This window comes from Burkholderia sp. BCC1972 (assembly GCF_905339605.1).
Lineage (GTDB): Bacteria > Pseudomonadota > Gammaproteobacteria > Burkholderiales > Burkholderiaceae > Burkholderia.
Window position 1 is genome coordinate 1 of the sequence record NZ_CAJPGH010000030.1, and the last position, 57,671, is coordinate 57,671.

A 57,671-nucleotide genomic window follows, 5' to 3' on the forward strand; every position below is an offset into this window, starting at 1 on the left:
AAGGGCTATGTTACCCTTCATTTCTGGGCTGGTTCGCCATTCGGCTGACTCGGGAGGCCATCGGGTGTCAGGTGCTTCCGCGGGCTCGCAGCTCCTACGACGAGACGGCGGACCATCGGCATAGGCGGGTCGCGCTGATGCGGGAACGTGGGCAACACCCAGTCAGAGCGCGCGCCCTAGGTAGTTTGGCTGTCGCTTGCAGCCGCGCACTAGAATCAATGACCGAAGTGGCACGTGATCAGGTGCTTGTACATGCGGACCTATCACAGTTACGGGTTCGCGATGTGTCCCACAATTCGATATCATCTGCGCCTGTGTGCATCGGACCCGAGCCGCCGGCTCGCAGACCGACCGATCCTTCCGACCCTATAAACGATAATGCCTTCCGATGTCGACTACATAGACGCCGCGCGCCGTCATTTGGCGGATGCGCACCTTTTGCGCGATAGCGGTCGATTGCCAAACGCTGGTCAGTTGTTTGGATTTGCAGTGGAATGCGGACTGAAAGCCGCTCTGATCGATACGCACGAAGCGTCGGTCGACGCGAACGGGATCATTGTTAGGCCGTTCAAGAAACATCCACCCGAACTAATCAATCTGGCGCTCCCACTGAACATGTCGCCGAACCCTCGGGCAGCTGCGGTGGTCGCGATGCTGCCGAGGCTCCGTACGATGTTGGATTGGAATGTCGATCATCGATATTGGGCGAGTCATGCGGCGCCGACAGCGTCACTGGATGCATGGGAAGAGACTGCGATTGAAATCGACCTGATGCTGGATCTACTGATTAGCGGAGCCATTTGAGATGCCTGCATTAACCTTTAATGACGCTGTCCGTCTGGCGGCCGCAACGGTGAACCACCCGGTTGTACGAGGTATCAAAGTTGTCGTCGTCCGCGATGTTGTCGGCCGGATTCGATTTGCTGTAGATGCACTTCGCCCGACGGAAGCCCCAGTGCGTGAGGCACCAGTTCAAGGGAAGCCTGGCGACGATTCGGAGCCGCGCGAGCTGCCGGTGGAAGCATTCAACGTATTGGCCGAGGCCGGGAATCGGCTAGGGCCCTACGCTGCTCATCCGCTGATCGTATTTCGGGACGACCTCGGTAACCCGCGGACGATCCTTGAAAACGAAGACATACACGAGGCGATCATTGACAGCGTCGGCCCCGATGCTGATGTTGCGCGCGAGTACACCGTTAATTTGTTGGATCGTCAGATTGTCGGACAGGATTGGCTGAACACGCAGGCACTAAGCGATAGGAGCACCCGCCCTCCGCGGGTGGTTTTCTACGGACTGAAGGGCGGTGTAGGTCGATCTACGGCTTTGGCGATGTTTGCCTATTCGCTCGCGCGTGAGGGCAAGCGTGTATTGCTCATCGATTTCGATCTGGAGTCGCCGGGACTTTCCGGGCTCTTGCTCCCGAAGGAGGGTAATCCATCAGCCTACGGGATTGTGGACTGGTTCGTGGAAGACGCGGTCAATCCAGAAGGGAATGACGTTATAGAGAATCTGGTCGTCTCGAGCCCGCTCTCGAAGCGAACGGACGGGGAAATTCGAGTCGCACCGGCGATATCTGCAAATGAGTCTGCATACCTTTCGAAGCTCGCCCGCGTTTACGTTGACGTGCCTGGAAAAAACGGTCCACAACGATTTGGCGATCGTGCAAAGCGCTTGGTAGAGGCCTTGGAAACGGCGGAGAAGCCGGACATTGTGCTGATCGATAGTCGTGCCGGATTACATGACCTAGCCGCTATCTCAATCTCGACGCTTGCGGACCTTTCGTTGCTGTTCGCGACTGATGGGCAGCAAACGTGGGAAGGATATCGACAACTCTTTCTGCATTGGAATCGTCGACCGATGGTGTTGCGCTACATTCGAGAGCGTCTCGCTTTTGTGCGGTCCATGTTGCCCGAGACTAATCAGGCGGAGGTGTTTGAGAGTTTTCGCAGTCGATCGTACGCATTGTTCAGTGACTACATGTACGACGAGATCAAACCAAAGGGGCAGGGGGACGATACGGTCGACGAGGCGGACAAATTCAACTTCCCGTTCGATGATGGCGACGCTCCACACCATCCTTTGACGATTCGTTGGAGTCTGCGACTCGTGGAGTTTGATCCCCTTCGCGATGAAGCTAATGGTGGAGTTGGTGACGCTGATATCGACTTTGCATTCAAGCCATTTGTGGATCGAGTGAAATCGCTTGTTTTCGAGGACTAGTGTGCTTACCGGGAAAAATATTACCGCTCTTCGACAGGCGATTGTTGAATCTTTGCCCCAGATAGACCAAGCTGGCGCGGACGTCCAGCAGGAACCTGGCTTTACATACGTCCCGCCGAGCCATGCCAGGGCGCTCGATATCGAAGCGTCTATCGTTATGGGAATGCGTGGATCGGGAAAGAGTTTTTGGTGGGCGGCCCTTTCATCGGATGCGCATCGCCGCTTTATCGCGCAAGCTTTTCCATCGGTACATCTTTCGACAAGGATTCGCGTTCTCAGGGGATTCGGTGACGCAGTTAGGTCTGCGGATGCGCCGGGGAAGGATGCACTCGCCCGGCTCATCCGAGAAGGGATCAAAGCACGGACGATTTGGCGTGCTGTTGTCGGGGCGCATTTGCAGTTCCCGAAGCCCTTCCCGTCTGGGACCCAAGCACTTTGGGCTGACCGCGCAACTTGGGTGGAGGAGAACCCGGAGGTCTTCGACCGGATGCTCGAAGCGAAAGATGATGAGTTGGCGCAGGCCAAAGAGAAGGCACTGGTCCTCTTCGATGCTTTAGACCGCCTTGGTGATTCTTGGGAAAACGTCCGTCCGTTAGCGCGAGGTCTGTTTCAGGTAGCGCAGGACATGCGGGGAACGCGCAACATTCGTCTGAAGCTCTTCGTCCGCCCCGATATGCTTGAGGATCGGGAGATCGTGGGGTTCCCCGATGCATCGAAATTGTTAGCCCGGAAGGCAGAGCTCGATTGGCGTCGGGTTGACTTGTACGCGCTATTTTTCCAATGTTTGGGCAACGCGGGCAACGCGGGCAACGCGGGCAACGCGGGCAACGCGGGCAACTCGGGCAACGGTGGAAAGGTGCTGCGAGAATTGACCCTTGAAGTGACTGGTGAGGTCTGGGAACGAGCAGGTGAGTTTTGGACTATGCCTGCTACATTGGCGAGCGACGAGTCGTTGCAAGAGTCGGTATTCGAAAGACTTGCTGGAAAGGCGATGTCCAATTCGCCAACTGGGTGGAAGCGCGGAAAGCCATACAAGTGGATAGCCAACCACCTGCAGGATGGACGCGGGCAAGTTAGCCCAAGAAGCTTTTGTGAAGCGTTACGTCGTGCCGCGGAGATGTCCCTCACGGACTTTACTAACCATCCACTGGCACTGCATTATCGGGCAATCCACTTTGGGGTTCAGGCGGCATCAGCGGTGCGCGTGAATGAACTTGTCGATGAGGACTATCCGTGGGTAGGTGTTTTGATGGAGCCGCTGAGAGGGCAAATTACCGTGCCCTGTGCACCGGATGACATCATCGATATTTGGCGACGCGAGAAGGTGGTGCAAAGGCTTGAAAGGTCCGTTGCTTCTTCTCACGGAAGTTCGACAGTGAAGTTGCCTCCGCAACATCTTGGAGACGGGGCGCGAGGGGTGCTCGTCGATTTGAAGGATCTCGGCCTGGTTGAAGAACTCCGCGATGAGCGAATTCAGATGCCTGACGTTTACCGCATCGCTTTTGGTCTCGGGAGACGCGGTGGTGTAAGACCACTGAAATAACCGGCGAGGCTGCCGATCGCGGGCGACTTTCTCTCCGCTAAAGTAGTTGATCGCGGATGGGTAGCTGCGCGTCGGCAGTCTGTGCGGCCTCGCGCCGGCTGGACTCTTGACATCAAACCTCCAACTATCGCCGCCTATGTCGGCTCACAAACGTGCTCGAAAACGGCGACTTCTTGCTGGCGATCAACGGAGATCATTTGCGAGCCCGGCGTCATCCACTCATGCGCTCATTCGTGGCCGTCGGGTTCTCGAGCGCAGCCGAGGTCTTCTTGTTAAAGCGCCCTTTACCACTGTTCGCCTTCTTAATATGCGAGACGACATTGCGATCTAGTTGTTGCCGTTCGAAGTTTCTGCTAACTCTAACCACAGATACTGCTAATGGGTAAACTCGTGGTAGCACCGTCAGAAAAGGCTGAGAGGATGTTACGTTCGTGTCTGCACGCGTTGCGGGAATGCAACAATGGGGGGTGTATGTGCGATGATTTTGCTAATGCGTCTTCAGGAGCTTGCAATGTCAGATGTGGCTCACGAGCGCCGTAATGAGGAAAGTCGCTCGTGACAAGAGCATGGCGTGCACGTAACCGATGACCAACAATTTGGGTGCGTGCGCAACAATATGCCTCTCGTCCAAAGAACGGGGGCGCGACTTTAATGCCTGTTTTTCAGGGTGGGGGAGGCTGTCGACATTGAGCCATGGTGCACGCCCATGTCGCGCTTCAACACCATCGTTTGGAATTCAGCGCACGTCGATGAAATACCTCGCCAGCGACCTGCCGCTGCTTACTTCCTCAGCTTGACGTTCGCCGCCCCGCATTAGCGGAATCACTGGACACGATTAGCGCACGAACGGACACAATTAGCAGTATCTACGAACTTCAACAGCTGCTCCCACCGATCTCCCCGACGACATTGAAGCGCTGAAGGCGATGGTCGCCAGCTTGCGCGAGCAGCTCTCGTCGCGCGCGATCGAGATCGAACATCTGAAGCTGACGATTGCCAAGCTGCGCCGGATGCAGTTCGGCCGAAAATCGGAGAAGCTGGATCGCCAGATCGAACAGCTTGAATTGCGGCTGGAAGACCTGCAGGCCGATGAAGGCTCGGCCGATATGGCCGCGGCTGCTGCAGTGAAACGGCCGAGTCGCGAAGGTGTCGGCTGCAAGCCGTTGCCCGATCACCTTGAGCGCGAAGAGCGCATCCATCTGCCCGCCGATGATGACTGCCCCGATTGCGGCGGGCAACTCAAACCGCCGGGCGAAGACGTCGCGGAACAGCTCGAATACGTCCGGGCGCACTTCCGCGTGATTCGCCACCGCCGTCCGAAGCTGGCCTGCGCATGCTGCGATCGCATCGTGCAGGCCGCGGCACCGAGTCGACCGATCGATCGTGGCATCCCGGGCCCAGCGCTGCTCGCGCACATCGCCGTGTCGAAGTTCGCGTACCACATCCCGCTGCATCGCCAGGCAGTCATGTACGCGCGCGACGGCGTCGAGATTGATCCGGATGCGATGGGGTATTGGATGGGAAGCATCACAGCGTTGCTCGCACCGCTGGTCGACACCGTGCGCCGCTACGCGCTGGCCGGCGGCGAGGTTCATGCTGACGACACGCCGTTGCCAGTGCTGTAAGCACTCGACCAGCACCGTAGCGTAGATCGTTGACGACGGGAGCGCGATGCTATCGGATAGGCTCGACGCGGGCAGTAGAGGGCAACGACGACGCCACGTTCCACGGTAACAACTCGTCGATGCGGTTGATCGGATGGTCAGCGACGCGCTCAAGCACGTAGGCGAGATACGCCTCGGGATCGATGCCGTTCAAGCGCGCCGTGCCAATCAGGCTATACATCGCGGCGGCACGTTCGCCACCGGAGTCGGCGCCGGCGAACAAGTAATTCCGTCTGTTATGCCGATCTCGGCATAACAGACGTTATGTCCGGTCCACGATTATGCCGAGGCCTGAGCGAGGGAGTGTTGTCTCGCGGCATCACCAACGCACCAACAACCCGATCATGGTCGGCCAGAACTGAGCATAATAATCGGTGGTTTCATGGTATTCCGCAAACCTGACGCGGGAGATCACCATGTCCACCGACGCATGCTTGGCGCACCTTGCTCGCCGAGATTGGCTGTTGAACGGCCCACTGAGCGACTTCATCACTTCATACATTGAGACCCTGCAGAACCGACGCTATGCAAGGGGTACCATCGGGGCCTATCTTCGCTGCCTCGCACATTTCAGCTACTGGATGATGTCTGAGCGGTTGGCTGTCACGAGCATTGACCACGCGCTTATCGAACGCTTCATTCGACTTCACTTCCCCACCTGCAGCTGTCCGGCACCGTGCCGGTCTGTCGTATCGGAGACGCGGGCGGCGCTCCATCATCTGCTTGCGCTGTTGCCCAATGCGGGCGCGACGACCACTAAAACGATGAGCCCGATGGCCGTCGAGCTCCAGCGTTTCCACGATCATTTGCAGAACACCTGTGGCTTGACATCGTCGACATGCACCTACCGTGTGCGACATCTGGAGGCATTCTTTACCAGTCGCTTCGAGGGCAACGTTCCCAGTATTGAACGGCTGACTACTGGAGATATCGACTCATTCCTGCACGACCTTGCAGCCCACTGGAAACCCAGTTCGCGTGGTGTCATTTGCACGAGCCTGCGCAGCTATTTACGCTTTCGTGCGATGCGAGGTGACGATACCCGGATACTCGCAGCGACACTACCAGCTATTGCAAACTGGCCGCGTCGGAGTCCTCCGAAGGTGCTCTCGGACGTTCAGCTCGGACATTTCCTGCAAGCGTTCGACGTCAGCAATCCAGTTGGTCTACGAGACTACGCCATCGCCAGCTGCATACTCGATCTCGGCCTGCGGGGAGATGAAGCCGCTCACTTGACGCTGGACTGCGTGGATTGGCGAAACGGGATTGTGACGCTTCATCGCACCAAGAGCCAGCGCGCGCAACATCTGCCCCTGCCGGTACAGACCGGCGAAGCCCTTACTCGTTATCTTCGGGAAGGTCGTCCCCGAACCGATAGTCGCGCCATATTCGTGCGCCACCGTGCGCCCTTTGGTGTCCCCCTCAGCGTAGCGGCCATCCGTAATGCAATGAATCGTGCGTTTACACGCAGCGGCCTGGCGGATCAGTTCTGCAGTACGCATGTGCTTCGGCGTTCGACAGCGACGCGGCTGCAGAAGGCCGGCGTGTCGCTCAAAGAGATCGCGGACCTGCTGCGACATCGGAGTTTGAACACAGCCAGGGTGTACGCGCGTGTCGATTTGGAAGGCTTGCGCAGCGTCGCACTGCCGTGGCCAGGGAGCACATCATGAGCGCCACTATAACCTGGACGGCTCGCGTGGCCGCATATCTTGCCTATCGCCGCAGCTTTGGCTTCGAGCTAACAATCGATGGCCGACAGCTTGAATCGTTTGCCCGCTTCGCCGATCAATGCGGCGCGGAGACGTTCACTCTGGAACTCGCAGCTGAATGGGCGCGGGCGTCGAAGCGTCCAAACCGGATCAGTTGGGCACGGCGCATAGAGGTGCTGCGCAGCTTTGCCAGATTCTGCTTGCGCACGGACGCGGAAACGATCATACCCCCGCGGAATCTCTTCGGCCCCGGACACCGACGGCTTGTGCCACATATCTATACCGATGTAGAACTGCGAACCCTCCTGGTAGAGACTGACCGCCTTGGGCCGCCCGGAAGCTTACGTCCGGCCACTTACCGCACGCTGTTCGGGTTACTGGCGGCAACCGGACTGCGTATCTCCGAAGCGCTGGCACTGACCCGAGCCGATGTGGATCTCGAGGTTGGAGTACTTGATATCCGCGACGCCAAGTGTCATCAGCGTCGTTTCGTTCCCTTGCATGCGAGCGTCCCGCCACATTTGCAGGCATACGCGGAATTACGTGACAGCCTCGTCTTGCGTCCCGGCTCCGATCACTTCTTCGTGCGCGACGACGGTCGACCTGTTGATCGGCGGAGGGTACTGTATGCGCTGCATTCGCTTTGCAGACAGCTTGGCTGGAAGCCTCGTGGAGATTACGTTCATCACCGGCTACACGATCTGCGCCATACCTTTATCGTACGAAGCGCGTTGCGCTTCCATCAACAGGAAGAGGACATCGCGCGGTGTCTATCGGCCTTATCGATTTATGTGGGCCACGCGAAGGTAGTCGATACGTACTGGTACTTCACAGGCATCCCGGAACTGATGGCCGTCGCTGGCGAGCGTTTCCACCGCTATGCCGAAGGAGCATCGACATGAACCCGCTGCTCGCCGAACCAACTGAGTTCGCGGCATTGCTTCAGCGCTTCTTTGCCGAGCGCATGCTTCAACAGCAGGCCGCCAGTCCGAGAACGGTAGCTGCTTACCGGGATGCCTTCCGGCTGGTGCTGGCCTATGCCGAGCGCGAACTCGGAAAGCCACCGGCCAAACTGACGCTCGGCGACTTCGACGCGGAGCTGATTCTCGGCTTCCTCGCGCATGTAGAAATTGCACGGCACAACACCGTACGGACCCGAAATGCGAGGCTCGCGGCAATACGGGCCTTCGCGCGATACGTCGCCACCCAATGCCCTCCGGCGCTGTTACTCGCCCAGCAGATTCTCGCGATTCCGATGAAACGCTTCGACAAACCATTGCTCGGGTTCCTGTCCAGAAACGAAGTTCAGGCGCTCGTCGATGCACCCGAGTCAACGACATGGTACGGCCGCCGGGATCGGGTGCTTCTCAAGATGCTCTACAACACCGGCGCTCGTGTTTCTGAGCTGATCGGCATACACGTCGACGACCTGGAACTCGACATCACACCATCGGTACGCCTGCACGGCAAGGGGCGGAAGCAGCGAACCGTACCACTGTGGAAGGAAACTGCCGTCGAGATTCGCCGCTGGATCGAATTCGCCGGCTTGCAAGAGATTCAACCTCTGCTGCCTAACCGCTGGGGAAAGCCGATGACCCGATCGAACGTAGCCGAACGAATCGCACGGGCTGTAAGCACTGCAACGGCCCAATGTGCTTCGCTGCGCGGACGGACGATCTCACCACATACGCTGCGCCATACGACAGCGATGCACTTGTTGCAGTCCGGGGTTGACCTCACGGTCATTGCGCTTTGGCTCGGGCACGAGAGTCCGATAACGACCCACGGCTACATTGAAGCTGATCTGGCCATGAAGGAGCGTGCCCTGGCCGCAATCACGCCGCCCAATACCCGAGGCACTCGTTACCACCCGACGGACGCGCTGCTGAAGTTTCTGCAAGCGCTTTGATTATGTGTAGTTGAAAGGGGCGAGTCGCCCTGACAGCGGGGGCTCGCCACGATCACTCAACATAATCGTAGACCGGACATAACGTCTGTTATGCCGATCTCGGCATAAGCGCCGGAATTACTTGTTCGCCGGCGCCGACTCCAGTGGCGAACGTGCCGCCGCGATGTATAGCCTGATCGGCACGGCACGCCTGAATGGCCTCGATCCCGAGGCGTATCTCGCCTACGTGCTCGAGCGCATTGCTGACCATCCGATCAACCGCATCGACGAACTGCTGCCGTGGAACGTGGCTCTGTCGCTGCCGTCTACTGCTCACGTCGTGCCCATCCGATAGCATCGCGACTCCCCGTCGTCGACGACCTACGCTACGGTGCTGATCGAGTGCTTACTATTTGCGAGGATCAATTTTCAAAGATCTCCATCAATGCGGAGTCGGCCTAGATGGGATAACGATCGGAAATAACGCGAATAACGTCGATACATCGAGTATCTGTGTTGGGGAACAAATCCATCGCATTCTGCGATCGGAGTCACAGGGCGGTCGCTGAGCGGCCCGAAAATCCACCGGACGTTCTCGATGGCATGCGGACTTTGCACACGGCGGCGGATATTGACCGCCAGGCGTCCCGCTTGTTCGACTATGTGCCCGGTAATCCTGAACAGCGATCAAGCCACGTCTGCAGTGGTCGTGACGGATTCGCGTTTCGGCTTCGTGTGATTTCCAGCGTCAATCGCGCAATATCAATGGTGCAGAAGGTGCCGACGTCGGCATCTGAAGAGGGGTAAAAAATGGAAGCAGGAAAGCGTGTAGTGGTTGTCAGCTTCGACGGTCTTCGCCCCGATCTGATTTCTTGTCGCCTGACGCCGAACCTGCATCGCATGCAGCGAATGGGCATCACCTTGTCGAATCATTGTACGATTTACCCGAGTGAGACCCGTACAGGCTTTCCCAGTTTCGTCACTGGCGCGCCGACCGGAGCACACGGAATGGTGGGCAACGCGTATCTAGACCGCGCCGTTATCCCACAGCGTTACATCAATACGTCGGATGCCGTGCTCGTCCGACGACTCGACGTGCAGAGCAGGGGCCACCTGATGGGCGTGCCGGCGCTTGGTGAAATATTGGCCGCTGGTGGCCGCAGCCTTGCAGTGCTTTCCACCAACTATGCGGGTACGACCGGCCTGTTTCACCACAAGGCTGAAGACTTCGGCGATATCCGCCTGTCGGGCTATTTCCGTGAGGCGTGCACGCCGGCCGACGTACTGGAAGCAGTGGAGGCGCGTATCGGGCCGCTGGCGGCGATCCCGTCTGAACATGAACCCGACAGGGCCGGACAGCACTGGATCACGTCGGCGTTTCTCGACGTGGTCTGGCCAGACCATCGGCCCGACGTGACGATACTTTCCTACGGCGAGCCAGATAATGCATCCCACTATCACGGCACGGCGGCCGCTGCGACGCAGGACATTATTGCATATTGCGACCACGAGTTTGGCCGTGTCCTAGACTGGTGGGAATCTGAAGGCCGTGCCGCCGGTGTCGCGCTTTTGGCCATTTCCGACCATGGCCATATCACTGGCCATACCCGTGTTTCGGTAATCGACAGTCTGCGGAATGCGGGTTTCAAGCCCGGCGCCGCGCCTGCCTCTGATGTCGATGTCGTGGTTGTTCCGGGACAGGTCGGTGCACTGTATCTCGCCGACCCGAGCGACATGCAGGTTTCCCGCGCTGTGGCCGCGATTACCGGCGAGCCGTGGTGCGGCCCCGTCTTCACGCGCGGGAAGGACAATAAGTTCGGGATCGCGCCCGGCAGCCTCGGTCGACATCTCGTCCTTGCCGATCATGCGCGTGCGCCGGATGTGTCGTTTTCCTTCCGCGCGAATGACGATGTCGATGCATTCGGCCTTGTCGGCGGAGCGTTCTTCGCCGGCAACGGCGTTCCGGGACGAGGCGTTCACGGCGGCCTGCATCGAAACGAAATGGCGGCTGTCGGCGTGGTAGCCGGGACGGCGTTCGCTGCCGAGGGAATGGTGTCAACGTTGCCTACGGGCATTTGCGATTTCGCGCCCACCATTCTGCATCTGCTCGGGATGGCGTCACCCGCCGGCATGACGGGCCGCGTGCTTCATGAGGTCCTGGCATTCCAGAACATTCCGGCCCCGGATGTCCGGCATGAAGCAATCGAAGCCCAGCTTGGCGATTACAGGCAGCGTCTGTACCGCGTCCATGTCGGAAACACCGTGTATGTCGAAAGCGGCACCGCGGAAGGATCGAGCGGCTGACCCGGACGGCGGGGCGCGCGCCGGCAACCGGCACATCACGAAGGTGTCGGCGAATTTGCCAATCGCCCCGGAAATCGGTTAACCAACGAGTCATTGGGTCAGTCTGATAAACCCATTCTAATTACATAGTAATACTAATTATCAATGGAGAATGCATGAAGAAAATCGCGGTTTCCACCATGTCGGCCGGTATCGCGCTGCTCGGCACACAGGCGCAGGCGCAGTCAACCGTGACGCTTTACGGTGTCGTTGACACCAGCGTGATGTATATCCATAACAGCGGAGGGCGCCCGACACAGTTGTCGCTGGTCAGCGGCGCGGAGTCCGGGTCGCGTTTCGGCCTGAAGGGCGGCGAGGATCTCGGCGGCGGCCTGAAAGTCGTCTTCCGGCTCGAGAACGGCTTCAATGCGGCGAGCGGCAAACTGGGGCAGGGCGGGCGCATGTTCGGCCGGCAGGCCTACGTCGGATTGGCGGCGAACAGCTGGGGCACCGTGACGCTGGGCCGCCAGCTGGATCCGCTGGTCGATCTCGTGCAATCCGTTCAAGGGAACAACGGGCTCGGCGGCTTCTTCAGTACGCCGGGGGACATCGATAATGCCGATAACAACGCGCGATTCAACAATTCGGTGAAGTGGGCGAGCCCGAACTGGTCGGGCCTGCAGTTCGTCACCATGTACTCGTTCGGCGGTGTTGCTGGCTCGGTGGGTTCAGGCCAGATGTACAGCGGCGCAGCCTCGTACAGCAACGGCGCGCTGTCTCTCGCTGCCGGCTATCTGCATATCGACAACGGCAATGCGTCGTTGTCGGCGCGCGGCACGACGTCATCCGATTCACTATTTAATAGTTCGGTGAACAACGCATACGTGTCGTCGCGGTCGATCGACATCACACGTGCGGGCGGCAGCTACGCGCTGGGAAGTGTTACGTTGGGGGGCTACTACAGCTTTTCGCAATACAACCCGGACGCGAGTTCGGCATTCGCGAAAGCCGAGAAATACCACAACGGCGAAGTGTATGCGCTGTGGCACGTGACGCCCGCATTGCAGACGCAGATCGGGTTCGACTACCTGAAGTCGTATGGCGATTCGTCGGCTCGGCAGAACCAGTTTTCCGTCGGCGTGGACTATCTGCTGAGCAAGCGCACGGATGTCTATGGCGTTGCGGCCTATGCGCATGCAAGCGGGCAAAACGGCAAAGGCGCCGCGCAGGCCGTGATCGGCTCGAACAATGTCGATTCGGGTTCGAGCAAGCAGGCGCTGGTGGTAGTCGGCCTGCGTCACCGGTTCTGACCGGCATTCGCGAAGCAGGGAAGGACAGTCCGACGTCGCGCGGAGCGGTCTTTCCCTCTCGGCGCACGCTACCGCGAGCGTTCGCAAGATTGCGCGAAGCGTTACGGGCGATGGATTACGGCTGGGCCGGTGCCCCGACGCGTTTGCACAGTTGGGTCATCCAGCGGCAAAAGGCATGGGCGAGATCCGGATTGCGGCTACGATCGGCCGCATAGGCGCGATAGCGCATGCCGCTCGGCGCGCGCGTGCCAGGCACGATCCCCAGCAATCCCTGGCGGATCAGGTCGGCGACGACAATTTCAGGGGCGACCAGCAGGCAGCGGCCGGTAGTGACTGCCGGTAAAGCCAGGTAGTGGTGGTCGTAGCGCGCCCCCGACAGGATGTCGGAGGGCTTCAGTTCCATCGCCTTGAGCCAGGTCGGCATGATGTCTGGGCGCGACGTGACGGCCAGTACCGGCATGGCGCTGATTGCGTCGAGGCCGCGGCCCGCGATGTTCTGCGGGGCGCCGACGCAGACGAGCTGCTCGTCGTGAATGTCCCAGCGGTCCGACGGCTCTGCCAGCACGAGATCGCGCGTCAGCAGGACGTCGAAACCGTCGGTGGACGACGGCATCGACAATGACGTGGTGATGTCGACGAGCGTGCCGCCCATTTCGCGTGAAAAGTCCTGCAGGTTGGGGACGAGAAGCGTATAGGCGAAAGTGGACAACGAGGTACGCACGACCAGCCGGTTGGTTTCGCTGAGATCACGCCGTCGCATGCGCTGGGCGGTGAACAGGATGGTTTCCAGCGGCTCGCCTACCGCTTCGGCGAACAGGCGGCCGAATTCGGTCAGTTCGCTGTAGCGGCCGCGGCGCTCGATCAACCGGGCTCCCAGATAGGCCTCCAGCACCGCGAGGTGGCGGCTGACCGAGCTTTGAGTGATGCCGAGGCTCTTCGCGGCGCGCGTAACGCTGCGTTCACGCGCAATCTGCACGAACGCGCGTACTGCGTTGAGCGACAGATCTTCATCGTCCGACACACCTGCTCCCTGCAAAAACGACTCCCGGCAAACGAGTCCGAACCGACTGGCGAACGTCGCCCTGGGGCGTCACGTTATCGTATTTCTCGACACGCGTCATGCGCGGTTCGGTGAATTCATGCGATGACCGCGACCTGCAGCGGATCCGGTGTGGCAGGGGCGAGCGCGATGCGTCGGCTGTTACCGTCGGTCATCGCAACAATGAACACGCATGGGCGATCCGCTGCATCGCCTCAGTCAGTTCGCCATCCGAAGCGGCATAGGAAACGCGAAAATGACCGGGCAATTCGAATGCAGTTCCCGGCACGACGGCGACGCCCGCATGACGCAGCAGGTACATCGCGAGATCCGTATCGGTTTCGATTCGCGTGCCCTGCGGCGTATAGCGGCCGAGCACGTCGTGGCAGCCGGGGAACGCATAGAACGCGCCGGGAGGCATGTCGCATGTTAGTCCGTCCACCGCGCGCAGCGCGGCCACCACGCGGTCGCGACGCTGCCGGAAGGTGTCGACGAAGTCGCGCAGGAAATCCATCGGGCCGTCAAGCGCGGCGATCGATGCAGCCTGGCTGATTGAACTAGTATGCGATGTCGACTGGGATTGCACGAGGTTCATCGCCTTGATCAACGCGAGCGAGCCAGCGCCGAAGCCGACGCGCCAGCCGGTCATCGCATAGGCCTTGGATACGCCGTTGATGGTCAGCGTGCGGGCGGCCAGGTCGGGTACGACGGCCGCCGGTGTCGAGAACGGCGCGTCGTCGTAGCGGATTTTTTCGTAGACATCGTCCGCTATCACCCAGACGTGAGGATGACGCAGCAGCACTTCGCCCAGCGCGACGAGCTCGTGGTGGTCGTATACCGCCCCGCTCGGGTTGGACGGCGAATTCAGCATCAGCCATTTCGTCCGCGGCGTGATGGCCGACTCTAGGCGCTCGGGCGTCAGTTTGAATCCGCTGTCTGCACCGCAGCGCACGATCACGGGCTGGCCGCCCGCAAGCCTGACCATCTCGGGATAGGACACCCAGGCAGGCGTCGGGATTACGACCTCGTCGCCGGCGCCAACGGTCGCCTGCAATGCGTTGTAAAGCAGTTGCTTGGCGCCGCAGCCGATCTGGACCTGATCCGGATCGAAGGTCAGGTTGTTGTCGCGCTGAAACTTGCGAACAACGGCTTCGCGCAGCGCGCGCGTGCCGGCGACGTCGGTATAACGGGACTGGTTGAGGTCGATGGCGGATTTGGCCGCTTCGCGAATGTGCGCCGGCGTCGGGAAATCGGGTTCGCCTTGGCTGAGTGCGATGACATCTCGGCCTTCACGCCGGAGCTGGCGTGCGAGGCGTGTCATCGCGCCTGTCGCGGAGGGCTTGGCGGTCAGGACACGTTGTGCGAGGAATGCCGATTCGTTGATGGTTGACGAAGTCATGGGATGATGCGTGTTCTTGAAGATCGATGGGTGGAATTCCGGCGTGACGATATCGATGCGATGCCCGCGCGCATGCGCCGCCCGGGATGCGTGCGTGGTCATTCGGTGGTGTCGAGCTTGTCGCGAAGCCAGTCGCCGACGATCGATATCGCGAGCGCCGTCAGCGAAATCACCAGGGAAGGCGACAATAGGATCCACGGCGCGCGAGTGAGGTAGTCGCGGCCGTAGCCGATCATTGCGCCAAGCGACGTCATTGGCGGCTGGACACCTAGGCCGAGAAAGCTCAGGCCGCTTTCCACGAGCATGATTTCGGGAAAGGCCAGGGTCATCGAGACGATGAGCGTCGACGCGATATTGGGCAGGATGTGACAGACATAAATCCGCAGCGGATGCGCGCCGAGCTGCCAAACCGCTGCGGCATAGCCTTCGCCCTGCGCGCGCAATGCCAGCCCGCGTGCGATACGGGCATAACGCTCCCATCCGTAGAGCGACAGCAGCAGAACGAAGATAGCGAGCGAATTGCCGACGAACGCGAGCACCGCAAGCGCGAGGATGAGGAACGGCATCGACGCCTGGAAATCGACTAGGACCAGCACGAGGCTTTCGATAGGGCCGCGAAAGTGTGCGGCAACGAAGCCCATGATCGTTCCGATGGCGGCACCGATGAGCGTGGCGCCCAGCGCGATCATGATGCTCATTCGGATCGACAGCAGCAGTCGAGAGAGCATGTCGCGCCCGAGTTCGTCGGTGCCGAGCCAGTGCGCCATCGTTCCGCCGAAGCCGATCGGCGGTGAAAGACGGTTGCGCAGATCGATGGTCGCAAAGTCGAACGGCATCAACTTGTCCGCCAGCAGGGCGAGGACGATCATCGCGGCGATCCAAACGATCGCGAGGCCGACCGACGCGGGAACGCGGGGCATTGCGCGCGTCGTGCCGGCGGTATCGGTGCCGGTCTTCACGGGAGCCATCGATGTCACAGGTTACCTTCCTTCGCCATTCGCGGATCCAGCAATCCGTAGGCGATGTCAACGAGAATGTTGGAGACGACCATGGTCACGGTCACCAGAAACAGCAGGCACTGAACCACGGAGACATCGCGCGCCACGACGGACACCACCAGGAGCTGACCGATGCCGGGCCACGAAAAGACGCTCTCGACAATAACGGCGCCGGAAATCAGGCCGCCGATCATGAAACCGACGATTGTGACTGTCGGAATCGCGGCATTCGGCACGGCGTGGTGGTGTACGACCCGTCGCCACGGTGCGCCCTTCGCGCTCGCGGTGCGGATATATGGCTGGCCGAGAACTTCGAGCATCGCGCTGCGAACGAAGCGCGCCAGGATGGCCGAGCCGTTGATGCCTAGCGTGATCACCGGCAGGACCGCGCTCGACCAACCGTGCGCGCCACCCGACGGCAGCCATTTCAGCCAGACCGAGATCACGAGCACCAGAACGAGTCCCAGCACATAGGACGGAACGGTGAAGCCCGCGATCGCGCCGATCATCACGATCCGGTCGACGGCGCTGCCGCGATGGAGCGCCGCATAGATGCCGGCTGGGATGCCGATGGCCAGATTGACGAGCAGCGCGGGCACCGTGATGGCCAGCGTGACGGGAATACGCTCCATCACGACGGTGAGCGCGGCTCGTCCGTCGCGCATGGATTGCCCCAGATCGCCGGTCAGGATCGCATGCAGATAGTAGACAAACTGCACCCACAACGGCTGGTCCAGGCCCCACGACGCGCGGAAGGCCGCGAGCGCCTGCGGCGACGCCTCGTTTCCGAGTATCTCCAGCGCGGGATCGCCGGTAAGACGCAGGATGAAAAAGGCAAACGTCACCACGAGCAGCGTCGTCAGGAGCGCGCGCGCGGTACGAGTCAGAATGTAGCGGGTCATTAGCGCGCCTCCGTTGCCGAGGTCGAAACCGGGACGAGATGGCAGGCCACGCGCCGCGCGGCGTCCGGGGCGAATGGTGCGAGTACGGGCGCGATCTGCCGGCACGCATCCCGTGACGTCGGACAGCGCGGGTGGAACGCGCAGCCGTCGGGGCGGTCCGCCGGGTTCGGCGGCTCGCCCTGCAGCACGATGCGATTCTTCTTCAAACCTTCGTGCGTCGGCGCCGCCGACACCAGTGCCTGCGTATACGGGTGCTGCGGATCTTCAAGCACCGCGTCGGTTGGCCCTTCCTCGACGATGGTGCCGAGGTACATGACGGCGATCCGGTCGCTGATCTGGCGAACCGCGCGCAGATCATGGCTGATGAACAGGATCGCGGTTCCGCGCGACTGCCTGAGATCCGAGAGCAGATTCAGGATCTGAGCCTGGATCGACACGTCGAGCGCGGAGATCGGTTCGTCGCAGACGATGAGATCGGGATCGGTCGCGAGTGCGCGCGCCAGGACGACCCGTTGGCGTTGGCCGCCGGACAGGCTGGCCGGCAGGCGGTCCGCATGATCCGGACGCAAGCCGACCGCATCGAGCAGGGCGGACACACGATCGCGCACATCGGCAAGGCCATGAATGATCATCGGCTCCTCGATCTGGCGGCGAACGGCCAGACGCCGGTCGAGCGCGGCAAGCGGATTCTGGAAGACCATCTGCATCTGGGCCCGCTGGCGGCGCCACGCAGCGCTGCCGGGCGCGGGCAGGCATGCGCCGTCGAACTTCACGGTTCCCGCATCGGCCTTCTCGATCCCCAGCAACAATCGGCCCGTCGTGGACTTGCCCGAGCCGGATTCCCCGACCAGACCAACGGCTTCGTGCTGGCCGACGGCAAGCGATACGCCGTTGACTGCATGAACCACGTGTCCGTGCCGAAAGATGCCGCGCGATGATACGTAACGCTTGACGAGCCCTTCGGCTTCCATCAGTGGCTGGGTATTCACTAGGCGATCCTCAATTCTTCAGCCGGTGTGAAGCGGTGGCATGCGAGCTGGTGCGATCCACTCGTGTCGCACAGTATTGGGACTGCCTTGTCGCACGCGTTCACGCGCTCGGCGCAGCGCCGCGAGAACGGGCAGCCCGGACCGGCTTCGCCCGGTTTGGGGACGGTGCCGGGGATGGCTCTCAGCCTCGCACGCGGTCCGGACAGAGACGGTGCCGCGCCCAGAAGACCTTTCGTATAGGGATGACGCGGCGCGCGGAACAGCGAGTCGATCGGCCCTTGCTCGACGACGCGGCCGGCGTACATGACGTAGGCCCGCCCGCACAGCTCGGCAACCACACCGAGGTCGTGCGAGATCAGCACCAGGGCCATGCCCGTATCCTGCTGTATCTCACGCAACAGGTTGAGGATCTGAGCCTGGACCGTGACGTCGAGCGCCGTCGTCGGCTCGTCGGCGACCAGCACGTCCGGCCGCCCGGCCAACGCCATCGCGATCATCACGCGCTGGTTCTGTCCCCCGGAGAGTTCATGGGGGTATGCGTCGAGCCGCGTCGCGGCATCCGGAATGCCGACCTGGTCGAACAGGCGACGGGCCTCCGCGCGTGCCGAGGTACGCGTCATGCCGCGGTGCAGCCGCAGGGTTTCCATGACCTGCGCGCCGACCCGATGCACGGGATTCAGCGCACTCGACGGATCCTGGAACACCATGGCGATCCGCCGCCCTCTGATTGAGTCGAGCCGTTCGGCGGACGCGCCGAGGATGTCGTCTCCCGACAGGCGCACGCGTCCCGACACCTTGGCCTTGCGGGGCAACAGGCCGAGCGTTGCCAGCCAGGTGACCGACTTGCCGCTGCCGCTCTCGCCGATCAGCCCGACGGCTTCTCCCGCCGCGAGCGACAGGTCGATTCCGTGGAGGGCGGGCATGCCGTCGAAGGACACGGAGAGGTCCTCGATCTCCACGATGGGCATCATGCGTTTGATTCCATGTCTGTGAGTTCTCTTCGCCGGGTTGATGTCGGCCACGCAAGCGGACTGACGGCATCCGCGTGGCGTCGTTTGCGTGGCGCTCGTTGACCGGTCACGCGGCCCAGCCGGGCCCAAAATTCATGTCGAGCGTCTGACCGGTGCGCCAGTTGATGTCTTTGCGCTTGCCGTAAAACTGGCCGGACGTATGCAGGATGATCGCCGGCATGTCGTTGTCGAGGATGTCGAGCATGCTGGCGACCGCTTGCCGCCGTTGCGCTTTGTCGGCCGTGGTCTGGGCTTGCCGGCCAAGATCCATGTAGGCTTTGTTCGACCACTCGCGCAGGGTGGTCAATTCGCCCTGCGGGCCGAACACGCGCCACGGGCAGCCCATGTGATCCTGAAGAATTGCGGTGGTCGAGTTGTCGTAGATCGCGTTGATCGGTGCCTTCTGGATCTGCGAGAAATTCTCCATCATGTGGATCTCCACATTTAGGCCGACGCTTTTCCACATCGAGATCATGGCCTGCGCGCCGGCCACCTGGTTCGGATAGTAGTCATTCAGCAGGCGGTACGAGATTGGCGTGCCGTTGTACTTCGCCTCGGCCAGCAGCTTCTTCGCGGCGGCGGGATCGTACTTGATCGCCGGATGCTCCGCGATGAAGTAGTCGCCGAACGACGCGAACTGCCATCCGCGTGGAACGGTCAGTCGTCCTTCCCAGAGCGAGTCCGTGAGCAGCTTGCGATCGATCGCGAGACTCATCGCGCGACGAACGCGCGGGTCGCGAAGAACAGGTCCCGTCGTGTCGATGGCGAGCGACCGGATGTTCTGGACGGCGCCACCGGCGATTTCCGTGGCAGAGTTGCCTCGAACCGTCGAAAACTGGTCGGGTGCCACGTCGGTGATGATGTCGACGTCGCCCGCCAGCAGCGCGTTCACGCGGCTCGACGCTTCGGGGATGATCATGAAGTCGATTGTCTTGAACGGCGGTCGGCCGGCCCAATGGTCGTCGAAGGCCTTCAGCTTGACCGCCACGTCCGTTCGTTTCGACAAGATCGCATAGGCGCCGGTGCCGACCGGCGCCTCGAGCCACTTCGCCCATGAGCCGGCGGCGGCAAACGCACGCTTGCTGACGATCTCGGAGGACCACCCCGCGAGGCGCTGTTCGAGCAGCAGATCCGGCCCCGACGTCCGCACGACGACCGTGTGATCGTCGATGATGTCAACGCCCGCGATCGGCTGCAGCGTCTGCATGGCGACCGTCTGCCCGGTGCGATTAGGCCCGAGCAGGCGCTCGGGACTCAGGCTGAAGGCGACGTCCGCGGCGGTCATCTCGCCGCCGTCATGAAAGCGCACGCCCTTGCGCAGATTAACGCGCAGCGCGTCCGGACCGACGCGTTGCCAGCTCATGGCGAGCGCCGGCTTGAGCCGCATCTTGTTCGCATGATCGAAGGCGATCAGCGTATCGAACATGGATGTCGACACGCGCCGTGTGGCCGTGTCATTCAGCATCACCGGGTCGATCTGGACCGGATATCGCGACATGCCGACGCGCAGTTGCCGCCGCGTGTCGGACGCCGCGCTCGCGAGAGCGGGGGCGAGCGCCGCCGCGCTCATAGCGATGCCAGTCTTGAGGAATGCTCGTCTGTTCGACATGATCTTTCCCTTGATGTACTCGTCAGAAGAAATGCTTTTTTTCGATGCATCGGTTACTCAATCGGGCCGAATTATAGGAATCCGCTGGAGACAGCTCGATGAAATGCATCGAAAAATGCGATGCTTCGCGCGCGTTTGGCGATGGGGCGGTCCGGCGCAAGGCGCATGCGACGTCATTCAGCGAACCGTATGGTTCGGCTGGCTCGTCTTCTGGAAAGGAGTGGGGATGGTGGCGATGCGGGCGTGACCGGGTGCGGGTGTGTTCGCAAGCACGGCGCATGTCGGATCGACACGCGCCGGCACGGGCGGTCAGCGCAGGAAGCGGGATTCCTGCGCGCGAACGGCGTCCATCCGCTGCAAGCGGAAAATCTCATCGACCGAGACGATGTCTTGATGAACGTGCTGTACGCCGCCGTCCGCGACGATGCGGCGGAACGTCTGCTGCATCGCAGTGGCCGCGGCCCGGATGCCGTAATTTCCGTAGATGACCATGCGGACGTTGCCGAGTGCCCTGATTCGATGTGCGTCGAGTTCGGGGTAGGCATTCGGGACGAGGACGAGCGGAGCGTTGCCGTTCCACGCGCGCGCGAACTGTTCTATTTCCGCGGGGTCCTTCTGCTTCGAATGAACCAGGATCATGTCTGCGCCGGCGCGTTCATACGCACGGGCGCGCTTCAATGCCTCCTCTTCGCCGAGGCCCGCGATCAGCGCCTCCGTCCGGGCAATGACGAGAAAATCGGGATCGACACGTGTCGCGATGGCCGCCTGGATCTTGCCTTCGAATTCTTCGATGCGAAGCAGTTCCTGACGGCCGCCGGTAGCGAGGCTCGTGACTTTCGGAAAGGTCTTGTCCTCGATCACGACGGCCGCCGTGCCGGCGCGCTCGTACTCGGCGATGGCGTGGATCACGTTGATGGCGTTGCCATAGCCGGTGTCGATATCTGCGACGATCGGCAGCGATGAGCGCGCGGCAATCGAGCGCAACATGTCGAGATGCTGCGTCATCGAAATCATGCTCATGTCGGGTAATCCGAGCAGCGCGGAGAGCTCAAAGCCGGATGCCCACAGTCCGTCGAATCCGGCCTCTTCGGCGAGGATCGCGGAAAGCGGGCTATGGGTAGCCATGATGTGGACCAGACTGGATTCGGCCATGCGATCGCGAAGCTGTTTTGCTTTGCTCATAGGGACGTAATTGGAAAAGGGCAGGGCCATGCGCCATTGCCGTATCCGGCGCGCACAACCTGCTGTTGCGAGGAATGGGAACCTCAACACTAGTTCAGGCAATGGCTGGTCGCCAGCGCATGCATCGCATGAGTCGGTTGTGCTGATCGCAATTCTCGATGAATGGACAACGTCAGGGAGATAGCCGTCGCTGTCGTCGCGCTGCTCGGAAGCGCGCCCCATGGCGTGGCGAATCAAATCACGCAACCCTCTAGTGATGCGGCGGCCCGAGAACTCCGCAAAGCAATCTGGCCATTTACGCGCAACGCCGCCGCCGGTCTACCTTCTGCGTCGCTGGTAGCAGACACCCAATGGCACCCCTTGTTGTTGGCCCGCATCAAGATCTTGCTAGCCAGCCTGGAGTCGAAGTTCGGCCTTAAGTCGACCGACAACATCGGCCGGAAGCTGTCCAAGAACGCCCTGCCAAGCGTGCCGCTCGCCAGCGCCGAGGACCTGGCCTCCAGCGATGTCCCGGCCCTGCGAGTCGACACCGTTCACAAGGCAAAGGGAGAAAGTCTGGATGCCGTGCTGTACATCACTCTCAAAGAGCATGCGCAGGCACTGTTGGATGGTGTTAGCACGGAGGTCGGGCGCATTGGCTACGTCGCGGCAACCCGGGCCCGAGATCTGCTGTGGGTGTGGGCGAGTCGACACTGGTCTTCGTGACAGCACTCGCGGTGACGACAGCAGTGCGCGGTGCCCCCTGAATTCAGGAGGTTTTCGCATGCTTCGGGCGACTGCGATCGTCGAAGTGACAACTTCACTTATTCTCAAGCGGTCCGCTCATTTCAATGCTCCCTCGGCCACCAGCACCTCATGCGCGGCCCTGAACGCACTGAGCCCGTTCGGAATGCCCGAATAAGCGGTCGCATGCAGCAGCGTCGCCTTGATTTCCTCGACGCTCACACCGTTGTTGAGCGCGCCTTTCACGTGCAGCTTGAGCTCGTTGGTATGCCCCGCCGCAGTCAGCATCGCGAGGTTGAGCAGGCTGCGCGTCTTGCGGTCGAGCGTGTCGTCGCCCCATGCCCAGCCCCACGCCCACGCGGTGGTGGCGCGCTGGAACGCCATCATGAATGCATCGGCCTTTTCCATCGACGCATCGACGTATTCGGGGCCGAGCACTTCCCGGCGGATCGGCAAGCCTTTCTGAAACAGCGCGTCGTCTTCATTCATGATCGTTCTCCTTCGTTAATCCAGGGCAGCACCGGCCGGGCAGCGGCCGCGCGCAGGCGAACCGTTCCTCGACGCGAACAGGTAGCACACCAGCGCGGTGACGACGAGCCCCACCATCCACGACACGTCCGCGCCACCGAGAATCGACGCCCACGGGCCGTGGAAGAAGCTCTCGTCCATGAACGGCACCTGGACCGCGATGCCGAACACGTAGATCGCGAGCGCCTTGACGTTGAACGCCCCGTACACGCCGCCATTGCTGCTGATGATCTCCGCGACGCGGTAATGCCGATGGTTGACCAGATAGAAGTCGATCAGGTTGATCGCGATCCACGGCGCCAGCACGATGCGCAGTGCGAAGATCGCGTTGAGGAAGATCGAGATGAAGTTGCTCGACGCCCACAGCGCGGTGGTGGTCGACGCCACCAGCAACACCGCCGACACGCCGACGCGCACGTTCCGGCCGGGCACCCAGTGCGGGCGGAAGGTCTGCGCGGCGGTGATGAACGACAGCACCGCGCCATACAGGTTCATCCCGTTGTGGCCGATGATGTTGACGAGGAACAGGAAGATCAGCACGTAGCCGAACGCGCCGGTCTGCTCTCGGATCGCCTGCATCGCGTCGGTCGAATGCCCGGTGCTGACGGCGAGCACGCCGAACAGGAACGCGAAGATCGTACCCAGCGACGTGCCGAAATACGTGTACGCAAAGGTCTTCCCGAATCCGGTGGAAGCCGGCAGGTAGCGCGAATAATCGGACGTATAGGGCGCGAAGCTGATCTGCCACACCGCGCACAGCCCGAACATCGCGAACCAGTTCGCGAGATCGAAATGCCCCTGTGCGAAGATTCGCGCGTCGAGGCCGGGCGCCATCAGCGCGATGCCGATCGCGAGCGCGCCGCCCATGAACCACGCGCCGATCTTGTTGAAGCGATGAATGAAGTGGCAGCCGATCACGCCGACCAGCGTCGCGAGCACTGCGCCGATGACGGTCGCGACCGGCACGGGCACCGCGGGCGCCGCTGTATGGAGCGTCTTGCCCGCGAGAATGATGTTCGACACGAAGAAGCCGAGATAGATCAGCGTGGTGAATCCCACCACCAGCAGCGAACCGTAGCGGCCGAACTGCGCGCGGCTCTGGATCATCTGCGGTACGCCGACCATCGGCCCTTGCGCGGAGGTGAGCGCGTGAAAGATCGCGCCGAAGAATTGCCCGGCCGCGATCGCGAGAATCGCGCTGACCAGGTCCAGATGGAACACCAGCACCGACGTGGCGCCCGAGATCACGGCCAGCGGCGCGACGTTCGTGCAGAACCACAGGGTGAAAAGGTCGGCCGGCTTGCCGTGCCGCGCGTCGGGGGCCACATACTCGATCGAGTTGCTTTCGATCGCCAGAACACTGTTATCGTTTTCTGCTTGCTTCACGCTGTCTCCATCTTTATTGCCGGCCCTGCCGTGCCGCGCGCGCGATTCGGCGCGGCAGGGCACGACAGGGTCTGTACGGCTTTGAATCGATACGGCACGCGACTGCACGCGAATGCCGGCCCGCTCAACGCATCACGAACGGGTCGCTGATCGGATCGTCCGACGTGCGCAGCCACACGGACTTCGTCGTCGTGTATTCGAGCGCCGCGCTCAGGCCGCCTTCGCGGCCGTGCCCGGACAGGCCGAAGCCGCCGAACGGCACGAGCGGCGACACGGCCCGATAGGTGTTGATCCACACGATGCCCGAGCGCACGCGCTTCGACACGCGATGCGCGCGGGTCAGGTTGGTCGTGAAGATGCCGGCCGCGAGGCCGTAAGCCGTGCTGTTCGCCTTCTCGATCGCTTCCTGCTCGGTTTCGAACGTGTCGACCGACAGCACCGGGCCGAACAGTTCCGTCGTGATGCTGTCGGCGTTCTCGACACCGGTGCAGTCGAGGATGGTCGGCGCGTAGTAATAGCCGTCGCGCTCGAGCTGCTTCCCGCCCGCAAGCACTTTCGCGCCCTGACGCACCGAACTCGCGACCACCGTTTCGATGTTGCGAAGCTGACGCTCGGTGCACAGCGGCCCGTACTCCGTTTCCTTCTCGTTGGGCGACCCGACGCGAATGCGCGATACGCGCTCGACCAGCAACGCAAGGAAGCGCTCCTTGACGGACGCCTCGATCAGCAGGCGAGAACCCGCGACGCAACTCTGGCCGCTCGCCGCGAAGATCGCGGCGACCTGCGCATTCGCCGCGCTCTGGATATCGGTATCGGCGAACACGATGAACGGCGACTTTCCGCCAAGTTCCAGCGACACCTTCGCGAGGTTGTTGGCCGTGTTTCGCACGATATGGCGCGCGGTCTCGGGGCCGCCGGTGAACGCGACCTTGTCCACGCCCGGATGGCTGCTCAGCACTGCACCGCATTCCGGGCCGAAGCCCGTAATGACGTTGACGACGCCAGGCGGAAAGCCGGCCTCGTGCACGAGGCGCGCGAATTCCAGCAATGGCCCCGGCGCTTCCTCGGACGCCTTGAGCACCACCGTGCAGCCGGCCGCGAGGGCCGGGCCGACCTTGACCGCGGACAGGAACAGCTGGCTGTTCCAGGGCACGATCGCGGCGACCACGCCGACGGGCTGCCGCTCGAGCCACACCTGCATGTCGGGCTTGTCGACCGGGATGCTGCTGCCTTCGAGCTTGTCGGCGATGCCCGCGTAGTAGCGGTAATACTCGGCGACATACGCGATCTGGCTCGACGTCTCGCGGATGATCTTGCCGGTGTCGTTCGTTTCGATTTCAGCGAGTCGCGGCGCGGCCTGTTCGACGAGATCCGCAAGTTTGTACAGCAGCTTGCCGCGCGCCGATGCCGACAGCCCGGCCCAGGCCGGATCGGTCAACGCACGGCCGGCGGCCGCCACTGCACGGTTGACTTCGTCGGTCCGCGCTTCCGGCATCTGCGCCCACACGGCGCCGGTCGCCGGATTGAGGCTGCCGAAGGTCGCGGCGCCGGGCTCGAACTGCCCGTCGATATACAGCTGAAAATGCACGTTCATGGCGTCGTCCCCTTATTGGAACGCCGGCATCACGTCGCGGATCATCCGTTCGAGCGACGCCTTCTTGCGCTCGAAGCTCATGCCGGTATCGATCCAGAACGAGTACTCGTCGAAGCCGAGCGCCTCGTATGCCTTCAGGCGCGCAATGACCTCGGCGGGCGTGCCGATCACGTTGTTCTTGCGCATCGCTTCCGGCGTGTAGAACGGATGCGCGGCGATTTCCTCCGGGCTCAGCGGCTTGATCATCCCGCGGCTGATCGGCCGCTCGTTCTTGAACCATGCGCCGAAGTAGTTGTAGAACACATTGACTTCGTCGGAGGCCAGTTGCGCGTCGTCCTCGCTACTCGCCACGTAGGTGTGACGCAGCAGCATGATCTGCGGACGCGGCACGTCGCTGAACTTCTCGCACGCGGCATTGAAGTGGCCAACCAGCTTCTCGACTTCCTCGTCGCCGAGGTGCAGCGGCGTGACCTGCACGTTGCAGCCGTTCGCGACCGCGAACTCGTGGCTGTTCGGATCGCGCGCGGCCACCCAGATCGGCGGGTGCGGGCGCTGCAGCGGCAGCGGCGAGGACGTCGTCGCCGGGAATTGCCAGAACTCGCCTTTGTGCGCGTAATCGCCTTCCCACAGCTTCTTCACGGCCGGGATGAGTTCGCGCATGCGCTGGCCCGCGCCCCACGCGTCGAGGCCCGGCATCAGGCGCTCGTATTCGAACGAGTAGGCGCCGCGCGCGATGCCCAGTTCCAGGCGGCCGCCCGAGATGATGTCGGTCATCGCGGCTTCGCCGGCGAGCTTGATCGGGTGCCAGAACGGTGCAACGACCGTGCCGGTGCCGAGCCGCACGCGCTTCGTCTTGTTGGCGAGGTCGGCGAGGTTGATGAACGGATTCGGCGCGATCGTGAAGTCCATGCCGTGGTGCTCGCCGGTCCAGACGGCGTGCATGCCGCCGCGATCGGCGATCTGGCACAGCTCGACCATCTCGTCGTACAGCTGCTTTTGGCTGGTCTGGTCGGAGACGCGCTCCATGTGGACGAAAAGCGAAAAACGCATGATGTGACCTTTCAGGAAAGAAGCGGGCGGACGGTGCCGGTGCTGTGATCGCCGAAGTACAGGCCGTAACTCTTCAACTGGCTCTCCTTGCGATAGCGTTCGAGCATGCTGGCCAGCGCACTGTCCTGGAACGCGTCGGCGTCGATGTCGTCGAGGTTCACGAATTCGCCGGCGGCGGCCACTTCGTCAGGTGCGCTGCAGAGGAACGAGATGTACTGGTAGTGCGTCTCGGTATTGTTGTAGACCGAATAAATGAAGCTCGCCGATGCGTCCGGCTGGTATTGCCTGAAGAGTTCGGCGAGCGCCTTGTCGGCGCCGGCGTTGCCGATCTCCTTGGTGGGCAGCGCCCACTTGCCGTCGGCCGTCTTCACCATCAGCACCTTGTCGTCGCGCGTGATGATGGCGCTGACGATGACCTTCGGGCCGGCGATCACCTCGGCCGACAGCTTCGCCGGCGTGAAATAGCCGCCGCGGTAATAGCCGAGCCCCGCGTAGCCGGCGGAATGGAACGCCTCGACCTTGCCGACGATGAGCGCGTGATCGCCCGCGTCGATCACCGCGTGCGTCGTGCAGTCGAACCACGCGCTGACGTCGTCGATCAGCGGGTTGCGATGCGCGCTCAGGTGCCAGCCGACCTGTGCGAAGCGGTCGTCGCTGGGCCGTGCGAACGTGTTGGACAGGTCCTTCTGGCCTTCCGCGAGGATGTTGATCGCGAAGTGGCCGGTGGTGGAAAACGTCTGGAAATTGCTCGACGTCTTCGCGATGCTGACGAGCAACAGCGCGGGATCGAGCGACACCGACGAGAACGAGTTCGCGGTAAAGCCGAGCGGCTGGCCGTCGTCGCGGGCGGTGGTGACGATCGTTACGCCGGTCATGAACGCGCCGAACGCATCGCGCAACTCCCGGGTGTTGATCGTCGGGGCTTCCTGGCTGGTTGCTTGGCTCATCTCACACTTCCGATTTCAGGGTTTCCGCCTGTGGCTCGGTCTGCAACCAGGCACGCAGGGCGCGATTGACTTCCTCGGGCGCGGTCAGGTTCACCATGTGGCGCTCGTTCTCGATTACGACGGCCTTGCCGTCATGCGCGGCCTGCGCCATCTGCCTGGCCATCTCGGGCGTCGAATTCGGGTCGTCCGACCCGGTGAGCACGAGGGCAGGGCAGGCAATCCGGTGCCAGCCGTCCGCATACACTTCGTCGCCCTTCGCGAACGCGGTGTACGCGGTCGCATAACCCGCCAGATCGACGGACTGCAGCCACGCTTCCACCTTCCGCGCGGCGACCTGCTGCGCTTCTTCCGCGTTGAACCAGCGCCGCAGCGGCGTATCGACGTCGATCGTGCCCGAGCGCAGTTCGGCGGCACGTTGCAGCACGGCTTCGCGTGCCTGCTCGGTGCGGCGGTACACACCGTTCAGAACTGCGACGCGCTTCACCAGATCGGGCCGCGTCACCGCGACGCCGGCGGCGATCAGCGAGCCCATCGAATGGCCGGCCAGGTTGACGGGGCCGACCTGCAGCGCCTCGATGAATTCGATCGCCCATTGCACGAATTGCTGCAGGTCGGCGTCGGTGGCGAGCGCATCGCTCGTGCCGTGACCGGGCATGTCGACCGAAATCACGCGGAAGTCGCGCGACAGGTCGTCGATCTGCGGATACCACGCGCTCGCCTGCATGCCGACCCCGTGAATCAGCACCAGCGGTTCGCCGGCGCCCTGGTCGAGATAGTGGGCGACGCGCTTATTTGACAGCGGCAGGGTTCTTGACGTCATTTCCGAGCTCTGCAAGATCTTTGTAGCGGTCGCCGATGCGGTGGTGCGGGCGGCCGGCGGTGGCGGCGCCGATGGCGATGACCAGCTCGTCGGCGGCCGGTGCATCCGGAATCGAGAACTGGAGCGTCAGGTAGTGCGAACGGCGGCCTTCGTCGTTCTTGTCCATCATCGGAATCAGCAGCGGCGCATTGGCCGGGCCGCGCGTGTTGTTGAACGCGAGGTACGACTTCGCGCCGACGGCCGTGCGATACGTATTGCCGAAGTGCAGGGTGTGGATCAGCGCGGACGCATGCTCGATCTCACCGTCGAGGCCGACGATCGCGCTCTTGCCGAACGCTTCGACCGCGTCGCCCGAACCGGCTTCGTCGAGGATCAGTTTGGTCAGGTGTTCGCTCAACTGCGGCGCCAGCGCGCGGATCTCCGGCGACAGGTCCTCGACGTACCCGCGGCCTGCCCACGGGTTCTTGATCACGGCAACCGCGCCGATCATCTTCAGCGGTTTGGCAGCGACCTTGTCGCCATCCACATAGAGCGTCTCGACATGGAGGACGGATTTCCGAATCAGGCTCATGGCACCTTTCCTTTCGTGCGTTGATTGTGGGATTCATTGTGGTATACCATGTTACGGCATGCCATGAGTGTTAACCCGTGTCTCGAAATTTCCCGACAGTGGAGGTGAAAAATGAGTGCGTACTGGATTGCCCACGTGCAGGTGCTGGACCCCGCGAAGTACAAGGACTACACGGACCTCGCGCCGCAGGCGTTCAAGCAGTTCGGCGCGGTATTCCTCGCGCGCGGCGGCGCATCGCAGGTGCTGGAGGGGGAGTCGTTCGAGCGCCACGTCGTGATCCGCTTCCCGGATATGGAGACGGCGCTCGCGTGCTATCACTCGCCCGAGTACCAGGCGGCGAAGGCGAAGCGGGATGGGCATTGCCGCGCGCAGGTCTCGATCGTCGAGGGGCTGGAGGGGTGAGGGCGCGAGGCTGGTATTGCGTGGGACGGCGGCGTGTCGCGGCGCGGTATGGAAAGCTGGCCGGCAGTTAAGTCATAATATGGCATTCCATGTCCGCGTCCGGCGCATCGCCGGGTGCCAGCCGCCCATCCGTTTTCAGAGTGCCGCCCATGCAAGACCTCAAAATCGACCGCAATGCCAAGACGTTGCGCGAACTGACGCTCGACAAACTGCGCGGCGCGATCGTGCAGGGTTATTTCCGCCCCGGTGCGCGGCTCGTCGAGCGCACGCTGTGCGACGAACTCGGCGTGAGCCGCACGGTGGTGCGCGAAGTGCTGCGGCATCTGGAGACCGAAGGGCTGGTCGAGACCGTGTCGCGCCAAGGCCCGGTGGTCGCGCGGCTCGATCCGGCGCAGGTCGGCGAGATCTATGAGTTGCGCGGCCTGCTCGAGGCCAATGCCGCACGCGCGTGCGCCGCGGGCGCGACGCCCGACGTCGTGCGGCAGCTGCGCGAGATCCGCGCAACGATCGAAGACGCGTTCGAGAAGCAGGAACTGCCGCGCGTGCTCGAATACACCGAGCGTTTCTACGAAGCGCTGTTCGAGGCCGCGGGCAAGCAGGTGTCGCTGACGGTCGTCAAGACGCTCAACGCGCGCATCAACCGGCTGCGGGCGTTGACCATCGCGATGCCGGGGCGCGGCGGCGATTCCAATACCGAGATGAACCGCCTGCTTGACGCGATCGAGCGGCGCGACGGCGACGCGGCGTCGGCCGCATCGGCCGCGCACATCAAGCGGGTGGCCGAGCTGGCGTTGTCGGCGCTCGCACAACAGGACGTGGCCGTCGACGAAAGCTGACGGGATCCGGCGCGCGGGTTTCGATCCGCGCGGTTCGGGCTGCACATCAAAGGCTGCCGGTGCACAACGCCGGCGGCCTTTTGTTTTGCCAGTCGCTTTTCCGTGCCGTTTTGTCGGTGGATTCGACTCATGGTATTCCATAATACGATGTTCATTGTTGTAGCCCGTAAGATGGCATACCATAATCTCATCGGGTAACGCAGTGATTACGGGAGCACGCCATGACTGAGTCGATGACCGGACCAACCGCGCAGCAACAGGCATTCAATACGCTCGGATTCCGTCGCGCGTTGTCCGCTGCCGGGGAGCGTGCCCATGTGGGCGCGATCCTCGAACATCGCGACGGGCTGGTGCTCGTCGATACGCCGGAAGGGCTGCGCTTGCCGACCGGCACCCGCCTCGAACCGGCGAGCGACGCGGCGAGCCTGCGCGGCGTGCTCGCGAAGCTCGGCCTCAATGCGCATCTCGACTTCCTGTTTGCCGTATTCGAGGCGACCGGCAAGCGCGAGCCGGGCGTCCATATCTATTACCGCGGCCGCGTGATTCCGACCGCATCGCCGTGGTTCGACAGCAGCATTCGCATCGTGCCGCTCTGGCAGGTGCCGTGGGACGAAATCACCGACACCGCCGTGCGTTCGATGCTCGAGCGCTACGTGCGCGAACGCCGGCAGGACGCATACGGCATCTATGTCGGCGACACGGAAGCCGGCACGGTGCAGCCGCTCGCATTCGCGCACTGACGGCGCCGCCTGGAGCCGACGTGCCGCGCGCGGGTGGCTCTCGACGCCAACGTCGCGCAGCGATGAACGACAAGATCGAGAATCCGGCGCGCTGATGCTGCCGGCCTGAACACGCGTATTCGGATGGCCGCCGTCCCGGTGGCCGCAACCCGCACCCGTTTCACTGGAGAGAGACCATGAGCAGCAGAAGCATCCCGCGTTTCGCAGCATCGCGCCTCGTCCGTATTGCCCCGTTGGTCGCGCTGTGCGCCGCGCCGGCAATGGCCGCGGATCAGATCGTCTTCACGAGCTGGGGCGGCACGACCCAGTCGTCGCAACAGAAGGACTGGGCACAGCCGTTCACGCAGGCGAGCGGCGTCAGCGTGCTGATGGACGGGCCGACCGACTACGGCAAGCTCAAGGCGATGGTCGACAGCGGCAATGTCAGCTGGGACGTGGTCGACGTCGAAGGTGACTTCGCGTACGCAGCGGAGAAGGCCGGCCTGATCGAGCCGATCGACTACGGCGTGGTGAAGAAGGCCGACCTGGATCCGCGCTTCGCGACGCCTTCGGCGGTGGGCAGCTTCTATTACTCGTTCGTGCTCGGCTACAACAAGGCGAAATACACGGGCGCGCAGCCGCAGACCTGGGCGGACCTCTTCGATACCAAGCGCTTCCCGGGCAAGCGCACGTTCTACAAGTGGTCGGCGCCGGGTGTGCTCGAAATCGCTCTGCTCGCCGACGGCGTCGCGCCCAACAAGCTCTATCCGCTCGATCTCGACCGCGCGTTCAAGAAGCTCGATTCGATCAAGGGCGACATCGTCTGGTGGAGCGGCGGTGCGCAGTCGCAGCAGCTGCTCGCGTCGGGCGAGGCGCCGGTCGGCATGTTCTGGAACGGCCGCCTGCATGCGCTTGCGCAGACCGGCGTGCCGGTCGGCATGTCGTGGAACCAGAACCTGACCGCAGCCGACATGCTCGTGATCCCGAAGGGTGCGAAGCATCGCGACGCGGCGATGAAGTTCCTCGCCGCCGCGACGAGCGCGCAGTCCCAGGCGAAATTCGCGGCCGATACCGGCTATGCGCCGATCAACGTTAAGTCGGCCGCGCTGATGCCGCCGGCCATCGCGAAGACGCTGCCCGACCAGTACAAGAGCTCGCAGATCAATCTCGACATGAAGTACTGGGCCGACAACCGCGACGCGATCGCGAAGCGCTGGTACGCGTGGCAATCGAAGTAAGCAGGCCCGGAAGCAGGGTGCCGGCACGCGTTCCGATCAGGATCGCGAATCGAATCGAATCGGACCGAGCCGGCCGAGCAACGCATCTGCATGGGGCCATGGGTGGCGGGCGCTGAAGGGCGCTGAAACGCCGGCCCTGGCCGACAAAGGAGACACCATGCCCAACGTATTGAGTACCGTCGCGCATCCGCCCTTGGCGGCCGCGCGCAAGCGGCGCGACTGGCGCAGCATCCGGCTGCTGACGCCTGCGATGCTGCTGCTCGTGATTTTCTTCCTGCTGCCCGTGCTGTCGCTGCTGCTGCGCAGCGTGCTCGAGCCGACGCCCGGATTGCACAACTATGAGCAACTGCTCGGCTCGACGACCTACGTGCGCGTGTTCGGCAATACGTTTCTCGTCGCGACGGTCGTGACGCTCGTCACGCTGCTGGTCGGCTTCCCGATGGCGTGGCTGCTCGCGATCGCGCCGCGCAAGCTCAGTGCCGTGCTGTTCGCGATCCTGCTGCTGTCGATGTGGACCAACCTGCTCGCGCGGACCTTCGCGTGGATGGTGCTGCTGCAGGGGACGGGGCCGATCAACCGCGCGCTGATGGCGATCGGCGTGATTCACGAGCCGCTGGCGCTCGTGAACAACCTGACCGGCGTGACCATCGGCATGACCTACATCATGCTGCCGTTCCTCGTGATGCCGCTGCACGCGACGCTGCGCGGCATCGACCCGTCGACGCTGCGCGCCGCCGCCGTGTGCGGCGCGAGCCGCTGGCAGGCGTTCTGGCGCATCCTTGTGCCGCTCGCGATGCCCGGTGTCGCATCGGGCGCGCTGATGGTGTTCGTGATGGCGCTCGGCTACTTCGTCACCCCGACGCTGCTGGGCGGCCCGTCCTACATGATGCTCGCGGAACTCATCGCGCAGCTCGTGCAGGAACTGCTGAACTGGGGCCTTGCGGGCGCCGCGGCATTCGTGCTGCTCGCCGTGACGCTCGCGCTTTATGCGTTGCAGCTGCGTTTTACCAACCGCGCGCAAGCTACCACCGGAGGTCGCTGAGATGCTGCTCGATTTCGATCGCCTGGGCGCGCTGCGCTGGATCCTCGTGGCCGTGGGCGCGGCCGTTGCGTTGTTCCTGCTTTTGCCGATCTTCTTCATCGTCGCGTTGTCGTTCGGCGATTCGCAGTGGCTCATCTTCCCGCCGCCGGGCTGGACGCTCGAATGGTACCGGCAGCTGTTTACCGATGCCGGCTGGATCGACTCGTTGATGACCAGCGCGAAACTCGCGGTGATCGTCACGGCGCTGTCGGTCGCGATCGGGTTTCTCGCGTCGCTGGCGCTCGTGCGCGGCAAGTTTCGCGGCCGCGAGGCCGTGCGGGGCTTCTTCCTGACGCCGATGGTGCTGCCCGTCGTCGTGCTCGCCGTCGCGCTCTATGCGTTCTTCCTGCGCATCGGCCTGAACGGGACGATGACCGGCTTCGTGATCGGCCACCTGATCATCGCGCTGCCGTTTTCGATCATCTCGATCAGCAACTCGCTCGTGAGCTTCGACACCGCGCTCGAAGACGCCGCGCTGATCTGCGGCGCGTCGCCGCTCACCGTGAAGCTGCGCGTCACGCTTCCCGCGATCCGGCTCGGGTTGTTCGCCGCCGCGATCTTCGCGTTCCTCGCGTCGTGGGACGAAGTCGTGGTGTCGATCTTCATGTCGAGCCCGACGCTGCAAACGCTGCCCGTGCGGATCTGGGCGACGTTGCGGCAAGACCTGACACCCGTCGTCGCGGCCGCGTCGTCGCTGCTCGTCGCACTGACGACCGTATTGATGCTGGCGGGCGCCCTAGTGCGCCGCGCACGCGCTAACTGAGGTAACACGCCATGACTGCATTCCTGCAAATCCAGCGCCTGCGCAAGACCTACGGCGACGTCGTCGCGATCGACCAGGTGTCGCTCGACATTCGGAAGGGCGAATTCATGACCTTCCTCGGGCCGTCGGGTTCGGGCAAGAGCACGACGCTCTATATCGTCGCGGGCTTCCAGGAGCCGACCGACGGCCGCGTGCTGCTCGACGGCAAGCCGCTGCTGTCGGTCGCGCCGAACCAGCGCAACATCGGCATGGTGTTTCAGCGCTACACGTTGTTCCCGCACCTGACTGTCGGCGAGAACGTCGCGTTCCCGCTGCGCGTGCGCCGCCGGCCCGATGCCGAAGTGCGCGCGAAGGTCGAGCAAATGCTGAAACTCGTGCACCTGTCCGAATGCCGCGACCGCATGCCCGCGCAGCTCTCGGGCGGGCAACAGCAGCGCGTCGCCATCGCGCGTGCGCTGGCTTACGATCCGCCGGTGCTGCTGATGGACGAGCCGCTCTCCGCGCTCGATAAGAAGCTGCGCGAGGAAATCCAGCTGGAATTGCGCCGCATTCACCAGGAAACCGGCGTGACGATCCTGTACGTCACGCACGACCAGGAAGAGGCGCTGCGCCTGTCCGACCGCATCGCCGTGTTCAACCAGGGGCGCATCGAGCAGGTCGGCACCGGCGAGGAGCTTTATGCGAATCCGGCGTCGCGTTTTGTCGCGAGCTTCATCGGCAATTCGAATTTCCTGCCGGTCAAGGTGACGAAGCACGGCGACGGCCGTATCGGCGGCGTGTTGCCCAACGGCCTCGAAATGCCGTCCGACCTGTTCCACCCGACGCTCGCCACCGGCGACGAAGGCGCGCTGATGATCCGCCCGGAACAGATGCGCATCAGCTCGCTGCAACGCGCCGGCGGGTCGAACGGCACCGCGGGCCTGCCCGTGACCGTGCGCGACGTTACCTATCTCGGCGATGCGATGCACTACGCGGTCGCGACCCCGTGGCAGCAGGAAATCTCGATCCGCATGCCGGCCGCCCATCGGCACGACAACGGCATCGTGATCGGTGCGCAGGCACTCGTCGACTGGGACGCACGCGACGTGCGCCTGTTCGCGCAAGCCTGACGGCGGCAGCCATGAATCCCGCACTGCCGTCCCTGAAAGTCCAGCGGCCCACCGCGACGCTGCGCGAGCTTGCGCTCGAGAAGATGCGTACCGCGATCCTGGACGCGCATTTCCAGCCGGGCGAGCGGCTGGTCGAGCGCTCGCTTTGCGAGATCCTGGGCGTGAGCCGAACCGTCGTGCGAGAGGTCCTGCGGCATCTGGAAACGGAAGGCCTCGTCGACTCGATACCGAACCAGGGGCCGATCGTCGCGGTTCTCGATTTCGACACGGCCGCCGAGATCTACGAAATACGCGCGTTGCTGGAAGGCGAGGCCGCGATGGCCTGTGCGCAGCATGCTGACGAATTGCTCGTCGCCGAGCTGGCCGCGTATATCGACCAGATCCGCCAAGCGTTCGACGCACAGGACCATCAGGCGGTGAAGGCGCTCACGTCGGCGTTCTACGAGCGCATGTTCAACGCCGGAAGAAAGCACGTCGCGTGGGAGATCGTGCAGACGCTGATCGCGCGGATCAACCGGTTGCGTGCGCTGACGATCGCGTCCGACGATCGCGGGCACCAGGCGGTCGAGGAGATGCACGCGATTCTCGCGGGCATCGCGGCCGGCAACGGGGTGGCGGCGCGCAACGCAGCCGTCGCGCATGTGGCCAGGGTGGCCGAGATCGCGCGCAAGCTGCTGACCCATGGTCACGAGAGCGCTTCCTGGCGGCAGGCCGGATAGCGACACCGCGGAGTCGCTGCCGGCCGCAATTCGACATTCACTGTATTCGCGGCCCGAGTCGTACTCGGGTCGCCTCATGCATTTTTATCCCGGAAGGAACGATCGTGAAATTGAACACGCTGTTGAAGGATCCGGCGCTCTTGCGTCAGCAGGCTTTTGTGGACGGGCAATGGTGTGACGCCGACTCGGGCGGGCGCTTCGACGTGCTCGACCCGGCGACGGGCGCAACGCTCGGCAGCGTGCCGTCGATGGGGGCGGCGGAGACGGCGCGCGCGATCGACGCCGCGAATGCCGCATGGCCGACGTGGCGTGCGAAGACGGCGAAGGAGCGCGCGCGCGTCCTGCGCCGCTGGTACGAGCTCATGATCGAAAACGCCGATGATCTCGCGCTGATCCTCACTGCCGAGCAGGGCAAGCCACTGGCCGAAGCGAAGGGTGAAATCGTTTACGGCGCGTCGTTCATCGAATGGTTCGCGGAAGAGGGCAAGCGCGTGGCCGGCGAAACGCTCGCGACGCCCGCGTCCGATAAGCGCCTCGTGGTCGTCAAGGAGCCGATCGGCGTATGCGCGGCGATCACGCCGTGGAATTTCCCGAACGCGATGATCACGCGTAAGGTTGGGCCAGCACTCGCGGCCGGCTGCCCGATCGTCGTCAAGCCGGCCGAAGCCACGCCGTTTTCGGCGCTTGCACTCGCGGTGCTTGCCGAGCGCGCGGGGGTGCCGAACGGCGTGCTCAACATCATTACCGGCGACCCGAAGGCGATCGGCGGCGTGATGACAAGCAGTCCCGTGGTGCGCAAGCTGTCGTTTACCGGATCGACCGGTGTGGGGAGGCTGCTGATGGCGCAAAGCGCGCCCACCGTGAAGAAGGTGACGCTCGAGCTCGGCGGGAACGCGCCGTTCATCGTGTTCGACGATGCCGATCTTGATGCCGCCGTCGAAGGAGCGATCGCGTCCAAGTACCGCAACAACGGACAGACGTGCGTGTGCACCAATCGCTTCTACGTACACGACCGCGTGTACGACGCGTTCGCCGCGAAGCTGGTGGCTGCGGTGCAGGGCCTGAGGGTCGGGCACGGCACCGAAGGCGGCGTGACCCTCGGGCCGCTGATCAACGACGCGGCGCTAGGCAAGGTCGAGGCACATATCGTAGACGCACTCGCCAAGGGTGCGACGCTCGCCACAGGTGGCAAGCGACATGCGCTCGGACACGGGTTCTTCGAACCGACCGTGCTTCTGAATACCACTGCGCAGATGGACGTCGCGCGAGAAGAGACGTTCGGGCCGCTCGCGCCGCTGTTCCGCTTCTCGAGCGACGACGAGGTCGTGAAGCTCGCCAACGACACCGAATTCGGGCTTGCCGCGTACTTCTACAGCCGCGATATCGGGCGCGTGTGGCGGGTGGCCGAGCAGCTCGAATACGGGATGGTCGGCATCAATACGGGGCTCATCTCGAACGAGGTCGCGCCGTTCGGCGGTGTCAAGCAATCGGGGCTCGGCCGCGAAGGATCGCACTACGGCATCGACGATTACCTGGTCATCAAGTACCTGTGCATGGCGGTCTGATCGTCGGTTCGTTTGACCGAAAAAGGGGCATGCTGACATGAATACGTGGTCGTCCAGAAACGCCGAGCTCACGCGCGATCGCACCGGGCACACGGTCGTCAATGCAGGCGAAGTTGCAGGCATCGCGATACCTGCCCGGGTGACACGGAGCGTCGTGTCGATCTGCCTCGCGATGATCCTCGCTGAAGGTTACGACGTCGCGATCTATGGCGCCGTGCTCCCGATGCTCACACACGGCACCGACTGGTCGTTGTCGCCGTTCCAGCTCGGCGCGATTGCCAGTTGCTCGCTCGTGGGCATGATGCTCGGCGCGATGGGCGCCGGTACGTTGAGCGACCTCATCGGCAGGCGCCGGATACTGCTCGGCAGCGTGACGTTGTTTTCCGCGATGATGGCCGCCGCCGCGCTCGCGCCCACGCCGATGTGGTTCGTCGTCGCGCGCGTCGTCGGCGGGCTCGGGCTCGGCGGCGTGGTGCCGACCGCGGCGGCGCTTACCGTCGAGTATTCGCCACCCGGGCGTCGATCGTTCAACTATGCGTTGATCTACGCCGGATATTCAGTTGGCGGCATCCTGGTTGCGCTGCTCGCGATGAACTGGCTGCCATTGTACGGCTGGCGGCTGCTGTTCGGGCTGGGTGCCACGCCGCTGCTCATCGTGCTGCTGGCGGCGCGCTATGTGCCTGAATCGCTGGATTTTCTGCTGGCCAGGAATCGGGTGGACGACGCGCGAGTGCTCGCACGAACGCTGGCGATTCGACATCCGGCACTCGATGCTCTGGCGAACGGGCAGTCCGACGAGCGGGCGATGCACGATCGCATCGCCGGCGATCGAGAAGCGGCCGCGCCGGTCCGGTCATTGTTCGAAGCGTCGACGCTACGCGCAACTCTCGCGTTCTGGGTCGCGATGTTCATGGGCCTGCTGCTGCTCTATGGATTGAGCACGTGGCTGCCGCAATTGATGCGAAAGTCCGGTTTCGCGCTCGGGTCGAGCCTCGGGTTGCTCGTCATGCTCAATGCGACCGCGGCGCTGGGTTCGCTCGCCGGCGGGGTGGTGGCCGACCGCCTGGGTTCGCGGCCGGTCGTCAGCGTGCTCTATCTGCTGGCGGCTGCGAGCCTGTGCGCGCTGCCATTCGCTCACGGCACGGTGCAGACCTATGTGCTCGTCGGCATCGCCGGAGTCGGCACGATCGGCAATACCATGCTGCTCGGCGCATTCATCACGCGGTATTACCCACCGCACAACCGGGCGACCGGGATCGGGTGGGCGCTGGGAATCGGCCGGTTCGGTGCGATCGCGGGGCCGTTGATCGGCGGATGGCTCGCGCAAGCCGGGGCGCCGTTGCCTTGGAACTTTTACGCATTTGCTGGTGCCGGGGTGGCGGCTGCCGTCGCTGTCCTCGTCGTGCCATGAAAGCCCTGGTGTGGAAGTGGTAGGCGTTTCCTGTTGGCGATTACCGAGTCTTGACCCGCTACAGGTTCGCGCGCGTCGACTCTGGGTGAACGCCAACCGGCGTTTCCGCCATTGCATCAAGGGAGCATTGCCTTGGTTCCCCCAGTGTCTGGGGACGTGGCGAACGACCAGAAAACGCAGCCGGCGCGCGTCCGGATCGGGGCCCCTTCATGTCAGGCGCCACTGCGACAGCCACTTCAGCGTTTCTATGCGGACACGATCACAATTAGGTTTGTGAATATCGGTCGTCCGGAACCATGTGGAGGCTAAAGTAGTGTCGTTACGCGCCGTAATATGGCATACCAACGGGGCGAGGACGACAAATGAAGAAGACCGGCGATCTATCAATCGGGATGAAGCTCACCATTGCGTTTGCGAGCTTAATTCTCATGTTCCTGACCAGTTCGGGTGTCTGTTTCTACAGCGTCCAGGCGATTGCCGAGAAGGAAAAGCAGGTTGCATTGTCCGAACAGGCGATGAAACTGATCAAGGACGGCGACACCGACTATCTCAATATCATCTGGGCAGTGCTTGCGAACAACTTGAACGGCCAACCCGGTCACAAAAAGTGGAAAACAGAACACATCAACGACTTCAGGCGAAGACTACTCGACATCAAGGCGCTGGAAAGGGATGGTGCGCGCGACAGGCTGGTTGACGATAGCATCGCCAACTACAACGCATGGGAACGCAAGGTGGTCGATCCGCTCTTCGCGATGCGAGCCAAGGTCGATGCATACAGTTCGAACATCAGTGACCTCTCCGAACTTACGGAAAGTTTTGGCTCATATTTGGGCACCGACGCGCTTGTAGGGTCAATTGCGAGGCTGGAACAGTACGAAACAGCGCAGGTGATCAAACGGCAAGCCGAACTCGATGCGTTCCGGTTCACGATTTCGATCAGCATGCTGCTTGCATCAACCGGTGCAGTGGTCGCAGCCGTATTTGCAGGGCGATGGCTGGCACGAAATATCCGCGATCCGCTAGCCCAAGCGGTGCAAGCCGCGGAGATGGTAGCAAATGGCTATCTCGATAGGGCGGTCAGAACATATGGCATGGATGAAACGGGGCGGTTGCTGCATGCGATTCAGCAGATGCAACTGTCGCTCCTCTCCATTATCGAGAAGGTTCGATCCGGGTGTCAGGCGGTAAAAGACGGCACGTCTCAGATCGCGGCGGGCAATATCGATCTTTCCAGTCGAACCGAGGAACAGGCGGCCTCGCTTGAAGAAACTGCTTCCAGCATGACGCAACTCACTGAAACAGTGAAGCAGAATGCAGATAACGCACGCCAGGCCAACGCACTGGCAATGCGTGCGACCGACGTGGCCGATATGGGCAACGATGCCGTGCAAAGTATGGTTCAGACTATCGGTGAGATCCGTGACAGTTCGACCAAGATTTCGGAAATCACCGGAACTATCGAGAGCATTGCCTTCCAGACGAACATCCTTGCACTTAACGCTGCCGTCGAGGCTGCCCGCGCTGGCGAGCAGGGGCGCGGCTTCGCTGTGGTTGCGAGCGAAGTGCGCAGTCTGGCACAGCGCTCTGCTTCAGCTGCGAAAGAAATCAAGGAACTGATCGGCACGTCCGTTGCCATGATCCAGGACGGTGCGAAGCAGGCGACGGACGTCGGCGGGACGATGGGGCAAGTCAAGCAGGCGATTAAGCAGGTGTCCGAAATCGTCGGCGAGATCGCTGCTGCTTCGGACGAGCAGAGCTGCGGGATCGAACAGGTCAATCAGGCCGTCGTGCAGATGGATACGGTCACACAGCAGAATGCGGCTCTCGTCGAGCAGGCAGCAGCAGCGGCACATTCGCTGGAAGAGCAGGCAATGAATCTGAGCGATGCTGTCTCGGTATTCAAGGTCTCCGAGAGCGAATCGTCTGCATAAAATTGAGCGAGCTCAACGTCACATGCCTGGATAATTCGGCCCGCCGCCGCCTTCGGGTGTGACCCACGCGATGTTCTGCGTCGGGTCCTTGATGTCGCAGCTCTTGCAGTGCACGCAGTTCTGTGCGTTGATCACGATGCGGTCGCTGCCGTCGTCGTTCTTCACGAATTCGTACACGTCTGCAGAGCAGAATCGACCCTCCGGCCCAGCATACGTACGCAGGTTCATGTTCACCGGACGTTGCATCCTTCAGCGTCGGCCGGGCCGGCAGTTCACCACGGGAGCGGACCCTCGACGTTTGTGAAGCCGCCCATCGGACAATCACGGCCAAGCAAAATCAGTCGGACGGGCTCACGCGCAGCTTCCTCGACTGTACCGGGCCCGATGAATTTATTGTTGTCGGTGGCCGTGAACCCCGGGCATACGGCATTTACCTTGATGTTGGTGTCCTGAAGCTCGATTGCGAACGCCTGTGTGACCGCATTCAGAGCTGTTTTCGATGAAGAGTAGGTTCCGGCATAGCGGCGGAACGGGTTCGAAGGGTCAGCATTTCGCGTCAACGAGCCGGTGATGCTCGATATGTTGACAATTCTTCCATCCGGCGCTTCACGAAGTAGCGGCAACATGGCCTGTGTGACAGCGATGACGCCGAAGACGTTGGTTTCGTATACCGCTCGCAATTCGTCCGGGTCGACGACCGATAGATACGTTTCCCCCATCATCTGTTCAGGCGTCCGGGTTGACGGACCGGCGTGAGAGATTCCCGCGTTGTTCACGAGAACATCGAGCCGTCCATACGTTTGACGGATATATCTTGCCGCGACAGCGATGGACTCCGGGTCGGTAACGTCGAGTTGAACCGCGTCCGCATTGGTGCCGACGCTCGTGACAACGGCTTCGCCTGCCTCAAGCTGGCGCGAGCCGAGTAAAACAGTGAAGCCGTTCTTGGCAAGATCCTTGGCGATCTGCAGGCCGATTCCCTTGTTGGCTCCGGTAATGAGGGCAACGGGAGTGTCATGCATACTCAATCTCCGAACGAAAATAGACAAAGTCGCGCATTTGCGCTATATGTGGAACATAGTTCCGTTTATAATATACGGAACATCGCTCCGTTTATCAAGAGGCAGAATTGGCAGACAACGAAAAGAGATTGAAGAGTGCTCTGACGACCGTGGACGCGCGACGTCACGTGCGGGCCGATGCGCAGCGGAATATCGACGCCATTCTTCGCACTGCCGCGAAGAGCTTCAGCCGTTCGGGCGTCGACGTATCCGTGCGCGAGATCGCCGAGCGAGCAGGGGTCGGTGTCGGCACGCTCTATCGCCATTTTCCAACGCGTGCCGACCTCGTCGTTGCGGTGTTTCGCAAAGAGGTCGATGAGTGCGTTGATACGGTGTCCGTGTTGATAGCCGGCTACCCGCCCGCCGATGCGCTTGCGCGATGGGTCGAGCATTACGTCAAATTCATCGACACCCATCGTGGGCTTGCAGAGGCACTGAATTCGGGCGATCCCGCCCTCAAGGGTTTGCCGGCGCATTTCTACGAGCGATTGCGGCCAGCCGTTCAAGACTTACTGGATGCCGCGACAGAAGCCGGGGAAGTTCGTGCCGGTGTGAAGGCGAGCGAACTTCTCCATGCTGTTGCGATGCTGTGTGTTCCGTCTCATTGTGGCGAACCTACTGATCCGCAACGCATGGTCGGGATGTTCATGGACGGCTTGCGCTACCGCGCAGGCTGACTTGTAGGGTGCCCCTGTGAAATGGCTCTGGCGAGAGTTATAGGTGGGGGCGATAGGCCAAGGAACAGCGAACTAGAAAATGCAAATTCCGCGTCGAACCATCCCTTCACTCTGTGAACAGGCTGTCGCGCTCACTTCATCCCAATGTTTGAGCAACCCCTGGAAATCTCTTCTTCGTCGGTGATCTCGCATACGGGCGTTGACTTCAACAGTGTCGGATGCTGTCCGGTAGCCGGTAGCCGGTAGCCGGTAGCCGGTAGGGCGGTATCGGTAGCGCCGAGCATATAGACATGTTGCTATGCGTTTCAATGGCTGGCTGCTCTGACACGCAATTATCGCCTTGATAACCGGAGCGATGTTCCGTACAGTCTGTAACCGGATCGGCGTTCCGGTTATGGTTGTGGCCGCGCTCGTCGATACCGATAATCGTTTCGAAGGGAGCAAACATGCATTGCAAACCTGTCGCACTCGTTACGGGCGCAAACAAAGGGATCGGTCTTCAGATCGCCAAGGATCTGGCATCGAAAGGATTCAAGGTGCTTGTCGGAGCACGCAACCTAGATTTGGGCGTGATCGCGGCGAGAAGCGTTGCGCCAGATGCGCAAGCCATCCAGCTTGATGTGACCGATCAAATGTCAATTTCCGCAGCTGCCAAGCAAATTGACGAGACGCTCGGACGTCTTGACGTGCTGGTCAATAACGCAGGGATATCGAACCCTGCGAAGCCGGGGACTCATCTGGATGACGTTATTCAGTCGGGCAGGTTAAGCCGCATCGCTGCCGACGATCTGCGTATCGTGTTTGAGACAAACGTGTTTGGGGTTGTCGCGGTAACGCAGGCGATGCTGCCACTTCTTCGCAAATCACCGGCTGGACGTATCGTCAACATATCGAGCGCTACTGGCTCGCTAGGATTGAAGGACGATCCATCAAACCCATTTCGAAGCCAGGTCGGTGTGTACCATGCGTCGAAGACTGCGCTCAACGCGATCACTCAAGCGTTTGCGATCGAGCTGGAAGGGACGGGCATCAAGGTCAACGCAGCATGTCCGGGCTTTACCGCAACGGATCTGAGCAACTTTGCTGCAGGGGCGGGATCGGTTGAGGATGCAGCACGAGAGCCGGTCCGCTTGGCGCTCCTTGACGCACGTGGAACGACCGGAACCTTTTCCGACGACGGTGGCCATATTCCGTGGTGACTTGACTCCACGACAGGAGCAATCTTGGCATGCCTCAGTACCGCAACCTGCCATACCTTTGTCGTTTGCGGTGTCTTGCATGGGCGACGGCCGAACGACGAGCCCGCATTTGAGGCATCCATGAGCGTGATCGGTCCGCCTAGCGTCAAAAACATGCTCTCCACACCTCGCATCGAAAATCTGCGAGATGTGGACTGCGTGGGGCGATCGGAGGCAGATCCTGGATTTCTGTCTGAAGTACGAACCCGCGATGGCCGCGTCAGTCACTCACGAATGACTTACGTCTTGTCGTGAAAGCTCGCTTTCGTTGGAGTAACCGGAAACGAAGGGTTTGAGCGCACTCGTTTCAGGATCGAAGACGTAACGCGAAATCCTTCCGATGTTTCCACCATAGATATGGACGCTGATCGAGACGCGATCCTCATACATGTTGGAGACCCGATGAATATCGCCCGTGCGCGGAGAAATGCTTTCGACGATGCCTGGCTCGAGATAGTCCACGCCACGTGATCGCATAGGACAGTTTGGCAGACCCAGCTCGTATGATTCGGCACGCTCTCCGCCTCGCAGCATGCCGATCAGTGCCCAGACCGTATGATTGTGGATCGGGGTCTGCTGGCCAGGCCCCCAAACGAAACTGACCACCGAGAAGCGGTTGGCCGGATCCGCATGGAGCAGGTACTGCTGATAGTACTGAGGATGCGGCTGCGCGTATTCGTCGGGAAGCCAGTCATCGTTGCGGACGATGTCCTGAAGGAGCTCTCGCCCCGTGCTCAAGATTTGGTGCTCGTCGCCGGAGAAGGTGTCAACAAGCCGGGTAAAGTCGCGGACGAAGCGCCCGAAGCGAGGGGATGAAACAGGCATCAGATGTCTCCGGATGTTGGATGTTGTCACGGTCACCCAAGTGCTCTTCGGTAAGCCTTGTATTTGGCATCATGACACGGTGTTGGGCGTTTAGAGATGATTCTCCTCTCAGCAATCGTCACGAGCAATTGAATCTGATTTCAATCATCAAGCTTACTCTGCGCCGCTCCTTCCCTCTGCCGAATGATCAGCGAGTCGTAGGCTTGAGGCTCGTTTGATGCCGACGTGTTTCTTGCCAAAACGCACGAGCAACCGGAGAAAGGCGGTTCTCGTTCAGGCATACCAGACCGATACGCCGCGAAGTGCTCGGCGAAATAGGACGGAAAACCGTGCCGTCGTACCGGTCCGGAAGCGCGAGTTTTGCGAGGACGGAGACTCCCTTTCCGCTCGCGACCAGTTCGAGTATCGACATCAACTGAAGAAGTTCGTAGGCGACTCGCGGATGGAGGTTGTTCCTCGCGAACAGCCTGGTCACCAGCGCCTGTGAACCGGCGCGAGTCAGGATGAAAGGGTCCGCTGTCAGTTCCTTGAGCGGGACGACCTCCAGCTTGGCCAAACGATGGTCGGACGGCAGGACTGCCACGAGTTCATCAATGGCGAGTGTTTGCGAATCGAAGTCCAACTTCGGAAGCGTGACTGCAGCGAGTTCGAGCCGCCGCTCGATCAAATCTCGTAACGTTTGTTCGTCCGGCTTCTCCGTCACCATGACGTCGACACCGGGATATCGGGCCTTGAAGCGTTCTATCAGCGCCGGAAGAACCCTGATCGTGGCGCTCGCACCGAACGAACCGAGGCGTAGCAAGCCCGTCTTCAGCTCGGCACCGGCGAGCGCCGTCGCCTGAACCAGCTGCAGGGACGCAAAGACATCGCGTACATGGGGAAGGACATGTTCCCCGGTATAGGTCAGTGCGACGCCAGAGGCATTCCGGTCGATCAGTTCCGTACCAAGTGCCGTCTCAAGTGCGCGCAATGCGTGACTGGTGGCTGACGGCGACATGCCGAGCGTCGCTCCGGCACCGGCTATTCCATCAGAGGAAGTGAGGGCCAGCAGAAGCTCGAGCTGCCTCAGGGTGGGGGTGGTCATGCCGGATCGACGCGTCATTGAGCTTGCCTTCAAGTAATTTTCGAATACATGAATCCTATTTCCGGACTGGTTCGCTTGCAAGATGGACGGCGATGCATGTACTTCGCCAGTGCAATGATCGAACGAATGTACCGGAGCTGGATGAGACCGGCAGCGATCGGCAGGGCTGTCGGTCGGTGACGAAGCACGCTCTCCACAGACCCGGGGAGGCAGCAGCGATGCGCAATCACCGAGTTTGCGTTCAATCGGATGACTTGAGGTCAAATTCAATTGTTCATGAATGTGATGAAACATACGATAACTTCAAGATCGGAAGGCAGCCAACAGCGGCTCCCGTCAATGGGTTCCGGGTCGTTGTTGGAGGCTCAAATTCAAAAAATGGAGGCGCCAGATGTCGACATGCGCAATACAGGACTTGTACTCCCCGGAGTTTGCTCATTGCTATGGTTGCGGACCTCAAAACCAGCACGGTCATCACCTGAAGAGCCACCTCGTGGGTGACCAGACAGTCGCCAGGTTCACGCCTGAAGCCCGATACAGCGGGGGTGTTCCCGATCACGTTTACGGCGGGATGATTGCGTCGCTGCTCGACTGCCACGGCGCTGCGTCGGCCGCCGCATTTGCCTGTCAGAGAGAAGGGCGTGAGATCGGCGACGGTCCACAGATTCGTTTCGTGACGGCCTCGCTGAAGGTCGACTTCAGGCAGCCGACTCCGCTCGGGATCGAACTCGTCGTGACCGGCAAGCTCCGATCGCTGGAAGGGCGAAAGGCATGGATCGACTTGACGTTGACTGCAAATGGCGTCACATGCGCCGTCGGCGAAATGCTGGCAATTCGGTTGCCGGAACGAAACGGCGCTTAGCCGGGTTCCACTCCAGGCGTCCGAAGCCTGCTTCATAAAATAATAAGAAATACTGAACGGGTCGACGCTGTACATGAGATTGCACGCGTTGCACCGCTCACAAACAAAGGAGACGACATTGAGTGCGCTAGCTGATTTGGGATTGTCCGTCGAATCTGCGACCAGGATACCGTTCACCCGATATGACATGGGATGGGTCATCCTTTGCATCGGCATGGCGATAGGCGCCGGCATCGTCTTTCTTCCGGTACAGATCGGAATTGTCGGCGTGTGGGTGTTTGCTGCCTCGGTGGCGCTCGCATACCCGGCGTTGTACATGATGCAGAAGCTCTACTTGCAGACCCTGTCCGAAAGCGACGAATGCGAGAACTATGCGGGAATCATCTCGCAGTACTTCGGCAAGAACTGGGGCATCGTCCTCGCCATAGTGTATTTCCTCATGCTCGTCAAAGGCATGCTCACGTACTCGCTGGCAGTCACCTTCGACACGGCCAAATACCTGCAAAGCTTCGGCGTAACGACGGGATTGCTTTCCGACAGCCCGCTGTTCTCGCTGGCCATCCTGAGCGGGTTGGTGCTGATCGCGGCACAGGGCGAGAGGCTGATCTTCAAGGTATCGGGCCCACTGGTGATCTTCAAGCTCGGCGTGATCGTTCTGCTCGGCATTGTGATGATTCCCCATTGGGATATGCGGGCGAATTTGCCGCCCTTGCCCGAGCTCAAGCGCTTCGTCGCCGACACCATCCTGACCGTTCCGTTCACGCTGTTTTCCATCCTGTTCGTGCAGATCCTCAGCCCGATGAACGTTGCGTTTCGCAGGGTAGAGAACGATCCGCGAGTCGCGACGTACCGAGCCATTCGGGCCAGCCGTATTGCATACGCGGTACTCGTTGTCGCGGTGCTCTTCTTTGCTACGTCATTTTCGCTTTCGATTTCGCACGAACAGGCGCTTTCGGCCAAAGCGCAGAACATTTCGGCCCTAGCGTTGGCGGGTAGCGTCATGCCCGGGAACGGTGTGCTGTACATGACAACCGCGCTCAACGTGTTCGCCATTCTCACTGCGTTTCTCGGGATCTACCTCGGGTTCGAGGAATCGATTAAAGGCGTGGTGATGAACATCATCACGCGCTTCGTTCCGCAAGAGCGTATCGATTCCCGCGTGGTATCTGTCTACGTGTGCGTATTCATCGTGCTCAGCTTGTGGTTATGGGTGCAGACGCGCTTCTCGATTCTGCTGTTGCAACAGCTCGCATCTCCGATCTACGGGATTGCGTCGTTCATCATTCCCTGCGTACTCGTGTACAAGGTGCCCGCGCTTGAAAAGTACCGGTCTAGCCGCGTGTTTTTCGTGTTTTTGTTGGGTGTCGTCGTGAGCTTGTCGCCCGTTCTCAAGGCGATGGGCTACTGATTCCGCCGCGCAGTTGCAGCTCAGGCAAGACCGAGTGAGGTTGAACGTTATGACTCAAGTTACGAACATGTTCCCGGCTGACAAGCCTCGATTCGACTTCGATACCGTTGTGGACCGCAGTCGAAGCAATTCAATGAAGTGGGGCGACCCGGCTGCTTTCATGAGCGCTGAGCAGGCACGCGCCAGGCCATTGCCGATGTGGGTCGCGGACATGGATTTCAAGTCGCCGCCTGCCGTGAACGAAGCGTTGTACGAAGCGGTGTCGCACGGTGTCTACGGCTATCCCGCAGGGCCGACGCAGGGATACCTCGATGCGGTGACCGGATGGCAGCACAAGCGCTTCGGTTGGGACGTCCGCCCGGAGTGGGTCGTGCCCGTCGCGAGCGTCGTTGCAGCGATCAAGATCGTCGTGCAGGCCTTCTCGCAGCCTGGCGATTCGGTGTTGATCCAGCCGCCGGTCTACGTCCACTTTCACAATGACGTCGTGATCAATGGTCGCCACGTCGCCGCGGCGCCGCTGCAGTTCGATGGAGTGCGATACCGCTTCGATGCAAAGGTGTTCGAGGACGCGATTCGCGACAACACCAAGGTTTTCATCCTCTCGAACCCGCACAATCCCACGGGTAATGTGTGGACAGGTGATGAACTGCGCACCATGGGCGAAATCTGCCTGAACCATGGTGTGCTCGTACTGGCCGACGAGATTCATTGCGATTTCGTGCTTGCGGCAGGAAGGAAACATACGCCGTTTGCATCGCTCGATGCGCGATTCGCGCACAACAGCATCACGTGCACCTCTGCCAGCAAGACGTTCAATCTGGCGGGACTGCAATGCGGAAACATGTTCATCGCCGACAAGATCAAGCGTGACGAAGTCGTACGGACGATTGACCGAAACCACAACACGCGCATCAATCTGCTGGGAATGGTCGCGACCGAAGCCGCTTTCACGCATGGAGCGGAGTGGGTTGAAGCGCTCGTCGCCTACGTTTCGCAGAACCAGAAGCACTTCGCCCATCGGATCAACGCGCTCGATGCGGGTGTGAGCGTGATTGCAATGGATTCGCTCTACCTCGCATGGATGGACTGCCGCGCGCTGGGAATGACACCTGAAGCGCTGGAGGACTTCATGCTCGTCAAGGCGCAGGTGTGGCTCGACAAGGGACCCAAATTTGGCGCGGAGGGGCACGGTTTCATGCGGGCAAATCTGGGCTGTTCGCGGCAAACGGTGGACCTGGCGATCGACCGCATCTCGCGGGCACTTGCCGCGCGCTAAGTAGCCGCATCAGCGTGTGGACGGAATGGTCAACGGCCTGCGCGTCGCTCGACGGCCGGTTTGCGAAGTGTGATTGAAGTCGGATTCATTTGTTTGTGAAAGACGTGAGTCATACGATATTAACCAAGTCACTGGAGTGAGGAGGAAGACGATGGATCGGGTTGTCTTTTCGCGCGGTTCCATGTGGTCAGATGGTTGCATCATGACGTTTGCCGAACAACGCTCAAACGGTGGTGCTGCATGACGGCAGATCAGAAGATGGCGTTGGCAGGAATCAAAGTCCTAGACTTGTCCCGCATCCTGGCGGGGCCGAGCGCGGCGCAACTCCTCGGCGATCTGGGCGCGGATGTCGTCAAGGTCGAAAAGCCCGATGAGGGCGACGATACGCGCAAATGGGGCCCGCCCTATGTGCGCGGGACATCCGGTGAGGACACCGACGAAAGTGCCTATTACCTCTCGGCCAATCGCAACAAGCGTTCGATCGCGATCGACATCGGTTCCGATTCGGGTAGGGAGCTTGTGCATCGGCTCATTGCACAGGCAGATGTGCTGGTGGAGAACTACAAGGTGGGCGGTCTTGCCAGGTACGGCCTGGCGTATGAGCAAATCAAGGATCGCTATCCTCGCTTGATCTATTGCTCCGTCACCGGCTTCGGGCAAACGGGCCCGTACGCCTCCCGACCCGGATACGACTTTCTGATCCAGGGGATGGGTGGAATCATGAGTCTGACCGGCGTGCCGGATGGGGAGCCGATGAAGGTGGGTGTCGGAATCGCCGATGTCATGACTGGGATGTATGCCACGGTCGGCATCCTGAGCGCTTTGCACCATCGTCAGCAAACCGGGGAAGGGCAACATATTGACATTTCCCTTCTCGATACGCAGATCTCCTGGCTAGTCAATGCCGCAACAAATTATCTGGCTGACGGGAAAGTGCCGTCGCGTTTGGGGAACGGTCATCCGAACATCGCCCCATACCAGGTGTTCTTGACAGCGGATTCGCCGATGATCCTCGCCGTTGGAAACGACGCACAGTTCCGCCGGTTTTGCGAGGTCGCAGGAATTGGTGCGCTCGCATCCGATGAACGCTTTGCGACGAACCCGATGCGTATCCGGCATCGGATTGAACTGTGTGAACTCGTGGGCAAAGCGCTGAGAGGCAAGCAGCGCGCGACCTGGCTGCAAGAACTCGAGGCGGTCGGGGTTCCGTGCGGGCCGGTGAACGATCTGGAAGACGTGTTCGCCGACCCCCATGTCCAGGCTCGCGGTGCCGAGCTGCATATGCCGTGCGAGTGGGCGATGGGCGGCGAGATTCGCCTCCTCGCAAACCCGTTGAAGATGTCCGCGACGCCGCCGAGCTACAGGCGCCCGCCGCCGCGGCTCGACGAGCACGCCGAAGAAGTCCTGATGGATTGGCTTCAAAACAATCAAACGTATTAGGAGGCACCATGTACGACCTCACTCCCGAACAACTGAATCTCCAGGTGCAAGCACGGGAACTCGCGCAGTCAGTATTCGCTCCGACTGCCGCGAATACGGACCTCACCGAACAGTATCCGTGGGACAACGTCGCAACACTGCGCGATGCCGGATTCATGGGAATGACGTTGCCCAAGAGCCTCGGCGGACGCGGTCTTTCCTATCTGGATACCGTGGTCGTCATTGAAGAGATGGCCAAGGCGTGCGCGACCATGGGGCGAATCACCGTCGAGGCAAACATGGGCGCGATCGGTGCCATTGCCAAGTACGGGACCGAGGCCCAATTGAAGGTGGCGGCTGATCTCGTCCTGGCGGGGGACAAGCCGGCGATCTGCATCTCGGAGCCTGATGCCGGCAGCGCGGCCAGCGAGATGACGACGCGCGCCGACAGGAAAGGGGACGACTACGTCCTGAATGGCGAGAAGTACTGGATTACCGGCGGCGGCGTTTCGAAGCTACACCTCATCTTTGCGCGGGTATTCGACGATGGTGTCGAACAGGGCATCGGTGCATTTATCTCCGTGCGAGACGGAAACACACCCGCCGAACTCGTTGTTGGTCGCAGGCTTTACGCGATGGGCGTGCGCGGCATTCCGGAAACCCATCTCGAGTTCCGCGACCTCAAGGTGCACAAGTCGATGCTTGTGATGCCTCCCGGTGGTCTCAAGCGCGGGTTCGCATCCTTGATGACGGCCTACAACGCCCAGCGTGTCGGCGCGGGAACGGTTGCCCTGGGTATTGCTCAAGGCGCATTCGAGGAAGGCATGGCTTACCTCAAATCCAGGCAGCAGTTTGGCCGGCCGATCGCAGAATTCCAGGGGTTGCAGTGGATGCTTGCCGACATGTCGACTCAACTGGAAGCCGCGAGATTGCTGCTGCGCTCCGCCGCCGCCAGTGGTGCGGACTTTCCGGATATCGACAAGGCAGCGCGGGCGAAGATCTTCGCGGCTGAAACGGCCAACAAGGTCACCAATGATTCGCTGCAGTTCTATGGGTCTTCCGGGTATGGCCGTCATAACCCGATGGAGAGGCACGTGCGGGATGCGCGCATGTTCACCATCGCAGGCGGGACGGCGCAGATCTTGCGCACGCAGGTCGCTGCCACGTTGCTGGGCATGAAGCTGCCGCAGACGCGTGAAGGTTTTCTGAAGGCGGTGCAGAGCAGTAACCCCTGAGCCAGCACGCGTTACGTCACCGATGACGCGAACCGAAACCTGGTGTGCTCAAGGTATCGGCTCCGAGCGCCAGCGCTCGTGAGCTTGCGGGCGGACTATCGACGTCAGTGCCGAGTCCGCCCGGGAAGCAGATCGAGAGTGCATCGTACGTTGTCGACAATCGAGGAGGTCATCTCATGGAAGGGATGGTGGAACGGCGGCTGACCGGCTGCAGTATTCCGATGGCATGTGCCATGTCCACGACCGTTAATGCGCGGGCCTGTCCATGCGCAACGGGTCAAGCAATTCAATATTCTTACGACTATCGTGTCTCGCTTTCAGTCTAGCCGTCGTGCATATCGCTCTGTGCAACAAAGATGTCGTGCTACAGGGAGGTGCGCGTGAATCGACAGCTCCTTCTGTGCCTCAGTCGTGTCGGCACGTGCATGGGTACGATGGCATTTGCCGGCGCATTGCCAATACTTCGCTCCGCATGGCACATGGATGCCGCTACTGCAGGTTCGATTCAGACCGCGTTCAATCTGTCCAATGCGCTTGCACTCCTGGTTACCGCGTGGCTTTCCGATAGTCTGGGCGCAAAACGTGTGTACTTGGCCAGTACTTGGGCGGGTGCTGCAGCATTGATGGTCTTCGCGATTTTCGCCCGCTCACCTCACACCGCGCTGCCTCTGATCGTGTTCGTCGGCCTGACGCAAGGGGGCGCGTACGCGCCGGTGCTGCTCCTCGTTGCGGAACTGAGCCCGGCAGCGGAGCGGGGTCGCAGGATGGGACAGATTCTGGCTGCAGCCTCGTTGGGTTATCTGCTCTCGGTGTTTCTTTCCATGTGGGCAGCGACCACCTATGGCGCGGCTGCGGGGTTCACCATTTGTGCGATAGGTGCATTGGCCGGTGCCGTATCTGGCCAGATCGCTCTCAAAGGCGTGGAGAATCGACGGCACGGTAGCGAAGCGTCGGTGTCGTCCGAGCCCCTCAAGTGGCGGAGCGTGTTTGGCACGACCTCTTTGTGCCTTCTGGTCGGTTATGTTGCCCACTGCTGGGAGCTGCTGGGAAGCTGGGCCTGGACTCCAACCTTGCTGGCGACAACACTGCACGCGCGCAACCTGGGCGCGATGACGACGAGCCTGGTTGTGGCCGGCACAATTCACCTGTCGGGCATGATCGCCACGGGAGTTGTCGGGGCGCTGTCCGATCGCTGGGGGCGAGCGCGCGTACTCATTTGCGTCGGTGCAATGGGGGCGTTGTGTTCGATGCTGATGGGCTGGTCCGAAGAGTGGGGGCCAGGCTGGATGATCGCTTTGGCCGCGACCGGCAGCTTCTTCATCCTTGCCGATTCGGGCGTACTTTCGGCCGCCATGACCGACGAGGTGCCCGCAGCGTATCTGGGACGGGTGATGGGCGTCAGGTCGATCCTGGGGTTTGGAGTTGGAGCATTTGCACCGGTGACATTCGGGGCAACACTCGATTGGACTCATCACTGGGGATGGGCGTATATGCCGCTGGCCGCGGGCGGAATCGTTGCGTCCCTTGCTGCTTTGGTGTTGCGAAAGAGCAGCCAGTCAAGCGAGATCGAGTCGCATCAATCGCCATCGTCCATCGTTCACAAGCGCGACTTCGAACGTACGTAAGATTCGAACTTGAACGAGTGCAGGCTTTGCGTTCACAGCAAAAAGTTGTCCGCTGCGACGTATTGTACATTCCGAAAGGTAGTTACAAATAGACGAGGATACTGGGTAATACTCACCTCGATCGAGGGGATGCTGCAATCAGGATTGCTGCCACCATGGCGGTTTGGATCCTCGCTGCTTGAGAACGCGTGAGCGGCCTTGCGCGAACGGCGATGCAGGTACGGAACACGTGCCCAGAATTTGCCAGCACCGCCTTCGAGGTTCAGGAAGTTCGTTCCGGAGCAACGCCGAACTGCCCCTAGGTAGCTATTTTAAGCATGCGTTGACGTTGCCGAGAAGTGGGATGGGATGGCCGAGTATTATCTTCCGGAAGGATACCGATACTGGGTTGCCGCAATGTGTACCCCAACCGGACTTTCGCCGGTTCTAGGGCGAATGGATTCGTCGCTTCCGACGATGGGCGCTCCACGCGCAGCCTTCTAGACTTCACTGCATTCTGGTCGGTGCCAGTAGGAGTCATCGTGTTTCAAGGGCAAAGCTTGCGCGTCTCGCCGCTGGGCGATAGCGGCATTTTCGAATTGTGCTTCGATCGTCAGGGCGAATCCATCAACAAATTCGACCGCAGGACGATCGACGAATTGCGGCAGGCCAATCAGTACCTGCTGAATCAGGCCGGCCTGCGAGGCGTCCTGGTGACGAGCGCGAAGGACGTTTTCATCGTCGGAGCGGATATCACCGAATTCGGGTCCAAGTTCGCGCAGCCGGCGGCGGCCATTGCCGCGGACGTCGCGGGAAGCAACGACGCCTTCATCCAGTTCGAAGACCTGCCGGTTCCTTCCGTGGTGGCGATCAACGGCTTCGCGTTGGGCGGGGGCCTCGAATTTGCACTGACTGGCGCGATGCGCGTCATGTCGAGCGACGCGCAGATCGGTGTGCCGGAAGTGAAGCTCGGCCTGTTCCCCGGGTTCGGGGGCACGGTCCGGCTGGTGCGCATTGCAGGGGCCGCGGTGGCGTGCGACTGGGTTGCCGGCGGCAAACCTGCCGAGCCTGCGGCGGCCTTCGCCGCCGGCGTGGTGGACGATATCGCGGCACCGGACGAACTGCGGTCCCGTGCGATCCATTTGCTCGAACGGGCGATCGCGAACGAAGTCGATTGGCAAGCGCTGCAGGATCGAAAACGCAAACCGCTGTCAGCGGAATCAGCGCAAGCCGCGGCTGCTTTCGAGCAAGCTCGCGCCATCGCAGCCGAACGTGGCTCGCCGCACCAGCCTGCCGCACTCGCGGCGATCGACATGATGGCCGAGGGGGCGGGCCTCGACCGTGCCGGTGCGCTGGCGCTCGAAGCGAAGGTGTTCGGCGAAATCGCCCGTACCCAGGCCGCATCGTCGATGGTTCAGACCTTTCTGAGCGAACAGGCGGTCAAGAAGATCGCGCGCCACCACGCAAAAGAGGCGGGCAAGGTGTCCGGCGCGTTGGTGCTGGGCGCGGGGATCATGGGCGGCGGGATAGCGATCACCCACGCGCTGCGGAAGATCCCGGCCCGCATGTACGATCTGCAGCAGCGAGCGCTCGACCAGGGCATGGCCGAGGCGCGCAAGCAGGTTGCCCGTCAGGTCAAGACCGGGCGCCTGAACGAATCCGCAAGCGTCGAGATTCTGTCGGCTGTCCAGCCGCAGCTGGATCTTGCCGGAATCGGCGACGCCGATGCCGTGGTCGAGGCGATCGTCGAGAACCTGGACGTCAAGCGCAAGGTCCTCGCAGATCTGGAGCCGTCGCTCAAGGAAGGGGCGATCCTGGTGTCCAACACGTCGAGTCTGCGCATCGACGACATCGCGGCGCCGCTCAAGCGTCCCGAACGGTTTGTCGGCATGCATTTCTTCAACCCGGTCCCGATGATGCCGCTCGTGGAAGTCGTGCGCGGCACGCGTACCTCCGATCGGGCCGTGGCGACCGCGGTGGCCTACGCGACAGCGCTGGGCAAAACCGCCATTGTCGTACGCGATTGCCCCGGGTTTCTCGTCAACCGGGTGCTGACCGCATACATGCGTGGTTTTCTGAAACTGATTGCCGACGGCGCGGACTTCGAGCAGGTCGACAAGGTCATGGAGTCGTTCGGCTGGCCGATGGGGCCGGCGTATCTCGAAGACGTGGTCGGCATGGACACGGGTAGCCATGTCAACAATGTCATTTCAGCGGGCTATGCGGATCGCATGCCCGAGCTCGCCGACGATGCGTTGCGCGTGATGGTGCGACATGGCCGCTTCGGTCAGAAGAACGGCCTGGGCTTTTACCGCTACGAGGCCAGTGCGACCGGCGGCAAGCCGCGGCGTACATCGTCGACGGACGCACACGCGCTGCTTGCGCAACTGCAGTCGGAGGGGCGCCGGAATTTTACTCACGAACAGATCGTCGACCGCATGATGCTCCCGATGGTGCTCGAGGCGGCGCGGACGTTGCACGAGGGTGTGGTCGGAACCGCGGTGGAAGTGGACCTGGCGATGCAGCTTGGTCTCGGCTTCCCTGCCTATGCCGGCGGCCCCCTCAAGTATGCCGACTGGCTGGGCCTTGCCGAAGTGGTGCGCCGTTGCGACGAGCTGAATGCACTGGGGCCGGCCTATGAGCCCGGCCAGCAACTGCGCGAGATGGCGTCGGCCAACGAACGCTTCTATCCGATTTCCCAGTGAGGGCATGACGTGCACTTCCAGCTTCCCGAAGACGTTCAGCAAATGCAGCAGACGCTGCGCCGGTTCGTGGATGAGCGGATACTCCCTCGCGACAACGAGTATCAGCGCATCGCCGATTCCGGCCGCTTCCCGACGGAGATCGTCGAACCGCTCAAGCAGCAGGCGCGCGACGCGGGTCTATGGAATCTGTTTCTGCCGGGGCTGCTCGACAACGAGCCGGGTACGCGGCTGACCAATATGCAGTACGCGCCGCTGGCCGAGATCATGGGGCGTGTTGCGTGGGCATCCGAGGTGTTCAACTGCAACGCGCCGGACACCGGCAACATGGAGTTGCTGCACCTCTTCGCGAATTCCGCACAGCGGGATCGATGGCTGGTTCCGCTCCTCGAAGGGACCATTCGCTCGTGCTTCGCCATGACTGAACCCGACGTGGCTTCGTCAGACGCAACCAACATCCAGACGTCTATCAGGCGCGAGGGCGACGAGTACGTCATCAACGGCCGAAAATGGTTCACCACGGGCGCGATGCACCCCAATTGCAAGCTGGCGATCGTGATAGGGGTGACCGACTTCGATCCGGACGCGGCCAAGCATCGCCGACATTCGATGGTGCTTGTTCCGATGGACACGCCGGGTGTGCGCATCGTCCGCAACGTGCCGATCATGAGCCACCATCTGCCGGAGGGGCACTGCGAAATCGCGTTCGAGAACGTGCGCGTGCCGCTGTCCAGCCTGCTTGGCGAAGAGAACAGCGGGTTCGCGTTGGCGCAAGCCCGCCTGGGGCCCGGGCGGGTCCACCACTGCATGCGAACGATCGGCCAGTGCGAAGTCGCACTGGATCTGATGTGCGAGCGCGCGCTGTCACGCCGCGCGTTTGGCAAGACCTTGTCGGACTTCGCCAACATTCAGGACTGGATCGCCTATTCGCGCGTCGAGATCGACCAGGCTCGCCTGTTCGTTTTGCAGGCGGCCTGGAAGATGGACACCTATGGCAACAAGTCCGCACACCTGGATGTTTCGGCCATCAAGCTCGTCGCGGCACAGCTGCAGACACGCGTCGTCGATCGTGCGATCCAGGTATTCGGCGCGATGGGTATCACGCCCGACACGCCGCTGGCTTACCTCTGGTCCTGGG

47 protein-coding genes and 5 pseudogenes (1 of these 52 running past the window's edge) are annotated in these 57,671 nt (G+C 61.7%); 32 read left to right on the plus strand and 20 right to left on the minus strand.

Features of this window, described 5'->3' with window-relative positions; genetic code table 11:
* Positions 1-378 precede the first annotated feature (378 nt).
* The 4 genes and pseudogenes from U5798_RS31080 to U5798_RS31095 all read left to right on the plus strand — a co-directional run.
* Positions 379-804 (plus strand): hypothetical protein, encoded by a 426-nt coding sequence (locus U5798_RS31080; protein ID WP_322084219.1) that lies wholly within the window; start codon positions 379-381, stop codon positions 802-804.
* Between the two features lies 1 nt (position 805).
* Positions 806-2,221, plus strand: a complete 1,416-nt coding sequence (locus U5798_RS31085; protein ID WP_322084220.1) for a ParA family protein — start codon at positions 806-808, stop codon at positions 2,219-2,221.
* A 1-nt stretch (position 2,222) separates the two neighbouring features.
* The gene (locus U5798_RS31090) at positions 2,223-3,764 is read left to right on the plus strand and encodes a hypothetical protein (protein WP_322084221.1); all 1,542 of its coding nucleotides are present in this window, start codon (positions 2,223-2,225) and stop codon (positions 3,762-3,764) included.
* Positions 3,765-4,690: 926 nt separating this feature from the next.
* Positions 4,691-5,386: pseudogene (locus U5798_RS31095) on the plus strand (IS66 family transposase); the annotation flags it as partial.
* Positions 5,387-5,438: 52 nt separating this feature from the next.
* Here the strand turns inward: U5798_RS31095 and U5798_RS31100 are convergent.
* Positions 5,439-5,663, minus strand: a pseudogene (locus tag U5798_RS31100) (transposase domain-containing protein); the annotation flags it as partial.
* Between the two features lie 181 nt (positions 5,664-5,844).
* On the opposite strand from U5798_RS31100, the gene U5798_RS31105 reads away from it, so the two are divergent.
* The 6 genes and pseudogenes from U5798_RS31105 (at position 5,845) to U5798_RS31130 (ending at position 12,618) form a co-directional block, all read left to right on the plus strand.
* A complete protein-coding gene (locus tag U5798_RS31105; RefSeq protein ID WP_322084222.1) occupies positions 5,845-7,098 on the plus strand; it encodes a site-specific integrase in 1,254 nt (417 codons plus the stop codon).
* Complete coding sequence (locus tag U5798_RS31110; protein ID WP_322084223.1) at positions 7,095-8,039, plus strand: tyrosine-type recombinase/integrase; 945 nt, start codon at positions 7,095-7,097, stop codon at positions 8,037-8,039. The genes U5798_RS31105 and U5798_RS31110 overlap by 4 nt, the downstream gene beginning before the upstream one ends.
* Positions 8,036-9,046, plus strand: coding sequence for a site-specific integrase (locus U5798_RS31115; RefSeq protein ID WP_322084224.1), 1,011 nt, complete (start codon positions 8,036-8,038; stop codon positions 9,044-9,046). The genes U5798_RS31110 and U5798_RS31115 overlap by 4 nt, the downstream gene beginning before the upstream one ends.
* A 109-nt stretch (positions 9,047-9,155) precedes the next feature.
* Positions 9,156-9,380, plus strand: a pseudogene (locus U5798_RS31120) (transposase domain-containing protein); the annotation flags it as partial.
* A 455-nt stretch (positions 9,381-9,835) separates the two neighbouring features.
* Positions 9,836-11,329: an alkaline phosphatase family protein gene (locus U5798_RS31125; RefSeq protein WP_322084225.1), complete on the plus strand. Its 1,494-nt coding sequence runs from the start codon at positions 9,836-9,838 to the stop codon at positions 11,327-11,329.
* A 155-nt stretch (positions 11,330-11,484) separates the two neighbouring features.
* Positions 11,485-12,618 (plus strand): porin, encoded by a 1,134-nt coding sequence (locus tag U5798_RS31130; protein ID WP_193093094.1) that lies wholly within the window; start codon positions 11,485-11,487, stop codon positions 12,616-12,618.
* 115 nt (positions 12,619-12,733) lie between these two features.
* Here the strand turns inward: U5798_RS31130 and U5798_RS31135 are convergent, their stop codons facing one another.
* The 8 genes from U5798_RS31135 to U5798_RS31170 all read right to left on the minus strand — a co-directional run bounded on the left by U5798_RS31135 (position 12,734) and on the right by U5798_RS31170 (position 21,746).
* The gene (locus U5798_RS31135; RefSeq protein ID WP_193093095.1) at positions 12,734-13,639 is read right to left on the minus strand and encodes a LysR family transcriptional regulator; all 906 of its coding nucleotides are present in this window, start codon (positions 13,637-13,639) and stop codon (positions 12,734-12,736) included.
* A gap of 190 nt (positions 13,640-13,829) precedes the next feature.
* Positions 13,830-15,056, minus strand: a complete 1,227-nt coding sequence (locus tag U5798_RS31140; RefSeq protein ID WP_321958363.1) for a pyridoxal phosphate-dependent aminotransferase — start codon at positions 15,054-15,056, stop codon at positions 13,830-13,832.
* 98 nt (positions 15,057-15,154) lie between these two features.
* Positions 15,155-16,024, minus strand: coding sequence for an ABC transporter permease (locus U5798_RS31145; RefSeq protein WP_415859520.1), 870 nt, complete (start codon positions 16,022-16,024; stop codon positions 15,155-15,157).
* 5 nt (positions 16,025-16,029) lie between these two features.
* A complete protein-coding gene (locus U5798_RS31150; protein ID WP_321958298.1) occupies positions 16,030-16,956 on the minus strand; it encodes an ABC transporter permease in 927 nt (308 codons plus the stop codon).
* The gene (locus tag U5798_RS31155; RefSeq protein ID WP_322084227.1) at positions 16,956-17,945 is read right to left on the minus strand and encodes an ABC transporter ATP-binding protein; all 990 of its coding nucleotides are present in this window, start codon (positions 17,943-17,945) and stop codon (positions 16,956-16,958) included. The genes U5798_RS31150 and U5798_RS31155 overlap by 1 nt, the downstream gene beginning before the upstream one ends.
* Positions 17,945-18,916: an ABC transporter ATP-binding protein gene (locus U5798_RS31160; RefSeq protein WP_322084228.1), complete on the minus strand. Its 972-nt coding sequence runs from the start codon at positions 18,914-18,916 to the stop codon at positions 17,945-17,947. The genes U5798_RS31155 and U5798_RS31160 overlap by 1 nt, the downstream gene beginning before the upstream one ends.
* A gap of 106 nt (positions 18,917-19,022) precedes the next feature.
* Entirely contained in the window at positions 19,023-20,564 is a 1,542-nt protein-coding gene (locus tag U5798_RS31165) for an ABC transporter substrate-binding protein (protein ID WP_322084229.1), read from the minus strand.
* 309 nt (positions 20,565-20,873) lie between these two features.
* Positions 20,874-21,746, minus strand: coding sequence for an isocitrate lyase/phosphoenolpyruvate mutase family protein (locus tag U5798_RS31170; RefSeq protein WP_193093189.1), 873 nt, complete (start codon positions 21,744-21,746; stop codon positions 20,874-20,876).
* Positions 21,747-21,908: 162 nt separating this feature from the next.
* On the opposite strand from U5798_RS31170, the gene U5798_RS31175 reads away from it, so the two are divergent.
* Positions 21,909-22,451 (plus strand): ATP-binding domain-containing protein, encoded by a 543-nt coding sequence (locus U5798_RS31175; protein ID WP_322084230.1) that lies wholly within the window; start codon positions 21,909-21,911, stop codon positions 22,449-22,451.
* Between the two features lie 117 nt (positions 22,452-22,568).
* Here U5798_RS31175 and U5798_RS31180 read toward each other — a convergent pair whose 3' ends face one another.
* The 7 genes from U5798_RS31180 to U5798_RS31210 form a co-directional block, all read right to left on the minus strand.
* A complete protein-coding gene (locus tag U5798_RS31180) occupies positions 22,569-22,958 on the minus strand; it encodes a carboxymuconolactone decarboxylase family protein (protein WP_193093100.1) in 390 nt (129 codons plus the stop codon).
* A 15-nt stretch (positions 22,959-22,973) separates the two neighbouring features.
* Positions 22,974-24,383 (minus strand): purine-cytosine permease family protein, encoded by a 1,410-nt coding sequence (locus tag U5798_RS31185; RefSeq protein WP_322084231.1) that lies wholly within the window; start codon positions 24,381-24,383, stop codon positions 22,974-22,976.
* 124 nt (positions 24,384-24,507) lie between these two features.
* Positions 24,508-25,977 (minus strand): aldehyde dehydrogenase, encoded by a 1,470-nt coding sequence (locus tag U5798_RS31190; RefSeq protein ID WP_193093102.1) that lies wholly within the window; start codon positions 25,975-25,977, stop codon positions 24,508-24,510.
* 12 nt (positions 25,978-25,989) lie between these two features.
* Positions 25,990-27,027 (minus strand): LLM class flavin-dependent oxidoreductase, encoded by a 1,038-nt coding sequence (locus U5798_RS31195; protein WP_322084232.1) that lies wholly within the window; start codon positions 27,025-27,027, stop codon positions 25,990-25,992.
* A gap of 11 nt (positions 27,028-27,038) precedes the next feature.
* A complete protein-coding gene (locus U5798_RS31200; RefSeq protein ID WP_193093104.1) occupies positions 27,039-27,974 on the minus strand; it encodes a flavin reductase in 936 nt (311 codons plus the stop codon).
* 1 nt (position 27,975) lies between these two features.
* Positions 27,976-28,794: an alpha/beta hydrolase gene (locus U5798_RS31205; protein WP_321958289.1), complete on the minus strand. Its 819-nt coding sequence runs from the start codon at positions 28,792-28,794 to the stop codon at positions 27,976-27,978.
* The gene (locus U5798_RS31210) at positions 28,763-29,365 is read right to left on the minus strand and encodes an amino acid synthesis family protein (RefSeq protein ID WP_071335971.1); all 603 of its coding nucleotides are present in this window, start codon (positions 29,363-29,365) and stop codon (positions 28,763-28,765) included. Before U5798_RS31210 ends, U5798_RS31205 begins: the two co-directional genes overlap by 32 nt.
* Before the next feature lie 111 nt (positions 29,366-29,476).
* Here U5798_RS31210 and U5798_RS31215 point away from each other — a divergent pair, with 111 nt between their 5' ends.
* The 11 genes and pseudogenes from U5798_RS31215 to U5798_RS31265 all read left to right on the plus strand — a co-directional run bounded on the left by U5798_RS31215 (position 29,477) and on the right by U5798_RS31265 (position 41,142).
* On the plus strand, positions 29,477-29,767 hold the full coding sequence (locus U5798_RS31215) for a DUF1330 domain-containing protein (protein ID WP_193093107.1): 291 nt from the start codon (positions 29,477-29,479) through the stop codon (positions 29,765-29,767).
* Positions 29,768-29,916: 149 nt separating this feature from the next.
* Positions 29,917-30,603: a GntR family transcriptional regulator gene (locus tag U5798_RS31220; protein WP_322084233.1), complete on the plus strand. Its 687-nt coding sequence runs from the start codon at positions 29,917-29,919 to the stop codon at positions 30,601-30,603.
* Between the two features lie 287 nt (positions 30,604-30,890).
* Positions 30,891-31,343: pseudogene (locus U5798_RS31225) on the plus strand (flavin reductase); the annotation flags it as partial.
* 176 nt (positions 31,344-31,519) lie between these two features.
* Positions 31,520-32,560, plus strand: a complete 1,041-nt coding sequence (locus tag U5798_RS31230) for an ABC transporter substrate-binding protein (protein WP_322084234.1) — start codon at positions 31,520-31,522, stop codon at positions 32,558-32,560.
* A 157-nt stretch (positions 32,561-32,717) separates the two neighbouring features.
* On the plus strand, positions 32,718-33,602 hold the full coding sequence (locus U5798_RS31235; protein ID WP_193093110.1) for an ABC transporter permease: 885 nt from the start codon (positions 32,718-32,720) through the stop codon (positions 33,600-33,602).
* A gap of 1 nt (position 33,603) precedes the next feature.
* Positions 33,604-34,404 carry an ABC transporter permease gene (locus U5798_RS31240; RefSeq protein ID WP_205672899.1) on the plus strand — a complete coding sequence of 267 codons (801 nt, stop codon included), beginning with the start codon at positions 33,604-33,606 and terminating at the stop codon, positions 34,402-34,404.
* A gap of 11 nt (positions 34,405-34,415) precedes the next feature.
* On the plus strand, positions 34,416-35,513 hold the full coding sequence (locus tag U5798_RS31245) for an ABC transporter ATP-binding protein (RefSeq protein WP_322084235.1): 1,098 nt from the start codon (positions 34,416-34,418) through the stop codon (positions 35,511-35,513).
* Between the two features lie 11 nt (positions 35,514-35,524).
* Positions 35,525-36,232, plus strand: coding sequence for a GntR family transcriptional regulator (locus U5798_RS31250; RefSeq protein WP_321819842.1), 708 nt, complete (start codon positions 35,525-35,527; stop codon positions 36,230-36,232).
* Positions 36,233-36,336: 104 nt separating this feature from the next.
* The gene (locus U5798_RS31255; protein WP_322084236.1) at positions 36,337-37,797 is read left to right on the plus strand and encodes an NAD-dependent succinate-semialdehyde dehydrogenase; all 1,461 of its coding nucleotides are present in this window, start codon (positions 36,337-36,339) and stop codon (positions 37,795-37,797) included.
* Positions 37,798-37,834: 37 nt separating this feature from the next.
* Positions 37,835-39,208 (plus strand): MFS transporter, encoded by a 1,374-nt coding sequence (locus tag U5798_RS31260; protein WP_322084237.1) that lies wholly within the window; start codon positions 37,835-37,837, stop codon positions 39,206-39,208.
* A gap of 362 nt (positions 39,209-39,570) precedes the next feature.
* Positions 39,571-41,142 carry a methyl-accepting chemotaxis protein gene (locus tag U5798_RS31265; RefSeq protein WP_322084238.1) on the plus strand — a complete coding sequence of 524 codons (1,572 nt, stop codon included), beginning with the start codon at positions 39,571-39,573 and terminating at the stop codon, positions 41,140-41,142.
* Positions 41,143-41,160: 18 nt separating this feature from the next.
* On the opposite strand, the pseudogene U5798_RS31270 reads toward U5798_RS31265, so the two are convergent.
* Both U5798_RS31270 and U5798_RS31275 read right to left on the minus strand, forming a co-directional pair.
* Positions 41,161-41,410, minus strand: a pseudogene (locus U5798_RS31270) (4Fe-4S dicluster domain-containing protein); the annotation flags it as partial.
* A gap of 4 nt (positions 41,411-41,414) precedes the next feature.
* Positions 41,415-42,164 carry an SDR family oxidoreductase gene (locus U5798_RS31275; protein ID WP_322084239.1) on the minus strand — a complete coding sequence of 250 codons (750 nt, stop codon included), beginning with the start codon at positions 42,162-42,164 and terminating at the stop codon, positions 41,415-41,417.
* Positions 42,165-42,271: 107 nt separating this feature from the next.
* Here U5798_RS31275 and U5798_RS31280 point away from each other — a divergent pair, with 107 nt between their 5' ends.
* Together U5798_RS31280 and U5798_RS31285 are read left to right on the plus strand one after the other, a co-directional pair.
* Positions 42,272-42,880, plus strand: a complete 609-nt coding sequence (locus U5798_RS31280) for a helix-turn-helix domain-containing protein (RefSeq protein WP_322084240.1) — start codon at positions 42,272-42,274, stop codon at positions 42,878-42,880.
* A gap of 446 nt (positions 42,881-43,326) precedes the next feature.
* Positions 43,327-44,079 (plus strand): SDR family NAD(P)-dependent oxidoreductase, encoded by a 753-nt coding sequence (locus tag U5798_RS31285; protein ID WP_321958281.1) that lies wholly within the window; start codon positions 43,327-43,329, stop codon positions 44,077-44,079.
* A gap of 267 nt (positions 44,080-44,346) precedes the next feature.
* On the opposite strand, the gene U5798_RS31290 is transcribed toward U5798_RS31285, so the two are convergent.
* Positions 44,347-44,943: a cysteine dioxygenase gene (locus U5798_RS31290; RefSeq protein WP_321819848.1), complete on the minus strand. Its 597-nt coding sequence runs from the start codon at positions 44,941-44,943 to the stop codon at positions 44,347-44,349.
* A gap of 187 nt (positions 44,944-45,130) precedes the next feature.
* The gene (locus U5798_RS31295; protein ID WP_321958280.1) at positions 45,131-46,027 is read right to left on the minus strand and encodes a LysR family transcriptional regulator; all 897 of its coding nucleotides are present in this window, start codon (positions 46,025-46,027) and stop codon (positions 45,131-45,133) included.
* A 493-nt stretch (positions 46,028-46,520) separates the two neighbouring features.
* On the opposite strand from U5798_RS31295, the gene U5798_RS31300 reads away from it, so the two are divergent.
* The 8 genes from U5798_RS31300 to U5798_RS31335 all read left to right on the plus strand — a co-directional run.
* On the plus strand, positions 46,521-46,889 hold the full coding sequence (locus U5798_RS31300) for a PaaI family thioesterase (RefSeq protein WP_322084241.1): 369 nt from the start codon (positions 46,521-46,523) through the stop codon (positions 46,887-46,889).
* A 187-nt stretch (positions 46,890-47,076) separates the two neighbouring features.
* Entirely contained in the window at positions 47,077-48,297 is a 1,221-nt protein-coding gene (locus tag U5798_RS31305; RefSeq protein ID WP_321958279.1) for an amino acid permease, read from the plus strand.
* A 67-nt stretch (positions 48,298-48,364) separates the two neighbouring features.
* Positions 48,365-49,573 (plus strand): MalY/PatB family protein, encoded by a 1,209-nt coding sequence (locus U5798_RS31310; protein ID WP_322084242.1) that lies wholly within the window; start codon positions 48,365-48,367, stop codon positions 49,571-49,573.
* 240 nt (positions 49,574-49,813) lie between these two features.
* Complete coding sequence (locus tag U5798_RS31315) at positions 49,814-51,013, plus strand: CaiB/BaiF CoA-transferase family protein (RefSeq protein WP_322084243.1); 1,200 nt, start codon at positions 49,814-49,816, stop codon at positions 51,011-51,013.
* Between the two features lie 8 nt (positions 51,014-51,021).
* Complete coding sequence (acdA, locus tag U5798_RS31320; protein ID WP_322084244.1) at positions 51,022-52,227, plus strand: 3-sulfinopropanoyl-CoA desulfinase; 1,206 nt, start codon at positions 51,022-51,024, stop codon at positions 52,225-52,227.
* 356 nt (positions 52,228-52,583) lie between these two features.
* Positions 52,584-53,852, plus strand: a complete 1,269-nt coding sequence (locus U5798_RS31325; protein ID WP_322084245.1) for an MFS transporter — start codon at positions 52,584-52,586, stop codon at positions 53,850-53,852.
* Between the two features lie 521 nt (positions 53,853-54,373).
* The gene (fadB, locus tag U5798_RS31330) at positions 54,374-56,536 is read left to right on the plus strand and encodes a fatty acid oxidation complex subunit alpha FadB (RefSeq protein ID WP_322084246.1); all 2,163 of its coding nucleotides are present in this window, start codon (positions 54,374-54,376) and stop codon (positions 56,534-56,536) included.
* 9 nt (positions 56,537-56,545) lie between these two features.
* Positions 56,546-57,671: the 5' portion of an acyl-CoA dehydrogenase family protein gene (locus U5798_RS31335; RefSeq protein ID WP_322084247.1), read on the plus strand. It continues 122 nt past the right edge of the window; the window shows 1,126 of its 1,248 coding nt (coding positions 1-1,126); it begins with the start codon at positions 56,546-56,548; its stop codon lies off the right edge, out of view.

What these genes read in the sequence shown, in the direction of transcription:
- U5798_RS31285 (WP_321958281.1), top strand. Translation starts at nt 43,327, where the DNA reads ATGCATTGCAAACCTGTCGCACTCGTTACGGGCGCAAACAAAGGGATC.
- U5798_RS31195 (WP_322084232.1), bottom strand. Translation starts at nt 27,027, where the DNA reads ATGCGTTTTTCGCTTTTCGTCCACATGGAGCGCGTCTCCGACCAGACC.
- U5798_RS31140 (WP_321958363.1), bottom strand. Translation starts at nt 15,056, where the DNA reads ATGACTTCGTCAACCATCAACGAATCGGCATTCCTCGCACAACGTGTC.
- U5798_RS31085 (WP_322084220.1), top strand. Translation starts at nt 806, where the DNA reads ATGCCTGCATTAACCTTTAATGACGCTGTCCGTCTGGCGGCCGCAACG.
- U5798_RS31180 (WP_193093100.1), bottom strand. Translation starts at nt 22,958, where the DNA reads ATGAATGAAGACGACGCGCTGTTTCAGAAAGGCTTGCCGATCCGCCGG.
- U5798_RS31220 (WP_322084233.1), top strand. Translation starts at nt 29,917, where the DNA reads ATGCAAGACCTCAAAATCGACCGCAATGCCAAGACGTTGCGCGAACTG.
- U5798_RS31160 (WP_322084228.1), bottom strand. Translation starts at nt 18,916, where the DNA reads ATGATGCCCATCGTGGAGATCGAGGACCTCTCCGTGTCCTTCGACGGC.
- U5798_RS31105 (WP_322084222.1), top strand. Translation starts at nt 5,845, where the DNA reads ATGTCCACCGACGCATGCTTGGCGCACCTTGCTCGCCGAGATTGGCTG.
- U5798_RS31110 (WP_322084223.1), top strand. Translation starts at nt 7,095, where the DNA reads ATGAGCGCCACTATAACCTGGACGGCTCGCGTGGCCGCATATCTTGCC.
- U5798_RS31130 (WP_193093094.1), top strand. Translation starts at nt 11,485, where the DNA reads ATGAAGAAAATCGCGGTTTCCACCATGTCGGCCGGTATCGCGCTGCTC.
- U5798_RS31250 (WP_321819842.1), top strand. Translation starts at nt 35,525, where the DNA reads ATGAATCCCGCACTGCCGTCCCTGAAAGTCCAGCGGCCCACCGCGACG.
- U5798_RS31275 (WP_322084239.1), bottom strand. Translation starts at nt 42,164, where the DNA reads ATGCATGACACTCCCGTTGCCCTCATTACCGGAGCCAACAAGGGAATC.
- U5798_RS31290 (WP_321819848.1), bottom strand. Translation starts at nt 44,943, where the DNA reads ATGCCTGTTTCATCCCCTCGCTTCGGGCGCTTCGTCCGCGACTTTACC.
- U5798_RS31205 (WP_321958289.1), bottom strand. Translation starts at nt 28,794, where the DNA reads ATGACGTCAAGAACCCTGCCGCTGTCAAATAAGCGCGTCGCCCACTAT.
- U5798_RS31240 (WP_205672899.1), top strand. Translation starts at nt 33,604, where the DNA reads ATGCTGCTCGATTTCGATCGCCTGGGCGCGCTGCGCTGGATCCTCGTG.
- U5798_RS31265 (WP_322084238.1), top strand. Translation starts at nt 39,571, where the DNA reads ATGAAGAAGACCGGCGATCTATCAATCGGGATGAAGCTCACCATTGCG.
- U5798_RS31170 (WP_193093189.1), bottom strand. Translation starts at nt 21,746, where the DNA reads ATGAGCAAAGCAAAACAGCTTCGCGATCGCATGGCCGAATCCAGTCTG.
- U5798_RS31215 (WP_193093107.1), top strand. Translation starts at nt 29,477, where the DNA reads ATGAGTGCGTACTGGATTGCCCACGTGCAGGTGCTGGACCCCGCGAAG.
- U5798_RS31310 (WP_322084242.1), top strand. Translation starts at nt 48,365, where the DNA reads ATGTTCCCGGCTGACAAGCCTCGATTCGACTTCGATACCGTTGTGGAC.
- U5798_RS31230 (WP_322084234.1), top strand. Translation starts at nt 31,520, where the DNA reads ATGAGCAGCAGAAGCATCCCGCGTTTCGCAGCATCGCGCCTCGTCCGT.
- U5798_RS31145 (WP_415859520.1), bottom strand. Translation starts at nt 16,024, where the DNA reads ATGGCTCCCGTGAAGACCGGCACCGATACCGCCGGCACGACGCGCGCA.
- U5798_RS31245 (WP_322084235.1), top strand. Translation starts at nt 34,416, where the DNA reads ATGACTGCATTCCTGCAAATCCAGCGCCTGCGCAAGACCTACGGCGAC.
- U5798_RS31235 (WP_193093110.1), top strand. Translation starts at nt 32,718, where the DNA reads ATGCCCAACGTATTGAGTACCGTCGCGCATCCGCCCTTGGCGGCCGCG.
- U5798_RS31125 (WP_322084225.1), top strand. Translation starts at nt 9,836, where the DNA reads ATGGAAGCAGGAAAGCGTGTAGTGGTTGTCAGCTTCGACGGTCTTCGC.
- U5798_RS31325 (WP_322084245.1), top strand. Translation starts at nt 52,584, where the DNA reads ATGTCGTGCTACAGGGAGGTGCGCGTGAATCGACAGCTCCTTCTGTGC.
- U5798_RS31190 (WP_193093102.1), bottom strand. Translation starts at nt 25,977, where the DNA reads ATGAACGTGCATTTTCAGCTGTATATCGACGGGCAGTTCGAGCCCGGC.
- U5798_RS31295 (WP_321958280.1), bottom strand. Translation starts at nt 46,027, where the DNA reads ATGACCACCCCCACCCTGAGGCAGCTCGAGCTTCTGCTGGCCCTCACT.
- U5798_RS31165 (WP_322084229.1), bottom strand. Translation starts at nt 20,564, where the DNA reads ATGTCGAACAGACGAGCATTCCTCAAGACTGGCATCGCTATGAGCGCG.
- U5798_RS31115 (WP_322084224.1), top strand. Translation starts at nt 8,036, where the DNA reads ATGAACCCGCTGCTCGCCGAACCAACTGAGTTCGCGGCATTGCTTCAG.
- U5798_RS31210 (WP_071335971.1), bottom strand. Translation starts at nt 29,365, where the DNA reads ATGAGCCTGATTCGGAAATCCGTCCTCCATGTCGAGACGCTCTATGTG.
- U5798_RS31305 (WP_321958279.1), top strand. Translation starts at nt 47,077, where the DNA reads ATGGGATGGGTCATCCTTTGCATCGGCATGGCGATAGGCGCCGGCATC.
- U5798_RS31315 (WP_322084243.1), top strand. Translation starts at nt 49,814, where the DNA reads ATGACGGCAGATCAGAAGATGGCGTTGGCAGGAATCAAAGTCCTAGAC.
- U5798_RS31175 (WP_322084230.1), top strand. Translation starts at nt 21,909, where the DNA reads ATGGACAACGTCAGGGAGATAGCCGTCGCTGTCGTCGCGCTGCTCGGA.
- U5798_RS31260 (WP_322084237.1), top strand. Translation starts at nt 37,835, where the DNA reads ATGAATACGTGGTCGTCCAGAAACGCCGAGCTCACGCGCGATCGCACC.
- U5798_RS31200 (WP_193093104.1), bottom strand. Translation starts at nt 27,974, where the DNA reads ATGAGCCAAGCAACCAGCCAGGAAGCCCCGACGATCAACACCCGGGAG.
- U5798_RS31080 (WP_322084219.1), top strand. Translation starts at nt 379, where the DNA reads ATGCCTTCCGATGTCGACTACATAGACGCCGCGCGCCGTCATTTGGCG.
- U5798_RS31150 (WP_321958298.1), bottom strand. Translation starts at nt 16,956, where the DNA reads ATGACCCGCTACATTCTGACTCGTACCGCGCGCGCGCTCCTGACGACG.
- acdA (WP_322084244.1), top strand. Translation starts at nt 51,022, where the DNA reads ATGTACGACCTCACTCCCGAACAACTGAATCTCCAGGTGCAAGCACGG.